Source organism: Nostoc sp. FACHB-190, from assembly GCF_014696905.1.
Lineage (GTDB): Bacteria > Cyanobacteriota > Cyanobacteriia > Cyanobacteriales > Nostocaceae > Nostoc_B.
Genome location: NZ_JACJQW010000030.1, coordinates 57672 through 105368, shown reverse-complemented (window position 1 = coordinate 105368; position 47697 = coordinate 57672). Strand labels below are relative to the sequence as shown.

At 38.4% G+C, this 47697-nt stretch carries 45 protein-coding genes and 1 tRNA gene (1 of these 46 cut by a window edge); 21 read left to right on the top strand and 25 right to left on the bottom strand.

What is annotated here, in order from left to right; genetic code table 11:
• Positions 1 to 357: 357 nt before the first annotated feature.
• From H6G28_RS26455 to H6G28_RS26440, 4 genes are all read right to left on the bottom strand, one after another.
• Positions 358 to 573, bottom strand: coding sequence for a hypothetical protein (locus H6G28_RS26455; RefSeq protein WP_190675435.1), 216 nt, complete (start codon positions 571 to 573; stop codon positions 358 to 360).
• Between the two features lie 23 nt (positions 574 to 596).
• A complete protein-coding gene (locus H6G28_RS37475; RefSeq protein ID WP_277883257.1) occupies positions 597 to 728 on the bottom strand; it encodes a hypothetical protein in 132 nt (43 codons plus the stop codon).
• 79 nt (positions 729 to 807) lie between these two features.
• On the bottom strand, positions 808 to 1929 hold the full coding sequence (locus tag H6G28_RS26445) for a Fic family protein (protein WP_190675431.1): 1122 nt from the start codon (positions 1927 to 1929) through the stop codon (positions 808 to 810).
• 346 nt (positions 1930 to 2275) lie between these two features.
• Positions 2276 to 3181 (bottom strand): alpha/beta fold hydrolase, encoded by a 906-nt coding sequence (locus H6G28_RS26440; RefSeq protein WP_190675429.1) that lies wholly within the window; start codon positions 3179 to 3181, stop codon positions 2276 to 2278.
• A 404-nt stretch (positions 3182 to 3585) separates the two neighbouring features.
• On the opposite strand from H6G28_RS26440, the gene H6G28_RS26435 reads away from it, so the two are divergent.
• The 3 genes from H6G28_RS26435 (at position 3586) to frr (ending at position 5474) form a co-directional block, all read left to right on the top strand.
• Positions 3586 to 4140, top strand: coding sequence for a thioredoxin family protein (locus H6G28_RS26435; RefSeq protein WP_190591086.1), 555 nt, complete (start codon positions 3586 to 3588; stop codon positions 4138 to 4140).
• Positions 4141 to 4210: 70 nt separating this feature from the next.
• Positions 4211 to 4939: a UMP kinase gene (gene pyrH / locus H6G28_RS26430; RefSeq protein ID WP_062297013.1), complete on the top strand. Its 729-nt coding sequence runs from the start codon at positions 4211 to 4213 to the stop codon at positions 4937 to 4939.
• Complete coding sequence (gene frr, locus H6G28_RS26425) at positions 4926 to 5474, top strand: ribosome recycling factor (protein ID WP_190591088.1); 549 nt, start codon at positions 4926 to 4928, stop codon at positions 5472 to 5474. Before pyrH ends, frr begins: the two co-directional genes overlap by 14 nt.
• Positions 5475 to 5580: 106 nt before the next feature.
• Here the strand turns inward: frr and H6G28_RS26420 are convergent, their stop codons facing one another.
• The 6 genes from H6G28_RS26420 to H6G28_RS26395 form a co-directional block, all read right to left on the bottom strand.
• Positions 5581 to 5940, bottom strand: coding sequence for a hypothetical protein (locus H6G28_RS26420; RefSeq protein WP_190591090.1), 360 nt, complete (start codon positions 5938 to 5940; stop codon positions 5581 to 5583).
• A 159-nt stretch (positions 5941 to 6099) separates the two neighbouring features.
• Complete coding sequence (locus H6G28_RS26415) at positions 6100 to 6495, bottom strand: protein tyrosine phosphatase family protein (RefSeq protein ID WP_190591092.1); 396 nt, start codon at positions 6493 to 6495, stop codon at positions 6100 to 6102.
• A 50-nt stretch (positions 6496 to 6545) separates the two neighbouring features.
• Positions 6546 to 6713, bottom strand: coding sequence for a hypothetical protein (locus tag H6G28_RS26410; RefSeq protein ID WP_190591094.1), 168 nt, complete (start codon positions 6711 to 6713; stop codon positions 6546 to 6548).
• Between the two features lie 90 nt (positions 6714 to 6803).
• Positions 6804 to 7052 (bottom strand): hypothetical protein, encoded by a 249-nt coding sequence (locus H6G28_RS26405; RefSeq protein WP_190675427.1) that lies wholly within the window; start codon positions 7050 to 7052, stop codon positions 6804 to 6806.
• 48 nt (positions 7053 to 7100) lie between these two features.
• The gene (locus H6G28_RS26400) at positions 7101 to 7718 is read right to left on the bottom strand and encodes a GerMN domain-containing protein (protein WP_190675425.1); all 618 of its coding nucleotides are present in this window, start codon (positions 7716 to 7718) and stop codon (positions 7101 to 7103) included.
• A 363-nt stretch (positions 7719 to 8081) separates the two neighbouring features.
• Positions 8082 to 8687 (bottom strand): metal-binding protein, encoded by a 606-nt coding sequence (locus H6G28_RS26395; RefSeq protein WP_190675423.1) that lies wholly within the window; start codon positions 8685 to 8687, stop codon positions 8082 to 8084.
• 93 nt (positions 8688 to 8780) lie between these two features.
• On the opposite strand from H6G28_RS26395, the gene H6G28_RS26390 reads away from it, so the two are divergent.
• The 3 genes from H6G28_RS26390 to H6G28_RS26385 all read left to right on the top strand — a co-directional run bounded on the left by H6G28_RS26390 (position 8781) and on the right by H6G28_RS26385 (position 11219).
• Positions 8781 to 8853 (top strand) — tRNA-Val (locus H6G28_RS26390).
• A gap of 135 nt (positions 8854 to 8988) precedes the next feature.
• Complete coding sequence (locus H6G28_RS37470; RefSeq protein ID WP_277883255.1) at positions 8989 to 9114, top strand: hypothetical protein; 126 nt, start codon at positions 8989 to 8991, stop codon at positions 9112 to 9114.
• A 59-nt stretch (positions 9115 to 9173) separates the two neighbouring features.
• Complete coding sequence (locus H6G28_RS26385; RefSeq protein ID WP_190675421.1) at positions 9174 to 11219, top strand: FAD-dependent oxidoreductase; 2046 nt, start codon at positions 9174 to 9176, stop codon at positions 11217 to 11219.
• A 189-nt stretch (positions 11220 to 11408) separates the two neighbouring features.
• Here H6G28_RS26385 and H6G28_RS26380 read toward each other — a convergent pair whose 3' ends face one another.
• The 5 genes from H6G28_RS26380 to pstS all read right to left on the bottom strand — a co-directional run bounded on the left by H6G28_RS26380 (position 11409) and on the right by pstS (position 15833).
• Entirely contained in the window at positions 11409 to 11624 is a 216-nt protein-coding gene (locus H6G28_RS26380; RefSeq protein ID WP_190675419.1) for a ribbon-helix-helix domain-containing protein, read from the bottom strand.
• 343 nt (positions 11625 to 11967) lie between these two features.
• Complete coding sequence (gene pstB, locus H6G28_RS26375) at positions 11968 to 12747, bottom strand: phosphate ABC transporter ATP-binding protein PstB (RefSeq protein ID WP_190675416.1); 780 nt, start codon at positions 12745 to 12747, stop codon at positions 11968 to 11970.
• Between the two features lie 29 nt (positions 12748 to 12776).
• A complete protein-coding gene (gene pstA / locus H6G28_RS26370) occupies positions 12777 to 13658 on the bottom strand; it encodes a phosphate ABC transporter permease PstA (RefSeq protein WP_190675415.1) in 882 nt (293 codons plus the stop codon).
• Positions 13659 to 13667: 9 nt separating this feature from the next.
• Positions 13668 to 14654 carry a phosphate ABC transporter permease subunit PstC gene (pstC, locus tag H6G28_RS26365; RefSeq protein ID WP_190675412.1) on the bottom strand — a complete coding sequence of 329 codons (987 nt, stop codon included), beginning with the start codon at positions 14652 to 14654 and terminating at the stop codon, positions 13668 to 13670.
• A gap of 138 nt (positions 14655 to 14792) precedes the next feature.
• Positions 14793 to 15833 (bottom strand): phosphate ABC transporter substrate-binding protein PstS, encoded by a 1041-nt coding sequence (gene pstS, locus H6G28_RS26360; protein WP_190591108.1) that lies wholly within the window; start codon positions 15831 to 15833, stop codon positions 14793 to 14795.
• Positions 15834 to 16967: 1134 nt separating this feature from the next.
• Here pstS and H6G28_RS26355 point away from each other — a divergent pair.
• Positions 16968 to 17774 carry a phosphate ABC transporter ATP-binding protein gene (locus H6G28_RS26355; RefSeq protein WP_190591110.1) on the top strand — a complete coding sequence of 269 codons (807 nt, stop codon included), beginning with the start codon at positions 16968 to 16970 and terminating at the stop codon, positions 17772 to 17774.
• Between the two features lie 257 nt (positions 17775 to 18031).
• On the opposite strand, the gene H6G28_RS37015 is transcribed toward H6G28_RS26355, so the two are convergent.
• A complete protein-coding gene (locus H6G28_RS37015; RefSeq protein WP_313949997.1) occupies positions 18032 to 20740 on the bottom strand; it encodes an AAA-like domain-containing protein in 2709 nt (902 codons plus the stop codon).
• Between the two features lie 205 nt (positions 20741 to 20945).
• Here H6G28_RS37015 and H6G28_RS26340 point away from each other — a divergent pair, with 205 nt between their 5' ends.
• The 9 genes from H6G28_RS26340 to H6G28_RS26300 all read left to right on the top strand — a co-directional run bounded on the left by H6G28_RS26340 (position 20946) and on the right by H6G28_RS26300 (position 29336).
• Entirely contained in the window at positions 20946 to 21815 is an 870-nt protein-coding gene (locus H6G28_RS26340; RefSeq protein WP_190675410.1) for an RNA polymerase sigma factor, read from the top strand.
• On the top strand, positions 21755 to 23422 hold the full coding sequence (locus H6G28_RS26335) for a tetratricopeptide repeat protein (protein ID WP_190675408.1): 1668 nt from the start codon (positions 21755 to 21757) through the stop codon (positions 23420 to 23422). The genes H6G28_RS26340 and H6G28_RS26335 overlap by 61 nt, the downstream gene beginning before the upstream one ends.
• Positions 23423 to 24071: 649 nt before the next feature.
• Complete coding sequence (locus H6G28_RS26330; RefSeq protein WP_190675406.1) at positions 24072 to 24311, top strand: hypothetical protein; 240 nt, start codon at positions 24072 to 24074, stop codon at positions 24309 to 24311.
• On the top strand, positions 24311 to 24724 hold the full coding sequence (locus H6G28_RS26325; protein ID WP_190675404.1) for a putative toxin-antitoxin system toxin component, PIN family: 414 nt from the start codon (positions 24311 to 24313) through the stop codon (positions 24722 to 24724). Before H6G28_RS26330 ends, H6G28_RS26325 begins: the two co-directional genes overlap by 1 nt.
• A 98-nt stretch (positions 24725 to 24822) precedes the next feature.
• Positions 24823 to 25143 carry a hypothetical protein gene (locus H6G28_RS26320; protein ID WP_199331638.1) on the top strand — a complete coding sequence of 107 codons (321 nt, stop codon included), beginning with the start codon at positions 24823 to 24825 and terminating at the stop codon, positions 25141 to 25143.
• A gap of 141 nt (positions 25144 to 25284) precedes the next feature.
• On the top strand, positions 25285 to 25914 hold the full coding sequence (locus H6G28_RS26315; protein WP_190675402.1) for a hypothetical protein: 630 nt from the start codon (positions 25285 to 25287) through the stop codon (positions 25912 to 25914).
• 942 nt (positions 25915 to 26856) lie between these two features.
• Complete coding sequence (locus H6G28_RS26310) at positions 26857 to 27519, top strand: hypothetical protein (protein ID WP_242054650.1); 663 nt, start codon at positions 26857 to 26859, stop codon at positions 27517 to 27519.
• Between the two features lie 331 nt (positions 27520 to 27850).
• On the top strand, positions 27851 to 28453 hold the full coding sequence (locus H6G28_RS26305) for a hypothetical protein (RefSeq protein ID WP_190675400.1): 603 nt from the start codon (positions 27851 to 27853) through the stop codon (positions 28451 to 28453).
• Positions 28454 to 28823: 370 nt separating this feature from the next.
• Positions 28824 to 29336 (top strand): hypothetical protein, encoded by a 513-nt coding sequence (locus H6G28_RS26300; protein WP_190675398.1) that lies wholly within the window; start codon positions 28824 to 28826, stop codon positions 29334 to 29336.
• A 77-nt stretch (positions 29337 to 29413) separates the two neighbouring features.
• On the opposite strand, the gene H6G28_RS26295 is transcribed toward H6G28_RS26300, so the two are convergent.
• The 5 genes from H6G28_RS26295 to H6G28_RS26275 all read right to left on the bottom strand — a co-directional run bounded on the left by H6G28_RS26295 (position 29414) and on the right by H6G28_RS26275 (position 42068).
• Positions 29414 to 30820 carry an AAA-like domain-containing protein gene (locus H6G28_RS26295; protein WP_190590215.1) on the bottom strand — a complete coding sequence of 469 codons (1407 nt, stop codon included), beginning with the start codon at positions 30818 to 30820 and terminating at the stop codon, positions 29414 to 29416.
• Between the two features lie 645 nt (positions 30821 to 31465).
• Positions 31466 to 37258: an AAA family ATPase gene (locus H6G28_RS26290; RefSeq protein WP_190675396.1), complete on the bottom strand. Its 5793-nt coding sequence runs from the start codon at positions 37256 to 37258 to the stop codon at positions 31466 to 31468.
• A gap of 155 nt (positions 37259 to 37413) precedes the next feature.
• On the bottom strand, positions 37414 to 38631 hold the full coding sequence (locus H6G28_RS26285; protein ID WP_190675394.1) for a hypothetical protein: 1218 nt from the start codon (positions 38629 to 38631) through the stop codon (positions 37414 to 37416).
• A gap of 42 nt (positions 38632 to 38673) precedes the next feature.
• Positions 38674 to 39759 carry an amidohydrolase family protein gene (locus H6G28_RS26280; RefSeq protein ID WP_190675392.1) on the bottom strand — a complete coding sequence of 362 codons (1086 nt, stop codon included), beginning with the start codon at positions 39757 to 39759 and terminating at the stop codon, positions 38674 to 38676.
• An 11-nt stretch (positions 39760 to 39770) separates the two neighbouring features.
• On the bottom strand, positions 39771 to 42068 hold the full coding sequence (locus H6G28_RS26275; RefSeq protein ID WP_190675390.1) for a TOMM precursor leader peptide-binding protein: 2298 nt from the start codon (positions 42066 to 42068) through the stop codon (positions 39771 to 39773).
• Between the two features lie 359 nt (positions 42069 to 42427).
• On the opposite strand from H6G28_RS26275, the gene hppD reads away from it, so the two are divergent.
• Positions 42428 to 43456 (top strand): 4-hydroxyphenylpyruvate dioxygenase, encoded by a 1029-nt coding sequence (gene hppD, locus H6G28_RS26270; RefSeq protein ID WP_190675388.1) that lies wholly within the window; start codon positions 42428 to 42430, stop codon positions 43454 to 43456.
• A 306-nt stretch (positions 43457 to 43762) separates the two neighbouring features.
• Here hppD and H6G28_RS26265 read toward each other — a convergent pair whose 3' ends face one another.
• A complete protein-coding gene (locus H6G28_RS26265; protein WP_190675386.1) occupies positions 43763 to 44083 on the bottom strand; it encodes a DMT family transporter in 321 nt (106 codons plus the stop codon).
• A gap of 387 nt (positions 44084 to 44470) precedes the next feature.
• On the opposite strand from H6G28_RS26265, the gene H6G28_RS26260 reads away from it, so the two are divergent.
• Positions 44471 to 44920 (top strand): Hsp20/alpha crystallin family protein, encoded by a 450-nt coding sequence (locus H6G28_RS26260; protein ID WP_190590208.1) that lies wholly within the window; start codon positions 44471 to 44473, stop codon positions 44918 to 44920.
• A gap of 110 nt (positions 44921 to 45030) precedes the next feature.
• On the opposite strand, the gene H6G28_RS26255 is transcribed toward H6G28_RS26260, so the two are convergent.
• The 3 genes from H6G28_RS26255 to H6G28_RS26245 all read right to left on the bottom strand — a co-directional run bounded on the left by H6G28_RS26255 (position 45031) and on the right by H6G28_RS26245 (position 46623).
• Entirely contained in the window at positions 45031 to 45609 is a 579-nt protein-coding gene (locus tag H6G28_RS26255) for a PM0630 family protein (RefSeq protein WP_190590207.1), read from the bottom strand.
• A gap of 301 nt (positions 45610 to 45910) precedes the next feature.
• Positions 45911 to 46117 carry a hypothetical protein gene (locus H6G28_RS26250; protein ID WP_190590206.1) on the bottom strand — a complete coding sequence of 69 codons (207 nt, stop codon included), beginning with the start codon at positions 46115 to 46117 and terminating at the stop codon, positions 45911 to 45913.
• Between the two features lie 101 nt (positions 46118 to 46218).
• Positions 46219 to 46623, bottom strand: coding sequence for a hypothetical protein (locus tag H6G28_RS26245; protein ID WP_242049299.1), 405 nt, complete (start codon positions 46621 to 46623; stop codon positions 46219 to 46221).
• Between the two features lie 240 nt (positions 46624 to 46863).
• Between H6G28_RS26245 and H6G28_RS26240 the strand changes: the two genes are divergently transcribed.
• The 3 genes from H6G28_RS26240 to H6G28_RS37010 form a co-directional block, all read left to right on the top strand.
• A complete protein-coding gene (locus tag H6G28_RS26240; RefSeq protein ID WP_190590205.1) occupies positions 46864 to 47085 on the top strand; it encodes an addiction module protein in 222 nt (73 codons plus the stop codon).
• Positions 47085 to 47381, top strand: coding sequence for a type II toxin-antitoxin system RelE/ParE family toxin (locus H6G28_RS26235; RefSeq protein ID WP_190590204.1), 297 nt, complete (start codon positions 47085 to 47087; stop codon positions 47379 to 47381). Before H6G28_RS26240 ends, H6G28_RS26235 begins: the two co-directional genes overlap by 1 nt.
• Positions 47382 to 47487: 106 nt before the next feature.
• Positions 47488 to 47697, top strand: the 5' portion of a protein-coding gene (locus H6G28_RS37010; protein ID WP_242049298.1) for a hypothetical protein. Its footprint extends 186 nt past the window's final position; the window shows 210 of its 396 coding nt (coding positions 1-210); it begins with the start codon at positions 47488 to 47490; the stop codon falls past the right edge of the window.

Here is a 47697-nt window from a genome sequence, read left to right as displayed (position 1 = left end):
CTTATGAGCAACGGTATCGAGAGCGTGTAGTTAACAACCTCAAGAAAAAAGCTTTGGCTTTTGGTTTGGAACTTACCCCCATTTCTGACTCAACGCAATGTGTTTCTTGAGAGACGAATGGTAAAACTTTGAAATCGCTGACCAGTCGCGCCATGATATGGTATCCCTTCACTACATCATTCAGATTACGAGCACGATTAATATAAGCATGACTTCCAAGCATCTGTTCCTGAAATGTCACAATTGATACAGCAAAATCTGATAGTGGGTAGTGAGCTATGCGCGTTGAAAGGTTAATGTAATCTTGCCCTGCTTGTCGCTGAAGAATACTCAGATGATCTGTATCCAACAAATATCTTATAGCTCATCTTGTGCTTCGAGCAAAGACTCCTCTCCTTGTCGAATTGCTCGTCCGTAAGCAAGTACCTCTTCAAAAGCAGGTTCATCCTTGAAAGAACCTGTAATTTGTTGCAGCCAATTCATCGGTTGAGGAACCGCAATTTGCTTCTGCAATTCAGCTATCGCCGCTTCTATTACTGCAAGCCGTTCTTCTAAAGAAGTATTAGCAGCCATTTGGGTTTCCTAATGGTTACTGATTATAAGGATAATGAGTTAGAAAGGCTTTGACAATCTTTCGGATATCGATCGCCTTTTAGTTGGATTTTAAAATGTGCGATCGCTCTTGCATCCAATCCTGTAAAATTCCATTGACTAACGGTTACGCTCACCAAACGCAAATAACCTCGGTAACTCAACCGATTAACTTGTTACGTTCTGGTGCAGCTTGATTGTTAGGCACATTTTATACTAAACTCTAACAAGTTCCATTAGTGGTTCAAAAGAATATAGGGCTGGTCTTCTTCCAGATGCTTCTTCCAGTGTCGTAAGAAGATTTTTTTCCAGAAGTATTCTAGTGAATCTTGCAGCAGTGGCAGGTGGAATACCACTGTTAGTTGTGAATTTATTGTTCCTGAACACTGGATTTGTAAATACGAAATCAAGCGCATTTAGACTCCATTTTGAGGATAGATTTTCTGAAAATATATTTTTCATTTTTTCGTATAACTGACTTATATTTTCCGCAATTTCAAGATTTTTAATTGCCTGTTGTTCAATTGCTTCTAGAAAAAAGTTACTCCATCCTTCCCAGTCATTATTTTCAGAAACATTTCGCATAGCATTTATATATAAACCTTTGTTTTCCTCTAAATAACCACTAATGTAGAAATGCGGCTCTGATATTGTTCCAAAGAACCATAGCATTAACGTAATTAACATTCTACCTATGCGTCCATTGCCATCCTTAAAGGGATGCAATGCCTCAAACTCAACATGCGTTATAGCAGTTTTTACTAATATTGGATGCTTGCTGTGTTCAATATATTTAAATAGTTCATCCAACCCATCTTGTAGCTTTTCAGGACTAATTGGAACGAACAATATATTCCTTTTTAATGTGTCTGCTATATAATTTTGCTCTTTCTTAAATTCACCAGGTGACTTTGATGATCCTCGACCAAACCATAACAACCTCTCATGAATCGTTTTTATCAAGAATAGAGAAAGAGGATAGCCGTCTTTCATCATTTTCTGAACTGACTTTAGTGCTCTTTGATAAAGTAGAGTCTCAATAACTTCCGATCTAACATTTGGGGAAATTTCTAATTTGTCATCATGATCTGCTTCGTACTTTAGAATCTCATCCATTGTACTAACAGTGCCTTCCATTCTTGAGGATATAACGGCTTCTTGGTTCCTTAGAGGTGCTAAGAGTATTTCACTATTGTGCATATTCTTTAGCATCTGGTCATATCGAGCTACTGCATCAGTTGCTTTCACTAATGACGCTATAAATTTTTCATAATCTAGACTACCCGGTGGAAATTTACCGTAGTGGTAGTTTACTGCATTATCTAAATTGAGTTCCACTGCTCTACAACCCCAGTCGCTTTGATTTGACGTTAATATATAAGCATATATTAACGTCAAATAATATAGATATCAATATTTATTAAAAAATGAGAGACAAGAGGACTAGACATGAATGGATTTATCTCAAATAGCTTTGTCTATCATTTTCCTCCGCTTCTGAGAGACAAGAGGGCTAGACATGAATGGATTTATCTCAAATAGCTTTGTCTATCATTTTCCTCTGCTTTTGAGAGACAAGAGGGCTAGACATGAACAGGCATAATCTTTAAAACCGCAACTCTCTTTGTCTGAGAAGTGTTGCTTGTGTGTTTAACTTTCCTGGTCAGCAGTTACTGATCGCCTGTTAGTTAGATTTTAAAGCTTGCGATCGCTCTTCTATCCAATTTTGTAAAATCGGGTTAACTAACTCTGGTGCTTCATCTTGGGGGCAATGTCCTACTCCTTCTAAGGGAATGAATTTTTCTACTGACGGGTAGTTAGCTAAATCTCGACCTAAATTTACTGGTTCCCAAGGGTCGGCGGTTCCCCATAAAATAATTGTTGGACAAGTTAATAATGGCAGTAAGTCTTCTGGTAACGGCCCTGTGGAGTATGAGGTAAATGCCAAAAACACCGCCACAGCACCAGGATCTTTGGCTGGCGCGGTGAGAATATCGACTAATTCATCTGTGACTGTCTCTGCATTGATATAAGCTTGCAGCAAGATTTTTCGCACGGTTTTGGGTTTGGCGACTTGATTAAAAAAGAATTGCCCAATTGGTTTAATAGATAATACCCTTTGTAAAATTGGCGCACCTACACGCCGAGTCCAAGGTAAGGTGGCGCGTTTGCGATCGTGTAATAATCGCAAGGAACAGTTAATTAATGCTACTCCCAAGGCAATATCCGGCGAAGTGACTGCGGCTTGCATCGCTACAATGCAGCCAATGGAATTTCCCACTAAAAAAGCTGGTTCACCTACCACTTCCCGACAAAAGTCTGCTACTTGCTGTCCCCACATTTCTAAGGTGTAGGCAATTGTTTCACCCGGCTGAGGTTTAGCTGAAGCACCGAAGCCAAGCAAATCTATGGCATAAACCCGACAAGTTTGGGCTAATACTGGTATGTTTTTACGCCAATGCCATCCAGAAGCGCCAAAGCCATGCACTAAAATAACGGCAGGCCCGGTTGTGCCTTGAGTTTGGTAGCAAATTGGGAAGCCCTGCCATGTCCAAGTTTTTGCGGTAAAAGTCGTTGTCGAAGTCTTCATAGAAAATCTGTATTTTTATTTACTAATTTTAATATTTCGTAATATTTTTCGTGAGTTATCTTAAATTGTAGAAGTAATTTGTAAAGATTTTACAATTAGAAAAATAAAAACCAAGATAAAATAGTAACTATCTTTACTTTAAAATAAGTATAAAGGCTGAATTAAATTTATTTGGAATTGAGTCAAAGTTTTGATAAATATGAGTTGTGACAATTACTCACTAATATCTAGATTGTAATATTTTTACCAACGGTTTTATATTCAGTAGTTTTACAATTTACGGTTTCTCGGTTGATCTCTACAATCATTTGGTATCGAGCATCGGCATCAGGTGGTTGGCTGCCAGAAAAATGACGCTAAATTTCACCTAGACTTTTGTTCCTAGTTCCTTCTGGTTCACGAAGATGACAATACTAGAAACAATTTATACTCCTGTTGGGGGTTATGCCCCGGATTTTGAACTGCCTGGAACTGACGAAAAAGTGCATCACCTCAGCCGTTATTTAGACAAATTTCAGGCGGTTGGCGTTGTTTTTATGTGCAACTACTGTCCTTATGTCAGTCTATATTTAGACAAGCTCAAAAAAATTCAAAGGGAATTTGCCGCCAGTGGCTTTACCCTGATTGGGATGAACGGCTGTGATACTCATAATTACCCGACAGAAAGCTTTGAACAAATGAAAGCTTTTGCCGAACGTCACCGTCTAAATTTTCCTTACCTGTGGGATTCGACTCAAGATGTTACCCGGAGTTTTGGCGCGATTACAACGCCGATGGCTTTTTTAATCGATAGTCATGGGATGGTGCGTTATAAAGGGAAAATTGACAGTGATCCGCAAGCACCATCATCTTTTAGAGAAGATTATTTGCGAAATGCGATCGCTGCTTTATTTAAAAATCAAGCAATTAACCCCCAAGAAACAGAACCGGCAGGAACTACATTGATTTGGCGCAACTAGACAGAGATAGTCATTGTGCTGCTATCTTAAATTGGAGGCAATTGCAACTTTTTCGATAAAGCGTAACTTCATGGGAACGAATTACCGACGGGTTTTACTCAAACTAAGCGGTGAAGCCTTAATGGGCAACATGGGCTATGGTATTGATCCAGAAGTGGTCAAAGAGATAGCACAAGAAGTAGCAGAGGTGATAGCCACTGGCGTTCAAATCGCCATAGTCGTTGGCGGCGGCAATATTTTTCGTGGCGTAAAAGCGGCATCGGCGGGGATGGATAGGGCAACGGCTGACTACATCGGTATGATTGCCACGGTAATGAATGCCATGACGCTACAAGATTCGCTAGAACGAATAGGTGTACAGACGCGCGTACAAACTGCGATCGCCATGCAAGAGTTAGCAGAACCTTATATTCGTCGTCGCGCCATCCGTCATCTTGAAAAAGGGCGGGTGGTAATTTTTGGTGCTGGTTCGGGAAATCCCTTCTTTACCACTGACACGGCTGCGGCATTGAGAGCCGCAGAAATTGATGCAGAAGCGATTTTTAAAGCCACCAAAGTGGATGGAATATATGATGCTGACCCCCAAATACATCCTAATGCCAAACGTTTTACTAGCCTGACTTATGCACACGTTTTGACACATGATTTGCGGGTAATGGACAGTACTGCGATTGCCTTGTGTAAAGAAAACAACATCCCAATTCTGGTATTTGACTTAACGGTGCGAGGTAACATCCGCCGCGCAGTCATGGGAGAATCAATCGGCACCCTTGTGGGAGGTTCTTGTGAAATTAGCTGAAGCTGAGAGTACGATGCAAAAAACTGTTGAGGCAACTCAACGGGCATTTAATACAATTCGCACTGGTCGCGCCAATGCCAGTTTATTAGATAAAGTGACGGTGGATTATTACGGTTCACCAACACCCTTAAAATCCCTGGCGAATATTAGCACGCCAGATGCAACAACAATTCTGATTCAGCCTTACGATAAAAGCAGTTTGAACACTGTTGAGAAAGCAATTTCCCTTTCGGATGTGGGCTTAACACCCAGTAACGATGGTTCTGTGATTCGGCTAAATATTCCGCCGTTAACTAGCGATCGCCGTAAAGAACTGGTTAAAATTGCTGCTAAGTATGCTGAAGAAGGTCGTGTAGCGATTCGGAACATCCGCCGTGATGCGATCGATGCAATTCGGAAGCAGGAAAAAGCTTCAGAAATTTCTGAGGATGAAGCTAAAGACCAACAAGATAAACTGCAAAAACTCACAGACAAATACACTGCTAAAATCAGCGAATTGTTAGCAGAAAAAGAAAAAGACATCTCAACTGTCTAAAGTCTGAAGTCTGAAAAGTCACGCCACGGAGGGAGCCAGGAAACTCGTCCAACGCAGTGGCTCCCCCTTGTCTGTTTTTCCCTATCTCAAATGAAACTGCTATGTATCAACCAAACCAATGAGATGCAGCCAAATTTGGATCAACTGCTTCTGGGATATAGCGATGAAGATTCTGTGCTTGTTCACCTAGAATTTTTTCAACACCTTGGCGAATAATTGATTCTATGTGTAGTGTGCTTTCTAAAGAACGACACATAGATTCTGAACAAATAAATTTTGGTTTTTCCACCTCATCAACTGTAATGTATTGATTAGGAATTCTACTTAAAATATAAGCAATGAGATTTTGCCGCATATCAGGATTGGCAAAGGCTTCTTGATAAGGATGATGAGGGTAAGTTTCTAAAATTCCTTCAAGTTCTTGAAGAACTAATCTTATGGTTAGATTTAATAGGGTTTTAGTCATTTTAAATCGCCTCTCTTGAATGTAGCTTTATGATCATGAGTCACCAATTTATCAAGGTGATTTTGTAAATTAATAGAAAGAATTGATCCTAAATTGCGGTCAAATATCTGGGGCTCGGATTTAATTTCTAAAAAAGCCAGCAGATTCCTAGATCAAATTTCAACAGTGAGACGAAATTAAGCCTAAATTGATAGTTTGTTGGAGAGCTTTTTCAAAAGTGATTCCTTGTTTAGTAGCAATATATAAAAGTACTATTGCTGCTGAACGGATGGAATCATCACAATGAATTAAAGTTGGTTTTGGCGATTTGTTGATTACTTGAAAGATATCAAGTGCTGCTTGATGATTAATTTCTCCAAGATTAGTAGGAAAATTAATATACTGTAATCCTAACAACTCAACTTTTTCTTTTTCGTTGTCTAGTGAGCTGGTTTCATCGGGCGATCGCAAATTAATTACAGACTGGTAGCCCTCCTCAGCTAATTGCTTTAACTGATCTAAGGTAATTTGTCCTGCGATCGCTAATTCATCGTTAATTTTCCTAACAGTAATCATGTTCGCCGCCTTAGTTGAGTGGGGCGACTAAGTAAATCGCCCATTTATCCTTAATGCCTACGTTTATTGTTAGCAATATCACCTTCAAATGGTTGAACTCCCGTTTCTGGGTAGTTATCATCTCTGGGGCTAAAAATTCTACTAGCTGCACCTGAGATATAGGTGACAACTTTTGCTATACCATCTGTAATTGTTTTGATAATTTTGCTAATAGACATATATTTTTCTCCTATTTGATTTTGATGTGAAAAACTTTAGTAAATGCTTTATTTAAATTTTCTTCTCGCCAATTCTGACTTTTAGTAGACTTAATCTTGGTTGGCCTCATTTTCTATGGCTAAACATCTCTCTAATAGGTTAATTGTGTCGAAATTACAGCATTTATCTAAAAATTGAATGGTGTCATAATTCCAGAGGCGTTCTAAATCCTCGTGTATGTGGTAAAGTTGCCAAAACTTAAATGGGTTGAATAATGTCTTGCATCGGAAAAGTGGTTGGTTAAGGAAATGCCATAAAATAATAAAATTCTTCAGTAAAAAATTATGATTTTTTGCCATAGTAGTGCAGGTTGAGATATAGATGAAACAAAACAGTAACTCAAGCAATCAAGAAATCGTAAAATCTTCGGCAAATTGTCGCCTTGTAATTGGTTGTCGCAAAATTAACCCTTCACCACCAAGTGGATGAGCTATATCGATTGGTTTGCCTGCAACCGAGACAAAAACTTTAGCTGTTGGGTCAATACTAGTAGCAGTATAGACAACCTGTGCTAAACGATAAGCCATTGAAGTACTACCACCACCTTGACTAAACTCTGACGAGAGATTGACATAAATTCCAGCTTGAGTCACTCGTAAATCTAATAATTTTGTACCTGGGGGAATTGTGGTACTTAAGTCAGCAGTTTTAGGAGTTGTTAATAGATGAGTGAAAGCTAATTTTAAAGCTGCTTCTGAGGTTAGTCCGGCTTTTACTTCTACAGGTTGAGGTACTAGATGAATTTGGTTGTTGTCAAATTTTAACCAGTAAGTTTGCGGTTGTATTGCTGCTACTGCTGGTGCAGATTTTGAGGCAATAATTACTGCTGAATTATTGGCTTGGGTTGTAGGATTGGTGATTTGCCGACTCCACCAAGTAGTTCCTCCAAATAGTGCCAAGATAACTAGCGTCGAAGCAGCGATCGCTTCTCCTCTATATGCTAAATAGTTGCGTTGGGTTTTCATAACGAACTCCTGTAAACCGTCTGAGTGCGAACAAACACCAAAAAGCATTTATGCTGATGTTTGGTCTTAGTGGGTATGAGATGGAGTCAACCAACTAAAGGCGATCGCTAGTTATAACATTTTGGATTTTAGATTTTGGATTTTGGATTGGGAAATTGCTTACTGGTGAGCTTTTCAGTAACCCATTTGTCGCAATCATTTTTCAAATTGGTATTACCTACACTTTTAATTTAGAAGAACAATTTGAGGAACTTGTGAGGGAGTTTCTTTATTAGCAGGACTGACGCATCAAAATTTTCTGTGGGGATTGGGTGTGAGGGTGAAAGGGTATAGGGGTGTATATTTATTTTTCCTTTTGACTTTTTACTTTTGCCTTTTTGTACTACTTCCAGGTTTCGACGGACGAACACGGCGTGATACTTTGCGCTTTTTGACTTTGCTGGTAGGGAGTAAACCGCTAATCCCCTGCTTTTGCATTCGCTTATATGCAGAACCACACCAATCACTCAAAGAATGACTCATCGCGCCGAGTTCTAAGCCAAGAAACAGGGCAAGATATTCTGTACCATAGCCAAGTAGCGATTTTTGAATATTTTCACCCAAAGCTGACCAGTTAAATTTTGTGTTTCCCAGTTTTTCAAAAATTACCAAAATTATCAATGCTGCGATCGCTAACAAGCAGGAAAGATAAATGACTCGCAGTGTCGTCCCAATAATCGGCCCATGCGATAAAAAAGAACGATGACGCAGGCTTTTTTGATAAGGTAGCCAAATCCAGCGCAAATAACCCCAGCGTTGATATTGCCGAGAGTAAATATCTAAGTCAGGGCCAAACATCAAGCCGCCAAACATAAACCCACCAGCCACCAGCAAGGTCACGCTGCTACTGCGGGTCTGCCAAAAAGCCACACCCGCCACCAACGGCAAAGCCCACAGAGTAATGCGATCGTGCGTTCGACCAGAGGGCATTTAAAGGTTCTCAAAAATATTCAAAAAATTTTTCTCAAAAATACTAGCGCGATTCAAAATATTTTGCTATATTATTTAATTGTGAGCGCAAACGGGCGGTTAGCTCAGTTGGTAGAGCGCCTGCCTTACAAGCAGGATGTCATCAGTTCGAGTCTGGTACTGCCCATATCTTAAAAAGCTGTCCTTGTGGCAGCTTTTTTAATTAGAAGCATAATCTTGCCGCGTGACTTGCGGTAATATTGTGCTGAATTATTCTAAATCACCCTAAATCACAGAGTAATTTTAGCTGAGATTTAGCACAGTGAAACTAACTATTGAGGTGGTAAACAGTCGATTAAAAGCAGCCAAGATTGGGGTGAGGGTTGAGGCAAGAGGCGGCTTATCTTTACGTGCCAAACTGCCATACCTCTTCAGTGACTTGTGGTGAACATTTCGGAAATGGTACCGTCTACAAGTTGGCAAAGGAGTAGAAAAAGTTTTCTCATCATGAAGCGCAGACACAAAGTAGCTGGTTTTCAAGCATTACTCTTCAGTGTTAGCTTAGTTTCCACATATTTGTTACCTGAGTCTACTATTGTTGCTGCACCACCAAGAACCCCAGATAAAACGGTCAACTGCGAGATGTTGGTAGTAGGTGGTGGACTGTCTGGGGTAGCCACGGCTTACGAGGGGTTACTAGCAGGACGAACAGTATGTTTGACAGAAATTACCGACTGGTTGGGGGGACAAATTTCATCTCAGGGGACATCTGCGTTAGATGAACGACCAACCCAACGCGATCGCCAATTCTATTCTCGCGGCTATACTGAATTACGCAACCGGATTCAACGCTATTACGGCAAACTTAACCCTGGTGAGTGTTGGGTAAGTGATTCTTGTTTTCTGCCCCGTGATGCACACATCATTATGACGCAAATGCTCAAGGATGCCGAAAAAAAGGGTAAAGGTAAGTTGGAATGGTTTCCCAACACAGTAATTAAGGAATTAAATATTAGTCAGAATCGGAAAATCATTGAAGGTGCGATCGCAATTCAACATCAACCAGTCAAAGGCGCACCACCTCTCAACACTTTTACCTTATCTCAAACTATTGAAGATGCCCATCGCTACCAAAATTCATCGCGGTTGAGTAAAAAAATTATCCGCTTTGTTCCCAAGGTTCCCAAAAAAGCAACCACCAGCAATTCCCCCCAGTGGTATGTGATTGATGCCAGCGAAACTGGCGAAATCATCGCCTTAGCTGATGTTCCCTATCGTTTGGGTATTGATGCGCGTTCTTTCCTCGAACCATCTTCTTCCAGCACCAGCAATGATCCTTACTGTACCCAAGGTTTTACTTATACCTTTGCAATGGAGGCTACCAAGGAACCGCAACCCCAAACCATGCCCCCATTCTATTTACAGTATTCACCATATTTCAGCTATGAATTAAAAAGATTAGCAGACTTTGGCTTAGTTTTCACCTACCGCCGAATCTGGCATCCGAATCCCGGACAACCCACACAATTTAACGGCGTGAGATTCACTGCACCCACACCAGGGGATATCTCGATGCAAAACTGGACTTGGGGTAACGACTACCGTCCAGGAACAGCCAAAGATAACTTGATTTATACTCGCCAACAACTGCAAGCTACAGGACAGTTAAAACCAGGCGGTTGGATGGGAGGACTGCGGACAGAAACCCTCCGCAGAGGTGAGGAAAACGCCCTGGCGTATTATTACTGGCTGGTAAAGGGAACTACAGATTCTCAGTTAGGTAAGGGTGTGAAGCAACAGCAAACTAATAATCGATTTCTGTCCGGGTTAAATTCCCCAATGGGGACAGTGCATGGCTTATCAAAATATCCCTATATGCGAGAAGGTAGGCGAATTATTGGTCGTCCTAGTTGGGGACAACCGGAAGGTTTTATGATTTGGGAAGTTGATATTTCTCGCCGCAACTACAACGATGAGTATTATCGCAAAACTTTATCTGCGGATACCTATCGTCAGTTAAAAGCAACACTCGCAGGTTTAGAAGCTGCATCTGTAATTACTGGTCAAGTCTCACCAGATAAATCCTTACGCCGTAGCCGTTCCACAATTTATCCTGATGCTGTAGGTATTGGTCACTACGCCATCGACTTTCATCCTTGCATGACTCAAAGTCCGCCAGAAGCCCCAGGAAATAAAGAACGTCCGGGAGAAAGGCGCGGCGCAGGACAGGCTTACCCGTTCCAAATTGCACTGCGAGCGATGATTCCTCAAAAGATTGATAATTTAATTGTGGGTGGTAAGAGTATTGCTACCAGCCATATTGCTGCGGCTGCATATCGGGTACATTCCTTTGAATGGTCTTCTGGTGCGGCGGCGGGAACTGTGACGGCTTTTGCTTTAAAAAATCAAATTGCACCTTATCAACTCGTGGATGATTTACCCAAAGCAGAACCGCAATTACAAGCCTTAAAAAGTTTATTAGAAAAAAACGGCAATCCTACCGCTTTCCCTGACACTTCAATTTTTAATCAAAATTGGGAAGATTGGCGATAGTTAATAGTTTGAGGGATTGGGAATGAGAAATCTGTTATGTTCATTCTCAGTCCTGATTTATAGCGGTTCTCGACTCAGTGAAGTACAGGAAAAAATAATTAACCGCAGATGGACGCGGATGGACGCAGATGAAAATAGATAAATTTGTACCTCAGTAGACTAGTAAATGCTATATCATCATTTCTGCTTTTAAATTGTTAAACCATCTGCTATTGTTACATCCCAAGCACTATCAATTTCAGCAGATGCTTGGCGGTAAGCTTCTTCTAGTTCTTGATTTCGCAGCAATTCTAATGCTTGTTCAATTACCTGAGAACGAGATTTACATCCTTTATTCAGCTTGTAATTTTCGATAAACTCCACTAAATTCAGTGGTAAAGAAATAGATAGTTTTTCGACTTTCATCTTCCTACCAATTAGTAGTAAAAATAATTCATATAGCAATCCTATCTGAGTTGTGAAAAAGTATTCTTTTTAACGAACCGCAAAGGACGCAAAGGACACAAAGAAAGAAAAGAAAGAGAATTTCACAAATGATTTAGGATTGCTATAGCAATCCTATTTGAGATGTAAACAGAAGCAATCTGGAAGGCTTGTAAATAAGCGATCCTGCGAATGTTTCGTTTGTAATTCATTTAGGATTGCTATACTATAGTATAGTATAGGAATTTGATTGGATTGCTCACAGGACTTATGCCCAGAAGAACATGAGTAAGTGCGATCGCATAATAAAATTGCAGCTAAGGAATTAACCAAAACGCCCTGAAACATAGTCATGGGTACGCGCATCGATGGGGTTATAAAATATTTGATTTGTGACACCAAATTCCACCATTTGACCAATTCGGCTTTCGTCGGTGCTAAAGAAAGCTGTAAAATCAGAGACGCGGGCTGCTTGCTGCATGTTATGGGTAACAATGGCAATTGTTAATTCTGAACGCAGACTGTGAATTAATTCTTCGACTTTCATCGTTGCTATGGGGTCAAGTGCTGAACAAGGTTCATCCATTAACAGTACTTTGGGTTTAATGGCTAAAGCACGGGCTATGCAGAGTCGTTGTTGTTGACCTCCAGAAAGTCCTAACGCAGATTTATTGAGCTTATCTTTCACCTCGTCCCACAAAGCTGCACCTTTTAAGGCTGACTCGACAATTTCATCTACTTCTGTTTGCGATCGCCTACCTGCTATTCTGACTCCATAAGCGACATTTTCATAAATGCTAATCGGAAAGGGATTAGGTTTTTGGAATACCATCCCAATTTGACGACGCAGGCGGTTGACGTTAATTTTTGGGTCGTAAATATTTTGACCAAAGAACTCTACTTTTCCTTCTACTTTGACTGGCCCTTCTAATTCACTAATCCGATTGAGAGTTTTGATAAAAGTTGATTTCCCACAACCACTAGGGCCAATTATTGCCGTTACTTGATTTTGATAAATATCTATTGATATGCCTTCAATTGCTTTAGAAGTGTTGTAGTAAAAGCTGAGATTTTTAACTTTGATGGCAGGATTGAGATTATTCATATTTAGTAAAAGCAGTAAATAAGTTTCAATTAAATTTTTTTCTTACTTGTGACTAAGCGTGAAATCAAACTCACACAAATCACTAAGCCAAGTAAGACGATAGCAGTAGTCCAAACCAATTGATTTTTTTCGGGGTCTGGGTCGTTATACAGGTTAAAAATTAATACAGGTAACGAAGCTGTTGGACTCAGCAATCCTGGAGACCAATCTAAACTAAATAATGCAGTGAAAATTAGGGGTGCTGTTTCACCTGCGGCGCGAGCGATCGCGAGTAAAATACCTGTAGTAATTGCAGGTAAAGCCGCAGTTACTACAATGCGAAATGTTGTCTGAAACCGCGTCCCACCCAAAGCAGCAGACGCAAGGCGTTGGTCTTTAGGAACTAATTTTAATGCTTCTTCTGTTGTCAGAATCACGATAGGTAACATCAACACAGCTAAAGCAAAGCCACCTGCAACTGCGCTAAATCCTTTAGTAACTAACACAATTACACCGTAAGCAAAAATACCAACAATAATTGAAGGTACACCAGTCAAAATTGTGGTGATGAAGCGAACAAATTGCGATGCTGGGTTAACTTGATTAAATTCTGCTAAAAATATCCCTGTTAATATCCCAATTGGCAGACTGAATATTGAGCCAATCATTACAACTGTAATCGTGCCTATAATAGCATTACCCAAGCCATAATCAATCACTGATTTGACAAACATCTCTGGTCTCAAACTGGAGAAACCGCGTTTGATAATTTCCCATAAAATTGATATTAAAGGAATTAACGCTAAAGCTGTGAATGCAAAGGCGATCGCATTCATACTATAAGTAAATAATTGTCTACTTGTTGGCAATGGCGCATATAATTCTTTTGCCAATAAAGATTCATCTATTTGCGAATTTTGAAAATCGGTCATATATTTAATTTATGATTTATTTTTATTACTAAACCACCGCACAAATAACCTTGCAGCAATATTTACAGCTAAGGTCAATCCAAATAAAATTAACCCTAAATAGCTCAATGAGCCAATATGTAATCCTGGTTCAGCTTCTGCAAATTCATTGGCTAATATTGAGGGAATTGTGTAGGCTGGGTCAAGTAAAGAAGCACTGATTTGAGAAGAATTACCAATCACAAGAGTGACAGCCATTGTTTCACCCAAGGCTCTACCCAAAGCCAGCATTGCTGCACTGACAATACCAGAAAATCCTGCTGGCAATAACACCCGAAAAATGGTTTCCCAACGTGTGCTACCCAAAGCCATTGAGGCACTGCGTAATTCTTTGGGTATAGCAAGTAAAACATCGCGGCTAATAGCAGCCATTGTCGGCAAAATCATAATCGCTAACACAATGCCTGCGGTTAACATATTTGTGCCGATAGGATCTACCGAGTTAAATATCGGTATCCAATTAAAATGAATTGCTAACCATTTTTGTAACGGTTCTAAAGCTGGAATAAATACAAAGATTCCCCACAAGCCAATAATTACACTAGGAATTGCAGCTATTAACTCAACAACAAATGCTAATGTGCTTCTAACAGATATGGGTAAGAAATTTTCGCTAGTGACTATTGCAATTGCAATGCCGACGGGGATAGCAAATAAAATTGCGATCGCACTACTCACTAAAGTTCCATAAATATAAGGTAACGCCCCAAAAACCTGATTACCCGTATCCCAATCTTGACCCCAGAAAAACCCAATACCAAACTTCTCAATTGCTGGTTGAGCCTCTTTATAAATTACCCAACTCATCACAAACAAGATGGCGACGGTAATTGTAGCGAAAAGATATGTTAACCACGTAAATCCTTTATCTACCCAAGAATTTATTCCATTAGTTGCGGTTAAATCTAAATTTTCTTCGCCTGAATGATTATTGCTTATTTCAGATGAATTTGTCATGAATAAAATAATGATTTCACTTAATAATCTGGAAATTTTTATTTAGTAGAAGCTTCTTACAGTTACTTAAAAATTTATAAATAGGGAGAGCTATAGCCACCCTATTTATCTATACGAAATTGTGTTACAAATTCGCTTCTATTTGACGGAACTGTTTACCGTTTGTAATACCCGATTGGTAACATCAGATGGAATTCTTGTGTAGTTAAGGTCATCATTATATTGTTGACCATCTTTGAGTACCCAATTAATCCATTTCCTAATAGCATCAGCTTTTGCTGCTGTAGGATATTGCTTGTAAACCATCATCCAAGTAAGACCAACAATGGGATAACCTTGCGCTGGATCTCCAACAAATACGCGATAGTTATCAGGGAATCTCACGGATGATAAAGCTGCATTAGCAGTTTGTAAGGAAGGAGAAACAAATTCGCCTTGTTTGTTTTGTATTTGTGCTGATCTTAAATTGTTTTTGGTAGCAAAGGCATATTCTACATAACCAATAGAACCAGGAGTACGCGCTACCAAACCAGCTACACCTGGGTTGCCTTTACCTCTGAGAACATTTGGTAAAGTCCATTTAGGCGCAGTGCTTGTACCAACTCTACCTCTGAAATAACCACTAATATTACTCAAGTGGTTGGTGAAAATAAAAGTTGTACCACTACCATCAGCGCGGACTACAAATTTAATCGGTTGATTGGGTAAGTTGACACCAGGATTATCAGCTTTGATTTTAGCGTCGCTCCAGTTGGTGATTTGACCAGAAAAAATAGCAGGCAATGTAGCGCGAGATAATCTCAGGTTGCTGACACCAGGGAGATTGTAAACAACAGAAACTGCGCCGCCTGCGGTGGGTACTAATATGACACCTCTTTTAACTTGGGCGATTTGTGCATCTGTCATAGCTGCATCACTACCACCAAAGTCAACAGTACCCGCAGTAATTTGACGAATCCCGCCACTACTACCAATTCCTTGATAGTTAATTTTTAATTCTGGATGCTTCTTTCTCACTTCACGGGCATATCTTTCATAAAGTGGAGCGGGAAAAGTTGCGCCTGCACCATTCAGAGTTTCAGCCTGAGCAACTGCTGACAAAATAGGACTCAAGGCAACAGCAGATGCTACGACTGAAGTAGTAAACGCTCGGTACAAAGTGGTGGTCGAAAAGGTCATATTTCTCCGTATTTTGGCAAGATTTTTACTTTACTTGCAGGTGTATATAAATATGTATTATTTAAATAATTAAATTAGTTTAATCAATGGTAAATAACAGATTAAATATGGTTAAAAATTAATTAATCACTAGTTTTTAAACTCCCAATCAATCATTTTCGACAATATAGAAAAATTGGCGAATTAAACATAATTTTTTATTTATATATAGTTAAAAATTACGCTATCAAACTGTTAGCGTGTAAAATAATTACCTGTAACAATATAAACGAAATTATTTCCACATTTTTAAATCAAAAACTTACGATTGTTAAACTATTTTGCTGTCTTTTAACGAGCAGCCTAATTTCCAAGAAGTAAATTATAAATCTACTCATTGGAATACTAAAACAAATATTTATCTCTTCATAAATAGTGAATGAATGTTACAGCGTTATTCATTCCAATGAGGTAGATTCTTCTAGCCTCTATCCCCTAAAACGCTGAGTCAATACATTTCAAGCAGTTGAAATCATGCTGATATAGAGTAAGTGATAAATTTAGTATTTGTAGTAAAAATAACCTCTTAAGAAACCTGAGAGGTTAATGATTGATTTTCATCAAATTAAATTTTGATTATGAATAGGTACACAAGAAATTAACTATGCAGTTAGTAACAACACTAACTACAAGTATGTATTATTTATGTTTCAGGTTTAATATTGCAGCGATCGCCTAATCTCTACTTTTAAGCTAATTACTTAATTTACCCGATTCATCAAAAAATCATCAATTACCATCATAAATTTATTCAAATTTTAAAAAAGAATTTGCTTTTTTAAAGAAGAGCTTACTTAAGTAGTCTCAAATATTGTTAATTGCAGGTTATATATTAAAATTAATCCCGAAAATGCTGCAATTCAGTAACAAAAAACCGAATTTTTTAGGTTTTTATGGTAACATATTTTACAGCAAACATTGATAACAGCAGTAACTTTTTACCCTAAATTTATACAGATATCTAATATCAGTATATTTGCTGTATAGCTTGAATGAAGAAAGTCAACTTTTAGTTTGATCACCAGTGTAGTATATAAAGCCACGGATTTTCATGATTGCGTTTAGTCAACATCAATACACTTACAATTTTCTGGTATGAATAAGCTAATTGCAGCAATCAAAGTTAAAAATCTTAGCCTTTACTACAACACCCAAAAAATCCTGGAAGGAATATCAATGGATATTTACCAGGATAAAGTCACAGCAATTATTGGCCCTAGTGGTTGTGGTAAGTCTACTTTTATTAAATGCCTCAATCGGATGAATGAATTAGAAGCAGAAGTTCACGTTGAGGGAAAAGTAGAATTTTACAATCAAAACATTTATGAACGTCGTGTCAATTTAAATCGCCTACGCCGTCAAGTTAGTATGGTGCTGCCTAAGCCAAATTTATTTCCGATGAGCGTTTATGATAACGTTGCTTATGGGGTGAAAATACTGGGATGGCGGCCGAAGGTGGAATTAGATCAAATTGTCGAATCTGCCATCAAAGATGCTGATTTGTGGGATGAAGTCAAAAATAAGCTGCATAAATCTGCTTTAGAGCTTTCTGGTGGACAACAACAGCGACTTTGTATCGCCCGTGCTTTAGCAGTCAAACCCAAAGTTATTCTCATGGATGAACCTTGTTTTGGGCTTGATCCTGTCGCAACCACAAAAGTAGAAGGATTAATTCAGAGTTTGCGTTTGCGATCGGAATTAACAATGGTGATTATTAGCCATAACTTACAACAAGTCACGCGCATATCTGATTTCACAGCTTTTTTCTCCACCAATGAACATCGCATTGGGCAGATGGTAGAATTTGGACTTACAAAAAAGATTTTCTCTAACGCCCTTGACGTTCGCACGCGGGAATATGTGTTAACCCGTCTTGGTGGTAAATATGAAAATAGAGGCTAGGAGCTAGAGAAGAAAGTTACTCATATTTATTTTAATTTATATCTCTCTAGCGGTTCTTATCCCAATGAGACGCAAGAATAATTAATAGCAGATAAACGCAGATATAGCAGTAGTCAAGTTGGTTAGGACATCGATAAATGATAAAACTTAGACACCACAAAGCTTTTAACCCTGTCACCTGTCCCCTGCTATAGATGGGCGGTATCCGGTGGGAGAGTAGTAGTTTGCCTAAAATCCTAGTAAATGGTCAAGTGAGGCTATTGCAGAAAGGTAAAGTATTGTCGATATAACTCACAGCTTGGCATTACTTTATCTTTTAACTGTTTGATCAGTCCCATACTGCTGAGTTTATAAGTCATACTCGCATCTAATGATATCGGTTGTCGAGCATTTATGACGGTATCTAATGCTTTGGCTAATTCAGGTTGTTCTTGTAATATTGCTTGATGACGTTGTAAATGAGATGAATAAATTCCGCTTGATGTTGCGGCGGTATCAATGAATTGAGCAAAACTGATTTCTCCGCAACTGAGATGATAAATAGCCAGATGTACTAATGCTGGATGTCCTTCTACCATAGCCATTAGTTGTGTAGCTTCTTGTCCATCAGTCCAATTGAGTCCATAGCGTTGAGCTAAGTTTTGTACCTGTTCTAAATTAAAGTTGTTTAACTCTATTGGCAATCCTACATTAAATGGGGATTGTTTTAATTGCAGAGGTACATAAATTTCTGTGGAGTGAACTATAATCAATCGTAACTTTTGCCAAATTGGTTCTCTTTTAGCTTCCTCATACCAGGAACGAAATAAAGGTAAAACATCTTTAGCTACTAACGGATACTCAAACAGATATTGCACTTCATCTAATGATAAAACGATGGGAGTATCTATTTGCTTTAATATATGGTTACGTAAATAAAGGGAACAACTAATTTTACTACCGATATCTTCATCCCAATAATCTTCAAGTTTCATTTCCAGTTCTAACTGCTGGGTAATGTTGGCGCATAGCCAGCGTAAAAACCGATGTAAATTCTGCAAAATTACGTCGTCAATTTGCTCTAGATTTAAGCTAACAATGCGATAGCCTTGATTTGCCGCATCATGCAAAGTTCTCAAGAGTAAAGAAGTTTTACCCATTTCTCTTGGTGCTTTAATACGGACTAATGCACCGGGTTTTCTAATCTCTTGATAAACCTGCATTTCCACCGCACTTCTTTCTATGTAAAAAGGAGAATCTAGGGGAACTGCACCACTGGGGTAAGAAGGGAGATTTACAGAGTCGGGAGTATTTTTAATCGACACAGGACGATAAGGACTAATGTGGTATAAAAATACAGGTTCTGAGATATTTTTAAGATGATGCTGCCCTAAACTAACTACATTAACTGGTAAATGATTTTTCACTTTATCATAGACAGTTTGAGATAAACAAATTCCGCCAGGTTGAGCTTTTGCGTGCAGTTGCATCAATAAATCTAACCTTTGGGGGATGACATAATTATCTGTGAAAAATGCCTGCTTTGTATTGAGGTTGTCGATGTGTCCACAATGAATACCAATTCGATGTAGCAGCTTATCTGGATTGAGCAAATTAGTGGGTGCTGCCAGTGCTTTTTGTATTTCTATTGCACTATTTACTGCTGTTTCTGCACTCTCAAAATAAAATAGTAATCCTTCGTCGCTTGAGTGAATAAGTTGCCCAGCAAATTGTTGACAATACTGCTGTAAAGTCTTTGAATCTTCTTGATAATTTGCTGCTATTTCTGATGTATCAGCAATACTGCCCACAAACATCAAGGTAGAGTCAGTAACGACTATTGGGGAATTAGCAAGTTCTAGTGCTAACTTTTGATTTACCCAATCCAAATCGAAAATCTTAGCATAGATGGGGTTTTTGATAGTTAAACTGCCTTGATGTTGGGTAACAAGCCCAGACAAACGTAATTCTAGGTACTCAGGGAAGTTTTGAGCCGGGATTGCTCCTTGTTGTAAAATCTGTTGATATAGTTGCAGTAATTGGATAGTTTTGGGAGTATTGCGGAGGATGCGATCGCGTATTGTTCTTAAATGTTCTGGTTCGTCCTGAGCCTCCCAATTATTCACAATTTTCTGTTGCACAATTTTCTCAACCCATTGTGCTGCTGCATTTTCATTATCTGGAAGATATTCTGTTGTATTCTTACAGCAATTAACAATTAACCAACATAGCTTTTGCGTCAGGAATGGCTGTCCACTAGTCCAATATAAAATCTCTTTGATAATTGCTTGTGGATTGCTAACTTTGCCTGCTAATCCGGTTAGTAAAGGTTCGCTATCTGCAATTTTAAATCCTTGTAATTCAATCGCTCGACCAATATTAAAAGGTGTGGAATAGTGTTTATCTTGAATCAAGTCTGACGGTGAAGCCACTCCCAACAAAGCAAATGCCAGTCGCCTATATGCTGGTTTAATCGCTCGATTTTCATAACAGTGGCGAATCAAGGCAAAAAATTCATCGGTAGAAAACTTCAAACCCAGCACATTATCAATTTCATCGATAAAGATGACAATTTTCTGCTGAATCTGAGTCAATAATACTGTTTCGATAAATTCATTTAAGCACTGGATAGGCGATAGATCATCCCTTTCTCTTAACCAACTGCGCCGATTTATTTGCAGTTGAAAACCGCTCACCAATTCCTGAATAATCCCCCCATACCATTGCGTAGCCGTAATTTGCTGGCTACCAATGCCGCTCAACTCAATCTCTGCACAGGCAAAACCTTGAGCTTGCAACTTATTCATCGTCCGCACTCGCAAACTAGACTTCCCCATCTGTCTAGCGTTGAGGACATAGCAATACTCAAGTGCTAATAAGCCTTCGTAGAGTTCAGTATCAGCCTGTCGCACGACATAAGTAAGCGCATCAGGTGGGAGGCTGCCACCTGGTTGATATTGATAGCTGGTGTTGAATTTGGCAGACACTGGTATTTTTTAGATGCTTGAAGCCTGTTTCAGAGCTAATTCTCCCATATTTATTGTTTTTTATATTGCCTGAGTTTAACTGAATTTTAAAAGTCCTGAATTTTACTCAACTATTGATTGAAAAAGCTAATTAGTATTTAAAAGCACATCACTGTGCCCATAGTTTTTTGGTTTGTTGTACAGTGCATTATCCCTTATACCTGAAATGATCAACAGTCAATCATGTATACAAGCGAACCCAGAACAAGAAATTTTGCTCTCCTTATCAGAGCAAAAAATCAGGAGTATATTACCACAGCAAATCCAAGTCAAAGTTTTATCTCAAGATAATGGTGATGAGTTTTGGCAAATATGGTTATCATCTCAAGATTATTTTTACAAATGTTGCCTAAAGTGGATGGGAGGAAATTCTTATGATGCCGAAGATACACTAAATCAGGCAATGCTGAAAGCTCAGAATCAATGGAAAAAATATGCAGGTAAAATTACATCTCCAAAAGTTTGGTTAACTCAAATTATTTATAATTTTTGCATGGATGTGCATCGAAAGCGCAAACGAGAAGCCTTAGAAATTGAAAATATTGACGAGATTAAATTTGCCGATCATCCAGCATTTTTTTGTGAGGTAGGATTTCCTGAATCGAATATTTTGGCTTTAGAAATGCGAGCATACCTCCGTCACAAAATTGAATCCTTACCGGACAGATTGCGCCATCCTTTTATCTTACACTGCTGCCAAGAAAAATCTTATCAAGATATAGCCCAGCTACTCGCCCTCTCTCAAGAGAACGTTCGTAAACGCATTCAACAGGCGCGAAAGATTCTGCAAAAGCAGTTAAAAAACTATCTTGCAGGAGAAGATAAGACTTCTTTTGATTCCCTCTCACCATCTTTACAAAAAGGAATTTCGATGGTGGAAGAATCTCAACCTGATAAAACAGTGATTTGTCATTGTAAATCATCAATAGCAACAAAAAGCAAGCAGGAAGAAATTAACTATAAAGTAACTGTAATATGCCTGGAAACCTTATCACATCCTTGGTACAGTTCACCCAATTCTCTGGGCTGGAACTAAATGCTCACTTAGTTTTAGAGGAAAAGCCGGCGAGACAAAAACAGAAACTCATCACGTTAAGTAAGTATGTCCAGAAATATCCCCAAGGATGGAAAAAAAGATTAGAACTGGCTGATTTGCTTTACGAGATGGGAAACTGGGAGCAAGCAGTTGCAGGATATCGTCAAGTGATTGAGCGACAACCTCAATTAATTCATGTGCGGCTGCAATTGGGAAAAATCTTGCAGTTGATGGGGCAAAAAAAAGAGGCTAGAGAAATATATGAACCAGCCTTATTGTTGTCTGTAAACGAAGCAACTCAAAATCATATCAAAGGATTGATTGCAGTTTGCAGAGGTGAGAGTCAAAAGGCAATCATAACTTTTAATTTAGCAGCTACTTTAGAACCAGACAATGTAGTTCACTGGCTGGCTTTAGCACAGGTGCATCAAGAGAGAGAAAATCCTCTTGGTACTCTCAGCGCCTTGGAGCAGGTTTTGTCCATCAAGCCAGATGACGTTGTGGGCTTGATTCACAGCTATGATGCGCTGATGGCGGTGGGGGATATTCCAGCAGCTAGAGGGCGGTTGAACAAGCTGATAGCCTTAGCTGGTGATGATTTCCGGGTACTGCAACGACAAATTGATCAACGTTGCACCGCACTGAGCTTGTCGAAGTGTCAGATGAGATTGGTATCTGGGGAAGAGGGAAAGCTGACTAAAAGTATGATTACCTCTCTACTGCGACAAACTCCTCATGGGGCTGAGGCGCACAAATCACTGGCATATTATCACATTCTCCGTGGGGATTGGGTGCAAGGTGTGGAGGTGTTAGCCAAGTTTACTGCTGAACACCCAAATCATCCTTATGGTTGGTATTACTATGGGCGGTGCTTGTTTGAGACGGGGGAATATGAAAAGGCGGCTGTGATGATGGCGAAAGCTTATGATTTATATCCCCATGATTGCGAAATTTATCGGGGGTTGTGCGAGATTTTACCGCTTGAACCTCACCCCCTACCCCTCTCCTACGAGGAGAGGGGAGTAAGAGAAAAAGGAAGTCAGATGACTCTTGCTTCCATAGTCGAAGAGATGCTGAAACGATTCCCTGAACGCTGGAGTGTTTGGGCTACGGTGGGGCGGGTATTCGTAGAACATTTTCAAGAGTTGGAACGAGGATGTAGTTTTTCTCAGCAAGGAACACAACTACAGCCCCAGTTAGCTGATGCTTGGTTGCGTCATGGGCGGGTTTTGGCTTTGGCTCTTAGACATCGGGAAGCGGTGGAGGCGTTAGAGAAAGGAAGGGAGCTTTTACCAGCAGGGGGTTATCTGCAATCAGTACCGGCGGCGGTGTGGCTGGGAGAGAGTTACCAGGTGCTGGGGGATGTTGGGGCTAGTAAGCGATGGTGGGAAGCAGCTACTGAGGGATGTCAGGAATTGAAGGCTTTTAACCCGGCGATGGCTGATTATTGGTTAGGGAGAGCCTTAGTAGGGTTGGGGGATAGGTTAGGAGCGATCCGGGCTTATGAAAGCGCGTTGAGTCACCAATTGTTGTATCCGGCTCGTGGGGAAGTGGAGAAGAGTTTGCAAGGGCTGAAAGGTAACAGGAGCAGAGGTTATGGGCGTTGATGGTAGATTTTTAGGAAAAAAATTGCCTCTAACTCAAAAAATTCACGAATTGGGGTTGAGAAACGTCTAAATAGTTGAAAACCTAATTCAAAAGGAAAAATATGACACTGACAGGTAAGTGGTCTGCCAATAACGGTAACAAAGACATTTACGTAATCCAAAATGGGATTATAGTATTGGTTCATTGGACTGAAACAAATCCATACTGGAACTATTCTTCAGGTGTTGCCACAAACAATGGAGTAAATATGAGTTTCGGTGGAGGCGATCAGTTCAGTGGGACTATCTCGCAGAATGGGAACACAATTACCTGGAGCAATGGGAGTTCTTGGAGCCGGGTGGGTTGATATCTAAATTCCTAATTATTCAACTCTCATCTTGCACCAAGAAATGTTAACATGAATCCCTTGTTCTTGGAGTACGATCGCCTGATCTTGTAGGTGCATTACTTCATTAACGCACCACCCCTATCATTAAATTCGGTGGGTTATGCGCTTGGCTAACCTACCCCTAAGTTTTATAGCGATCGCCCATATTGTCGGGCGATCGCTTTTATTTACAGTTAAAATAGTGTATTAGAATTGTACGTTTTTGGGATAGCTCCCCAATTATCTGGAATATAAACTATTCAAGAGTTTGTGAGTAAAAAATGCCTGTATTGACATTGACAAATGAACAAGCTGTGGAATTGGTGAAACAGTTACCAGCAGAACAAAAAGCGGAGATTTTTAGATTTTTGTTGGTTCAACAGTGGGAACAATGGCAAAATCTATCTGGATATGGCTTTGATCGGGTTAAAATGGCAGCACAGGAACGGGGTTATAATTGGGAGCAGATGACGGAAGATGAGCGAGAAGCTTTTATTGATGAGGTTGTTCACGAAGGTTAGTGAAGTATATAGTTGTTTTTGATACTAATATTCTCCTTTCTGCCCTATTCTCCCAAAAAGGCAGTCCTTTTCGCTGTTTAGCTCTAGCTAAAATAGGACAAGTTGAATCAGTTTTATGTCGAGAAATTTTAGATGAATTTGCGGAAAAACTGTTAATTAAGTTCAAATTCTCTCAAGAAAAGGCACAATTAGCTATTCAAGAGATTGAAGATTTTTCTCGCTTGGTAACTATTTCTGGCAAGCTTAAAGCTGTTCCTAATGATCCAGATGATGACATGGTTATTGAGTGTGCGATCGCTGGAAAAGCCCGCCATATTGTTACAGGGGATAAACATCTTTTATCATTAGGATCTTATGAAGGCATTTCCATCATCAGGGCATCTGAATTGTTGTTATTGCTATCTCAGATATAAGCTTGCTAATTTCTGTTTCGGCGACGCTTTATTTGGTTGTACCCGGCGCGTGGGGAAGTGGATAAGATTTTGCAACGGCTCAAAGATAAGGATGGGAGTTGTTACCAGGAGAGGGTTATCCCCAATCTGTACCTGCTGCGGTGTGGCTAGGAGAGAGTTACCGAGCTTTGGGGGATGTTGGGGCTAGTAAGCGGTGGTGGGAAGCGGCTTGTGAGGGGTGTCAGGAATTGAGAGCGTTTAACCCGGCTGTGGCTGATTACTGGTTAGGGAGAGCTTTGGCGGGGTTGGGGGATAGGTTGGAGGCGATACAGGCTTATGAAAGTGCTTTGCGTCAGCAGTTATTGTATCCGGTTCGTGGGGAGGTTGAGAAGATTTTGCAGGGGCTGAAAGGTAAGAGAAAGAAGGGTTCGGGGGGTTGAGGGTGGATTTTAGGGGAGAAAAAACGCCTGTAACTCGAAGAAGTCACAAATTGGGGTGGGGAAACGTTTAATAAATAGATGGAAAAAAACCCACACTTCTGCTAAGAATCCATATCTCACGAAGCACAACAAGGAAAACCAATGGCAAATCTTAATATTATTCAAGTTCCTAGTCAGACTAACACGGTTGATGAAAGAGCAGCTTATGACAGTGGAACCGTAACAACTGGTCATGGGCAAGCAAGCGGAGTATACGTTGTAGTCCAGAAGGGGACTCGTGCCAACGTTAACATTGATTTCACAATATCAACTATTTCAGAGGAGTCATACCACTATTTTAAGGAAAGAGTGTGGGGTATTTTCTCTAACGAAGAACAACAGAAACTAGAAGAAAATTATGGTGGGTTTGGTATGGCTGGGGGGCTTTTTAGTGGGATGTTTGGCTTACTATTTGGAGGTGGTGATTATAACCATTACAAAGATAAAAGCGCATCTTTCAATGTGGAAAATGATGAAAAGAAAGAGGAATTTACTAAAAATGTCTACAATCTATCAGTATCAGAATTCCATGTAACAGGACAACTTATTGCCGAGGGTACAAGTTTCATTCCTGTAACTGTCTCCTCATATGTACAAACCACGAAGCTCAAGTTCTCTGATGGGAAAGAACTGCATGTCCTCTCGCTTAATGACAGCCAAGCTGCTGCTCAAAATGGTTCGACCAAAGGCGTCCAATCATCACCTGAACACTTGAGCATAACTCCTCTATAAGTGCGATCGCTGAGCTTGTACGGTGCGTTAATGCAATGTAACGCACCCTCTCAATTGTCAGTGCGATGTTTACGATGCCTTAAGCTGGAGTGCGATCGCTTTTTATTTGATTTATTTACAGGTGAGCGATCGCCTTGATGATGGGAAATTGAGGGGTGATCGCTTTATACTATAATTAGTGCGATCACTTGATCTTGTAGTACGATCACCTGATCTTGTAGGGTGCGTTACTTCGTTAACGCACCACCCCCATCATTAAATTCGGTGGTTTATGCGCTTCGCTAACCTACCCCTAAGTTTTATAGCGATCGCCCGACAATATGGGCGATCGCTTTTTTGTCGGGGAAGGTGCGATCGCCTTTTTTTGTGTTGTGGAAGTGCGATCGCTTTGTTGTTGATTCAACTGGGGCGATTTCACTACACGCTTTTTGTTTGCCTTTGAAGATGCGATCGCATATTGTTCTTAAATAGACATTAGTATTTTATAGATGCTTAAAACCTATTTTAGTGCTAATTTTTACATGGTTATAGGTTTTGGTCTCCCTGAATTTAACTGAATTTTCAGAGTCCTGAATTTAACTGAATTATTGAATTGAAAAGCCAAGCATACTTGAAATATGGAATTGCAAGTGTTGTTCATCTGATTCAAAGCTAAGTAATAACACAAAATTAATTACACACATTCTCTTGCTGTTCCCCGTTCCCTGTTGCCTACCTTTTTGTGCAACTACTTATGACACATCAAAATCTACCTACTGCCACAGTTTTGTAATCGCTGTTAAGGCTACCTGAAATTTTTTGTGTAGACTCTTTTACGCTTTTGAAAGTTACCTGAACGAAAAATGTAAAATTTCGTGTAAACATTCAAAATGTCTGCAATTTTTAGATTAAAAAATACCAGCGTAATTCCATGTATATAAAGACACGGAGGATATTAATTCCATGAAATCTCTAGCTAAAATTTTTGTTGCTTTTTTAGTGGCTGTAACCATTGCCTTTGGTGGTTTTTATGATCATGCTAATGCTGCGTCTTACCCTTATTACGATGACTATGAACTCTCTCAAAATATAGACATGATGCACAGTAGAACCCCCATCCCCATCAGTGTCAGCATAGATGCAAATCAAACTATAGACCAAATAATAAACCTCGTACACTATTCGCAAAAGTTTGTTATTGAGGTGGCTAACCAAACTAAATACCCTTTAATTCGTGTAGGTGGTTACAATGATTCATCAAATTGGCCTGTTGGTGATGTTAGTTCATTGAATTTAGTCGGACAACAATTTAGTGGTACTTCTATTGGTGGTAGTTTTTCGTTTGCGGCTAACTATGCAATTGGAGACACTGGAAAATATGTACAATTTGCTGCTTCATGGCCTTATATAGGTTCCAGAAAAATTCACCTCAAAGTAATTAATCAAACTGGTAATGAGCCAGCAAAAATCGCTTGGAAGGAAATGGATAATGCAAGTGATAAAAATCTCAACAACGATCCTTTTCAAGCTCGTGCTTTTATGGCACAGAAAGGCGACTCAGTTATCTGGGTCTATAACGTGCGGAACCTGTGGTCAATAACTAGATTTCCAGGTGGGCTGAAATAAACAGACCATAAGGAATTGCTAAAAGGCTTGTGGTATCACTATTCTTTCTTTTTCCTTTTGACTTTTTACTTTTGCCTTGTTGTACTAGATAGATAATCCCAAGGATAAAGCTCAATAATTATCTTTTTGCGGTTCGTGCTAACCTCAGATATAACGATAACTTAATCATGTGTTTGTCTGAAATTCAAGTAACAAAATTATAGACTTTGTTGCTAACAGACTTCCTCATATATCAGGATGAATCTATCTGTAAAGGGGAGTTATTTCCCCTTTTTTTAATTTCAATTGAGATGAAATAAAGCACTTAATTTTAACTAAGGATGTCTAGATAATGGAATCTCTAATTAAAACTTTTCTGACCTTTTTACTCGCTATCAGTATTGCCTTTAGTGGTTTTCATGTTCATGCGAATGCTGCACTTAAATCAATCGCTTTAGACCAAGCTCAAGTTAGTTTATCTAGTGATTTACATCCCGCAATTCAGCCAAATGAAACTTTAGAAATACCAGTGAATACATTAACCTACAAAACTGCGCTTGAGATCGCCAACAAAACTAAATGTGTCCTTAAACGTGTAGGAGTTTACAATAATTCCTTAGATTGGCCTATTGGTGATGTTATTCCATTGCAGTTAGTTGGTCAAAAATCTAATGAAGATACTTTTTCTTTTGCAGCCAATTATCAAATTGACTGTGGATTAAATGCAGAAAAAAGAAATGTACAATTTTCAGCTTTATCAGGGAGTGATGGTCAGAAAAAAAGCAATATTGCCGTCCTGAATCAAGATGGAAATCAGCCAGCAAAAATCGTTTGGGATGAAATGAAAAACTATAATGAAAAATCCATCGATAATTATCCTTTTAAAGTTCATACTGTCATCAAACAAAAAGACCAAACATTTATTTGGATCTATGAAGTTACAGAGAAAAAATAGCTTTACTCTCGTGATCTAATCTGGCAATGCAGAAATCGCTTTTTTGTGAAGTTTAGACTCTAGCTTAATTGCCGTTCTTTATCTAGAAATTAGATTTTGTCAGACATTAAATTTGGCTGATGATGTAACTCTTTTGCCTCAACTAAAAACTTCAACATATCAACATCTACCTACTGCCACAGTTTTGTAATTGCTGTTAAGGCGACCTGAAATTAGCTGACATTTTTTGTGTAGACTCTTTTACGCTTTTGAAACTTACCTTAATGAAGATGTAAAATTTTGTGTCAAGATTCAAAATGTCTGCAATTTTTAGATTAAAAAAATACCAGCGTAATTCAATGTATATAAAGACAGGGAGGATATTAATTCCATGAAATCTCTAGCTAAAATTTTCGTTACTTTGTTATTAGCTGTAACCATTACTTTTGGTGGTTTTTATGGTCATGCTAATGCTGCGCCTAAAAAGAATTTCATTGAGGTAGTTAACAAAACCAAGAGATGTGTTCTTAGACCTCCAGATACTTACAGTAATTCCTCAAACTGGCCCATTGATCAGGTTATACCATCGATGGTAATTAGCCGAGAAGTTATTAATAGGACTGATTTTTCTTTCGCTGCTAATTATAAAATTGAATGTCAAGAACCAATGAGAAGATATGTACAATTTGCAGCTTCATTAGGTCTTGATGAGCAGCCAAAAATCAATGTTGCAGCCATTCCTATTGAGGGCAATCGGCCAGCGCAAATGGCTTGGCTAGACATGGAAAATTCTAATGAAAAATCTATCAAGATTCGCCCTTATCAAGTTCATGCTGTGATTGAGCAGAACGAAGAAAAAATTATCTGGAGGTATGAGCTGACAGCAGAATATGACTTTTTATAATTTTGTTATAAGGGTTTCCAGGTTTGTTATCATAGTGTCTCCAATTAGGAGAAGCAATTGGGGTAAATTTAGGGAGATTAGTTGTTCAACTTGATAGAATTTCTAATCACATCACTAAAATAACTACGATACAATTGACAACGTGGCTCTACTTCATTACCTACCAGCTTTACCAAACCCATACTCTGCAATTGATAAGCTGAGATGGTTTCCAATCTAACTGGTTTCGTCGAAGTAACCACTTTTTCAAATGCTGCCATGAGTTTTGGTTCATGTTGTAAACTCAACCAATATTCTCGCAAATGATGACGATAAATACCTGCATCTGTTACCGCCTCTGCTAATAATTGTTCCAGGGTGATATGGGGATAAGTTTTGAGATGAGAAAATGCCTGCTGCAACAGATAAGGATGACCACCTACCAATTGCATTAAGGATTCTATTAATAGTTCATCTCCAACTAATCCATATTGCCCTGCAAATTCTTGTGCCTGATCTCTAGTTAGTTCTGGTAATTCAATGGGTAATCCTACATTAAAAGGTGATTGATTAATATTCAAGCGAATATAAACATCCGTAGCATGAGCGATCGCTATCCGGAGCTTTTTCCAATTTGGACGACTTCTGGCTTTTTCATACCAAGAACGCAACAACCCAAAAAAGTCTTCATAAACTTCAGGATAAGGGAAAAGCGCATCCACGTCATCTAGGTAGATAACTAGGGGACTTTCATTGGCAGGCAAGAGGTATTCTTCTAAATAAGTTGTGCAACTTACCTTAGCACCCATACCTTCTTCATCCCAATACTGATCTAACTGATTGGGTAATTTGAGTTCTCGGCTGAGATTGAGACAAAACCAACGCAAAAATTTATTCAGGTTAGTCAGATGAGTTTGCCGATCTGCCATCTCTAAACTTAAACTAGCCGTCCGATAGTTTTCTTTTGCCACTTTACCTAACACTCGTTCCATGAGGGAGGTTTTACCCATTAATTTAGGTGCTTTAATCCGAATCAGAGAACCAGGTTGTAACAGAGTTTCATAGCAGAGAAATTCAATTGCTAATCGCTCCACATATAATTCTGGAACAGCTAAATTTTGTTGACTTTGACGTAAGCAGGTCGCTGGTTTTGCTGCTTTGTGAGTGTGATTTTCTTGTATATTTTTAGGAGTTATTGATTCTGGGATTTGTAAGTAAGATGGGGAGTTAAATGTATTATCCCAATTCCGTTGCAAAGCTTCTTTAAAGTTACTTTTGCGGACTTTTTCTCCCAGAGCTTCTGTGAGCAAATTCCAGAGCTTTGGTGCAACATCTTGACTAATATAGCTTGTTGCATACTGATGTCTAGCTGCAATTTGATCGTATGCGTATCGTTCCCAAGCTCCTTTAAGGACAATGATTTCAATGTCACTTAACTTTCTACAGAACTTAGTAAAAACTGCTTGATTAGCAATTTTAACTGCCTCATCTAAGTCAAAATACATAGTTTTTACGTGTAAAATTTTACTAAATACAATTTTTTCTGACTTGAAAGTAGTGTTAAAGGTTGTTGAAAAAGTGCTTTACTATGATTTTATAAACTTTACTCTTCCCTCATAAAACCCTAAAAAAGCCCACTTCAAAAGGAGGGACTTCGCTCCTAATTCCCCTCTTTTTTTAAGGGAGTTAGGGGGGGATGAACAAGCGTTTCAAAACACAGCCAACTACTTTTAAAACATCCTCTGAAAGAAAACAGGTGTCAGCCTGTGCTGAGTAGGATCTCTTTATTTATGTATTACACAATGCTTACTTATGTAATCTCTGCGATGCTATTGATTATTTCATCAATAGCTATGTTTATAGCAATTCCCTCCCTTGTGGACATAACAGACATAGTATTAACTTCAACACTGGTCGATAAGATTCCAGAATTGTCTTGATCTGATATTACACAATGTTGGAAGTGCGATCGCATCGATAATTTCAGTGTTTTAGTTTGTTTTGGAATGGCTAATTTTAGATACTATTGACCTATAGTTTTAATAAGAATTACTCTATATGTATAAAAATATAATTTCTTTATCCAAATAAATTACCTGAAATTTCTCAGAGGAAATTTGTAAGAAAACTTTAGCTTTGATAAAAATTAACTATAGATTATCTTCAATCCAACTGTTATTAAAAATTGATTCATAAATCCGGTTGTGGATTTTTAAATAACCTTGTTGCTTAATCAATAAGCCGGATAATATCAATTCTCTTACTTCCGGCGTTTCTACTGCACTCAGTTGTTTTAACTGCAAAACTTGTTGATATAGTGCTAATATTTGACTAGTATCACACTCTCCTTTGAGAATGCGATCGCGTATTGTCCTTAAATGTTCTGGTTCGTCTTGGGCTTCCCAGTCTTCGATGATATTTGTGCGGATTAAATTTTCCACCCATGCCTTTTCAGTTTTCTGGGGGACAGAAGCCGATACACTGCGAATTATCTGGCAAATCTTTTGAGTTAAAAATGGTTGACCATTAGTCCAGGACAAAACTTCATTCAGCACGGCTTGGGGGTTACTCACTTTGTCTGCAATTCCTTGCAGCAAGGGTTGGGCTTCATGTTGTTGGAAGCCATACAGTTGAATTGCTTGACCAATATTGAAAGGTGTTCGACGATAATCAGTAATTAAATCATTAGGAGTGGCAACACCAAATAAGGCAAAACATAACCTTTTATACTGGGAATTAAGACCACGCTGGTTATAACAAGAACGAATGAGTGAGAAGAAGTCATTAACAGCAAAATCTAACCCTAAAACACTATCAATTTCATCTAAAAAGATCACGATTTGAGGTTGTGTATTCTCTGGTAATTGTACTTCTTTTAATAAAACTTCCTCAAAAAATCGACTTAATCGCTGTACAGGAGCAATATCCAAGCGGTCTTGCCACCAAACTTTTAAATTAACCTTGTCCAACAAGTCAAAAGCTTGCCACAATTCCACAGTTAATCCCTTATACCATTGTTCTGGGGTAATGTTTTCGTTGCCTATTCGCGTCATATCTATAGCAGCACAACAAAAACCCTTTTCCTGTAAATGATGCCTCATCCTTACCATCAAACTGGATTTCCCCATCTGTCGAGTATTCAGGATATAACAAAATTCTCCACTTTTTAATGCTTTATAGAGATAACGGTCTGCGGAACGCACTACGTAAGTAGGCGCATCAATAGGCAAACTACCACCTACTTGATAATCATAGGTTGAAGCTTCTTCAGCACTTTTGAGCAGAGCATTTTCAAACTCTAATTTTGCTTGAGTAGCTTTGAGAATTTCTAGGGTTTGTGATAATTCTTGAGTACGTTCTTCTACTTTTTCTTCTAGGGTGGTGTAGAGACGAGAATTTTCAATAGAAATAGCCGCTTGGCTAGACAGGATATTTAAAACTTGGACACGATCTGGTGTAAATGCGCCAGTTGTGAGATTATTTTCTAAATATAAAATACCGTTGAGTTGCCCTTGATTGAGTAAGGGAATACATAGAATTGATTTGGCTTGAATGGCGATAATGTAAGGGTCACTGCTAAATTGTCCCTCATTGACGGCATCATTGAGAACTACATTTTCCTGGGTACGTGCTACATAGTTGATGATGGTAGTAGCCAGCAAAGGAGTTTGAGTAGAAACGGCTGGCGAATATATGGGAATAGACTGTAGGATTGTAACTTCATCAGAATCAATTGTTCCTACTGCTTCAATTACCCAACTCTCATCAGAATGCAAAAGCAAAAAGCCTTTTTGTGCGCCTGCATTCTCAATCATAATTCTCATTAACTTCGCCAGCAACTTACTAAGAACAATTTCCTCAGCTAGAGCTTGGGAAGCTTTAATAACTGTGCTTAAGTCAAGTAATTCTCCATGAGTATCAGTAACCGAAATAGTTGTACTAATGCTTTTAACTTTTCCTAAATTGGTCGTCCCAGTCAAATATTGTGGATATTCATCTTCTAATTGCTTGATTTTAGCTTTAGCTCCCCAGAGAGTATAACAATAGTAAGCATTTTTCAGATATAATTGCCCAATTTCTTCCCTACCTAGTTGTAAATAAAATTCTGCTGCTCGTTCATAAGCCAAAGCTTCTTCATGGATAAATTCATATTTCTTAGCACCTTGAATAGCTCGTTCATACAGTTCTTCGGCTTGCCAACTCTCTCCTAAAATTCTTGCTTTTTCAGCCGCCACTAAATTATATTTATGTTGAAAGTTTTCTGGGCAATTTTGAGACCAGATTTTCATACTCTCCTGATTTTTATCTACTTGTTTGAGAAATTCTGCTTGCTGTGCGACATCACAGCTATGATAAGCAGCAAGAAAACTCAGAGAAGAATAGAAATTATGTTGAGGTGCTGTTAAAAATGAGCTAGAAGCTTTGACATACTGTTCCGCCTGCATACCATTAGCAGCAGCATAAGTATAATCCTTGAGAAGATAACAGTAAAATGTCTTTGTGAAATAAACAAATAATATTAACCATTGACTGTTACTCTGAATCCACTTTTCTAAATATTCCTGTTCTTCAGTGATATTATTACCAATTATCAACTGATTAGGAGTCTCGACACTAAGTAATTTACTGGTTAATTTATAAAATATTTCTGTCAGGAATATCGAGAATTGTTGCTGGAGATTTTTGATGGCTACAGAATATTTTTGGTAATCCTGTTCAACCTCTGCTAAATTTTCTCCCCCAAATAATCTGATCAAACAATAATTTATCGCTACATAAGAAGCAAACTCATTTTCTCCTGTATCTATACCTACTTTAAATCCATGTATTAATTTATTTTGTGCAACTACATTCCTGAGATGCTCTCGCCAATGCCAGATTTGTCCATAATACATCTGCATAACAAAGGCTTCAAGTTTGCTAATATTAGAGCTTTCTACTAGTTTGAGAGCTAAATTGCCAAACCTATAACCATAATCAACATCTTGTTTGATGCTACATAAAAGCATTCCATAAGTACTATATATATAAGCCGCATTCGGTGGGTTGCCATATTTTAAGCAGAGATTCATCTGCGCTAATATAATCTCTACAAATAAAGGAAAATTTGTCGTATGTGTAGCAGAAACAATTTGTTGTAGTATTTGAATAACAGCTATTTGATACTGATCTGTCATCACAGGTAATTGATGTAGATATTCAATATTATTCCCCTGTAAGAATGTTTGAATTAAATTTTGTTGTTGTTCAAGTTTCTTCTCTATATCGCTGTGTTCTTGGACAATATTTGTTCCCAACTTGCTTAAAATCTTCATGGCAATATCTATTGCCTGATTAGCTTGAAATGTCGTGTAATAATAAAGTATTTGTAATTGATAAACTTTGGCTTCATCGAGAATATTTTGGGCTTGTGCCAAAATAGTGGCAGATAACTCCTCAAATTGCTCAAATTTAGTATTTAAGTACAGCAATTCTAGAGTTTCTATATGCAGTTCCCATGTTAATGTGTACTGATCATGCCAGCTATTCGCTGTTAAGAGTTTTAATCCTGTCTCTAGATATTTAAGTGCAGGTTGATAAGCTGTTGATGCTTTAGCTCTTTTAGCTGCTTGCAGATTTAATTTGGCTAATTCATCCTGCTCAAATTGCTCTGTGATTAATTCTGCTCCGGCGTTGAGTTGGTTCACAATATTAAAAATATTTTCTTCTAACTCATCTTCTGGAGTGTTTTTCAGCAACAGGCGGCCGATTTGCAGATGAATAGCTCTTTTCTCGGCTGCTGAAATTAGACTATACGCTGCTTGCTGAACCCGATCATGGGAAAATTTGTAGATAATAGAGTCAGGATACTTGGGAATAAAAGCAGATGATATTTCAGCCGCATCATTTGATATTTCTTCCTGACTCCATAGCAGAGGGATTTGATAATCCTTACTTAAAGGAATAATCAATCCTGCGTTGATAGCTGGTTCTAGTGCTTGAGCAGCAACTGTTTGAGATTTGATACTTACAATAGCCAGTGTTTCTAAATTGAATTGGTTACCTATACAGGCAGCTAATTTTAAAATATTCTGGGTATTATTAGTGAGTTTTTCAATTTGACTGACCATGAAATCAATGACATTATCAGTTATACCTACACTTTGAATTTGCTCAATATCCCATTGCCAAAATCCTTGTTTACTTTCTGTTTGAGTCGGAGTAATTGCAGGATGAGCAAAAAATAAAAGCTTTTCCTTATAAAAGCCTTGTAATAATTGCGTCAAGAAAAAAGAATTGCCATCGGTTTTCTGAGTAACTAACTCCGCTAGAGAGTACGAATCTTCTAATGAACAATTTAGAGTATCAGCAATTAATTGATTAACATGATTGATGGCTAAAGGTTTCAGCTTGATTTCACTAACTGTAATTTCTTTCTGTTTAATTTGCTCTAAGGTTGCTATTAAAGGATGAGTAGGACTGACTTCATTGTTGCGATATGCTCCTATGATCAATAAATATTGATTATTAGCTTGAGTTATTAATTGCTCGATTAAATTCAAAGATGGTAAATCTGCCCATTGTAAATCATCAAGGAAGATAACTAAGGGATGTTCTTTTTGGCAGAAAATACCAATAAATCTGGCAAAGAATAAGTTAAACCGAATTTGGGCTTCAGTTGCTCCTAGTTTTTCAATAGGTGGCTGTTTACCGATAATCTTTTCTAGCTCAGGAATTACATCAATGATGATTTGACCATTATTTCCCAAAGCTGTTGAGATTTTATGTTGCCAATTTTTTAAAGTTATTTCCGGTTCACTGAGGAGTTGATAGATTAAGTGTTGAAAAGCCTGTGTAATTGCTGCGTAAGGAGTAGTTCTTTGCAACTGGTCAAATTTTCCCTGAATGAAATATCCGCGTTGGCGTGTAATTGGTTTGTGAATTTCATTAATTAAGGCGGTTTTGCCAATACCTGAATAGCCAGAAACCAATATCATCTCAGTAGTACCTTGGCTGACTCGCTCAAAGGTAGTTAATAGTTGAGTGATTTCCTGTTCTCGTCCATACAGTTTTTGCGGAATATGAAACTTGTCGAAAATATCCTGAGTTCCTAAAGGAAATTGAGAAATCTGTCCGCAAGTATTTAATTGTTGCAGACAAGTTTCTAAATCTGCTTTGATTCCCCAAGTACTTTGGTATCGTTCCTCTGGAATTTTTGCTAGTAATTTCATGACAATATTAGATACTGTCAAAGGAATAGAGGTGATTAGTTCATGGGGTGTTGTCGGATGTTGGGCGATATGACAATGAACTAACTCCATCGGATCATTAGTTGCAAATGGGAGTTGATTGGTTAATAATTCATAGAATGTCACACCCAAAGAATAAAAATCACTGCGGTAATCTATGCCTCGGTTCATTCTACCCGTTTGCTCTGGGGCAATATAAGCTAAAGTTCCTTCTAATTGATTAATGTGCCAAACTGTCTGATTTTCTGCGGATAAACGGGTAGAAATGCCAAAATCAATGATTTTTAATTGGTCAGTGCTGGGATTATAGACTATGTTGCTAGTATTAATGTCTTTGTGAATAATATTGGCTGTGTGTATGGCTGCTAAACTTTCTGTAATTTTGATGGCAAGGGTGAGAAATTCTGGTAGTCTATATCGATGCTGAGAGATTAACATTTTTAAAGACTGACCACCAAAGTCTTCTAAAAGCATTACTAAACTATTTTGATATCGCTTTAAGTCATAGGCTTTAATAATTTTATCTGAGTTAAAGGAACGAATAATTTCATATTCTTGTTTATATCGGGTTAATTCTGTGGGAGTGGGGTAGTTTTCTTTCAGAATTTTGAGGATAATTGGTTGGTTTTCTGGCTGGAGAATACCTCGATAAACTAAGGAGTTAGCACTTTCGTATATTTTCTCAGTTTGTTGATAATTGATTATGCTATCCATAGATAATATGTAATGGTGTAAACAATTTCATATTTGGAATCAGGGCTTTAGGACTAAAGTCAAGTGAAAGATAGATAATTTTAGGGGCGCAATATATTGCGCCCCTATCTGTGTAGCTGATGTCAAAGATAAAGCTTGATAATTCTCGGATACCTCTAACTACAACTTAGTGGTATGTAAGGAAAGGGAGGAGAAAAATACCGCACATCGACTAAATACTCTTCGGAGTTATCAGAGCCTTTTCTCTTATGAAAAAACGGAATTGATGTTGCATTTTCTGTCTTTGGATCATCTTCAGCATCAGCCCAGGCTTTAATATCATCAATATTGAGATTATCTGAAGAAGGTATTGGAGGATAGGGAATAATGGCTTGATAAGCAATAGAATTATTACCAGGACTTAGTGACATTTCAATGATATCGCCTTTAAAGGTATCCCAAGATACTTCTAATCCATACTTCATTACTATTTCACCTGTACTCAAAATCGGTTGAGAAACCTGGTGATAACTGACTATTTCTCCTAGTTTACTGGTATATTTTCCATCTTTATCCACCCCATAATATGCTTGTCCTGATAGCAATAAGCCTAAAGCGATTCCCTGCCAAGCTCTACTATTAGGTAAAACCAAAAATCTAGTTTTTTGAGTGTCATATTGAGATTTAAGTGGGTAGTATATATCAAGGTTATCTGGTTTTAGATTTTCAGAAGAGGTATTTTGATCAGCTAGGAAAATTTCTCTAGCGATCAGACCATCCAAAATATCGGTTTTATCGCCAACAAATTCATGCCATTGACCTTCAGTAAAACAATTCCATAGTTTTCCACAATTCTGGTTTTTTGCGTGTAAGTAGGCATACCAGGTTTTAGCAATTAGCTGGGATGTTTTGCGAGTGTGTAGTAAAGTTCGGATTGGCTCATAAAAATTACTTAGTTCAATGGAATGACTACCTAGCAAATCTTTGAACGAAGTTCTAGAATCTAGACATCTTCTAGTTAAGGTATCTATAAAACCTGCTGGAAAAACTACTCCACTCGAAGGTAAATATGTTGCTATACTGATATTTTTTTCGTTTATATTATCCTCATCTAAATATGGAGATTTAGGATAATCATTTAGCTTGTTGATAGTTTCCTGATCAAGCTGATAGTCAGAAAAATATATGCCATCTGTGGTATTTTCTGGTCTAATTCTTTGTCCAGCTACTATTGTTGTACGTATGAATTTACCCCTAGTTTGATCAGGGATGGGTTCAACTAATAGTATCTGATAATAGGCATTGTCGTACCAGGAGCCAGCTTCCATTGCATCTGCTCCGCTACCTATATGTATTGCTTTTTCTATTTGATTTTCGTTATTTGCGTCGGACATTAATGATATTCTCCTCTGAGTATTAACAAACTTGAGAAAATTTCAAGCCAAACCGTAAAAGCATCTGGGATTATCCCAAACAATCTTCTGCACTGTTTCTGGAGATAACTGCGCTTCAAGCTCTACAACTTTTTTCACAATGTCCGGTTGATGATCCATGTGGGGGTAATCAGAACCGAAAATTAAGTTATCTGAACCGATGTACTCAATAACTTGAGATAAGTAAGGTTCAGCAGGTTCAATGGCAACAAAACACTGACGATGGAAATACTCTGATGGCTTGATGCTTACATGATTTTTTACCTCCCAAGATAAATTTTGGTACTCTTCATCCAGTCGCCAGAGCCAGTAAGGAAGCCAACCACAGCCAGACTCTAAAAAAGCTACCCGCAAATGAGGGTGACGTTCTAGCACGCCTCCTTCAATCAACGCTAATAATGCCATCATCTGTTCTATGGGATGAGAACAAGCGTGCATGGCAAAACGAGTATGAAATCGGTCTGCACCTGTGGTTGGTAAGCGGCTGTGTGTTCCTTCATGAATTCCCACAGCTATATCTAATTCCTCACAGGCTATCCAAAATGGCTCATAGGCAGAATCGCTCAAAAGTCGTCCTTTGACGGGGTTAGGGCGTAAAAAGACAGATTTCCAGCCAAAATCAGCTATGCGATGTAGTTCTGACACCATTTGCTCTGGAGCGTGAAGATTAATCGCGCCTACTCCTTTCAATTTGTCTGGAGCATAGCTACAAAATTCTTCGTATAACCAAGTGTTGTAGGCGCGGGTAAATGCTCCTACAACTTCTGCTGGCATACTATCAATGGCGAAGAGCCACAATCCATAAGTGGGATAAAGAAAGGCTATATCAATCCCCATCTGTACCATTGCTTGCAGGTGAGATTCTGCATCGTAGCGATGAAAATAAGCATGGGGATGAGCCTGCATCATCTGGCGATTTCCCTCTTCTCGCATCTGTTGGGATATCTTTTCTACAATGTCTTCGCCTTGAATTTTCATATCTGGCGAGGGTGCAAAGTGCTTAAATTCAGGGGCGAGATATTTAGCCCACATCTGCGGAGGCTCAATCACATGGGCATCAGCATCAATAATTTTGTATCCGTACAACATATATACTTACATTACATCCACATTGGATAGGGGTTGAGTTGTTCTTCTGTCAGAGGCTGTTGCAACCAACCCATTTTTACGGGAACATCATAAAGCCTTCCTGAACCTAAACGTTTCCACATATGGCGCATTCCCGGTACAATTACTTTGGCTACTCTCAGTCCAATGTCAGGGCGAGTCTGATCGAGAACGAGCATTTCTAGACCATTTTTTTCCACTATTTTTTGGCAAAGCTTGACATCTTCTAGGAGGTCGTTACTGGCCAGTTGGGGATAATCTGTATAGAGTTTAGGAGTTTGTTGATTAGGAAGTAGATAAGGGTGGTTGGAAACATTCGCAGATTTCCACCATTCAATAGCGAGGCGATCGCCAAATGAGGGATATTGAGTGCTACCATCCGCATTAGCTAACAACAAGTTCGGTAGAATTTGGTTAACTTCCGTTAAAGCTCGACTAATTGCCAGTTTTGGATCAAAATGAGCGCCATATCCCAGGATAATATCTTCTACATATTGATCAGTTCTGCGACTAATCGCCGCAAAAGTAGGAATATTTAGGTCATTAGTAATATCTAACACCCACAATTGCCTGTCAATAGCTTGATAATATTTATTTAAATTTTCAAAATAAGGCTCACGAAAACTCTCTAAATCTACCAAAGGTTTTGGCAAGCGATTGTACCACCATAAGGCTACACAATCCCGTTCAACTAATTCCATAAATCCTTGAAGAATAGCTTCTTCGAGGGTATTACCTGCCGCACAGCCATTGGAGTCTGCCCAACAATCTGGTTGATCTTGGGGATAGCCATAATAGCAGTAAGCTGTTGGTAGATATTTGAATTCTTGATTGGTTAAAGACCAAACTGGTGTCCAGTCTATTTCTCTGTCTATATCAAAGGGTGGGGGAACTTTTTGAAACCAACCTTCACACTCAGTATTCCATTGCTCCCGATGCTGATATTGCTGTTGACTAAAATTCATACAAGCATTAGGATGAATAGCTTTGTCTCCCAGTTTTTGGTAACTGCTTTTGTGTCTGATTTCATCTCCCTGAAATACCCCAGAATATCTCTCTATCGCTTCACAAAAACCACTCGCCTGGGCTTGAATATCTGTTTTTCCTTTGCCTGCACTCCTGCCACCAATATTTTGACGTAAGCTATGCAAATCATCAAAAATACTTTGAAAATGATGCTTGGCAATATATGTATGCGTCAACCCATTTCCTGGTATTTTCGTTAATTCTCGGACAATACCTGTAATCGGACTAATATGATGTTGATATTTTCTGAGAGTTTCTTGTGGTGAACAAGTACGATGTCCGCCGTCATAAATAAAAGTTTTTTGGCGATTTTCTAAAACAATAGGTAGGGGTTGTTTGTCTAATATCTTAGCTTGATCTCCACAACTAGGACATTGGGGACGCTTGACAAGGATGTGTTCTTGGATTTGCAGTGTCAAAGTATCGTATGTGATGAGAGTCCCTGCTAATCTTTGATTTTCACCTTGCACAATCCACTTAAATATTTCTGTCGCCACCATCCCCAATACTGTGTGGATTGTAGAATTTAAAAATCCCAATGGAGGAGATAAAGAAATTTGTTTGTGTCTGTGAATGAAGCTGGCGATCGGTCTATTATGCCGTAAGCGAATTGCTAGACATTCCCAACATCCTGTTTTGTCTGGCTCAAATATCGGCCCTATCCACGGAATTGTTCCTAAAGGATTGACTAATAGCCAGGGAGTGCGGGAATGTAAAGCTTGTTTATTAAATTCTTCTAGTTCAGGATGCAGGTAATCATCAGTTAATACTATAGTGACATCTCCAGTATCTACTATTTGAATACCCAAAGATTTAAGGATGACAATTAACTCATTGTGATGAACAGAACCACAAGTTTTAACAGTAACAGATACTGATTGCAATCTTTGAGCAGCTAGTGTAGGCTCAATATTCAGATGATGGCAAAAGATAGCTAAATTTGCAGGTAGTGAGTCATGCTGTTCTACCAGATGACCTTTTTGTTGCATTTGAAATAAAGCATATTGAGCCTTGACACTAACCTCAAGCAGATTTTCAAAAAAATGACTATCTTCAGGAGATAATTGTTGAGAGCTAATGAGTGATAATTGAATGATGTCAATAATTTCATCAAGACTATAATGGTTTTCTTTGATTAAAGCAGCTATTTGACAAGAAAGCAGATCATTTAATACAACTTCTTCTCGTTCAGACAAAAGAAGTAGTTTATCCATTTCTAGTATTTCAATAAGGTAAGCAGGATTGAAATATAATTTGCTAATCATTGTTTTTGAAAAGAATCAATAAGAACCTTTAAGATAGTGTTTAAAAAGTTGTTGGTTATAATTATTAGTATTTTTTGATACTCTTATTAACTATTCGCCCAAATATTACCAAAATTTTGGGCTATTTTTTCAGCTTTTTCTTAAGATTTAAGACTTATGATAGGATTCTGATTTGATTTCTAAATTATCGGTTGAGGTGGGGAGTAATCAAATTAAAGTCCTATTATGCCAGTTCTTGATTATTTAGGTGTAATTATGTAAGATGCTTAAATAATTACTGCTTAAGAAGGACTTGATAATCTAGCGAAAAAGGCAAAATTTACACATAGATAAGCTCTCATGCTAGATTTTCAGGATTTATGGAAATTTCTCACGTTCATTTTTATGTAGAAGATGCTGCGGCTTGGCGGGATTGGTTCGTATACTATCTGGGATTTGCCGCCGTTAATAGTGGAATAAGTTCAGCACACACTTGCACTGAAATGGTGCAGAGTGGTGCTATTTGCTTTTTGCTATCTTCACCATTATTGCCGACAAGTCCGGTTGCCGAGTTTTTGCGCCTCCATCCTCCTGGGGTGGCGGATATTGCTTTTACTGTGCCAGATGTGGAAGTTGCGATCGCGCAAGCAGCAGCCCAAGGTGCGACCATCTTAGAACCCATCCAAGAATATGCCGGCTGTAGGTGCGGTAAAATTGCGGCTTGGGGTGGGATGACTCATACTTTGATGGAAAAATCAGCCAGTGTGAATTGGGAAGCACGCGATCGCCCCATGTTTACCGCCATTGATCATTTAGTTTTAAATGTACCAGTTGGTGAGTTAGAGCCTGCTGTGGCTTGGTACAAAAACGTTTTAGATTTGCAACCACAACAAGCATTTAAAATTAAAACCGATCGCTCTGGATTGTACAGCCAAGTGCTAGTTTCCCGGAATGGCAGTGTACAATTACCAATTAATGAACCAACTTCTCCTAATTCGCAAATTCAAGAATTTTTGGATGTGAATCACGGTGCAGGTATTCAACACATTGCGTTGCGAACATCAAACTTAATTAGTGCGATCGCCCAATTACGTAGCCGTGGTTTATCTTTATTGTCGGTTCCCCAGACTTACTACTCCCAGTTAAAAAAGCGGACAGAATTTCCCTTATCACCCTTAGAATTAGAAGCGATCGCTCAACAAGAAATTTTAGTAGATTGGCAAGCTAATACCCAAAACGCATTATTACTGCAAATTTTTACTCAACCTATTTTTGGACAACCGACATTTTTCTTTGAGTTTATTGAACGACGTTTTCAAGCACAAGGTTTTGGCGAAGGTAATTTTCGCGCTTTATTTGAAGCCATTGAAAGCGAACAAATAAAACGTGGAACTTTACACTTTGAATAAACAACTAGTTTTGCTGATTGCTGCCAAGTTTGCTACATATACCTGAGCATCACTGCTAAATTATGAATGGGAAATAACTTGCGGGCTTGATGAGCCAAGTTTTACTACACTACATGCTAAAGCATTAACAACGGACGGTTTAGGTTGGTTGCTTATTTTGCTTACTTTTTTTGAGAGATTGCTACTGTTTTTCTGGTAGCGATCAGCCTCAAAATTCTTTATCTCGAAAAGGACAGATATAACAGGAAGTCCTTGTTGATTACTCCTATCCTCACCTCATTCATCTTGTAATGAATGAGGGCTTTTTTATTTAGTAGAATTTACACCAATCACACCAATAATAATTAAAGCTATTGATAAAAATTTCACCAGAGACATCGATTCTCGAAACCAAATTACACCAATCGTAGCGATGACAGTTGTTCCTAAACCAGACCAAACAGAATAAGCAACGCTGACTTCAATTTTTTTGAGAGCTAAAGTTAAAAAGCTAAAACATATTCCATAACAAACAAAAATTAATACTGAGGGAATAGTTCTTGTAAATCCCTCAGACAATTTCATAGAAGTTGTCCCAGCGACTTCAAATAATATTGCTGTAATGAGATAAATCCAACTATTTATCATATTTATTGATTTATTACAAGATGATAATGGGAATATGATTTTGACAATCAAACAGAATGAATAAAAACTATATAATTTATAAATTATAGATTTCTGCTATTTTGATAACATTTATCCTCATCTGATTAAATTTGCCAAAATTATGTGAATCACATACCCTAATTCTTCAAAAAGTCAGAGATATATCAATAATTCAAATTTATATTCAGTTTACCACACCTCTATTATGGGGGTTTACCGTACTACTAACAACATTCGGTAATCATGATGAAATTGGTGCTAAAAACCGAATTTACACCCCTGGATCTTATGAATACGATAAGAACAAAGCAAATGATTTAAACCTAAATCAACTACACAAACTGAGAAATTAAATGAGGTGGGAATATGACACTCGTACGTTGGAATCCTTGGCAAGAAATCAACACTCTCCAAAGACAAATCAACCGTTTATTTGAAGAAGAAATGCTACCATCTACTTTACTTGATAGAACCTTGGCAAAAGTTCCGGCTGCGGAATTACAAGAAACTGAAGAAGCAATTCATCTCAAACTAGAATTGCCAGGAATTGAAGCCAAAGACTTAGATGTGCAAGTGACTGAAAAAGCTGTCTATGTTAGCGGTGAACGTAAATCTGAAACCAAAACAGAAGGCAAAGGCATTACCAAGAGTGAATTTCACTATGGTAAATTCCAACGCTTGATTCCTTTACCAACTCGCATTCAAAATACCAATGTGACTGCTGATTATAAAGATGGTATTTTGAATTTGACATTGCCTAAAGCTGAAGACGAGAAGAAAAAAGTCGTCAAGCTAAATCTAGAATCTATTGGCTAAAAATTAGAGACGTTGCAACACAACGTCTCTATTCACATCTCGTACTGAATCATATCCCCGACTTGTTCAAGAAGTCGGGGATCTTGTTGTTCACGAATAGTTGAAAATTGTTACAAACTGCGATTTCTACCGGATGATTCTTTTCTGTCCATAGGAAAAACTTCAAAATCGAAAGTTGCAATCAGACGGTCATCAATGTATACCTGTATTTTATGTTTACCAGGAGGATCACCTGCTGCGATCGTCCAATAGTTTTGAATCACACCATCATTCGCTATGGTTTTGCGCCTCATTACCGACTCTGTACCGTCAGCAGAGACTGAAAAGTTTTCACCATCATCTGTAGCCCAAGTTTCTGGGGGTTTTGGCAAGCGTAAGACTTCTCGCCATGTAACTTCGCCTTGGTAGTCTTTGAGTTGAATCCGCCACCCATATTTACTACCTTCTTGTAGTGGTACTCTGAATGTGGGGATGAAGTTAACTTTACCTCTAGCATCAACTCTCGCTATCCCAAACTCAGCTTTATCAATCGCAATCGGCTTTTTAGTATTGCTTGCTTGAGAAATAGACCGAGATGATGCTGTTTTATCGGCGGCGATCGCTACTTTAGCATTGATTGGCTGAGAAGCTACCAACCCGGAAACTAGCCAAGAAGAAGTTAGTACAACTATTGCAGTCCAAATTCTCATTAGCAAAATTGTTGGTCATTTACTAGTACTTATTCCCATCCTCCTACCTGGCTTCCGGGTTTACTCCCAATAAACAGGCAAATTGGCAGAATAAATATTGAAGCATTAATAATCAGTTTATAGTTAAATTGACAACATCAATTCAAGTAATTAAAAATACTTTTCTCTCCAGCAACTTAGCAGAACTGCAAAAACTATCATTACAATTTTTCAGTGTAGGTGCTAAATGTGCATTGATTATTTTTAATACGGAATTTTTGATATGTAAGCAATTGCTGACAGTTGGCAATTTGCTAAATAATCATTGCTGCATTACACGTTGCGATCGCAAGTGTAGCAGAGATAAAAATTCTGCCAACTCAACTAACCCTTCGGCTTCCCTTTGTTCTGCGTGGGTAAGCATTTCACCTGTATCTTGGCGATCAAGTAGAACTTGAAGACGTTCTTGGACAGCTTCGGGAAGTTTGAAATGAGTTAGTTCAACTGGTATCTCGATAATTTCAGGCATACAAAGTATGTCTTGTAAAATTGCCACCACTTCTAGAGCTAGTGTAACTCAATATTCTTCAGAGAATCGCCAGTGGTGATTTGGTGCGATCGCATCTGTATTTAAAGCTCTTCTACAATCACACCGCCTGATTTTAATAATTGAATGGCTTCCTCTTTTTGCATCCTAGCAGTGGCGATGAGGTCTGACCCTCTACCTAAACGATGAAAGACTCGCAGAATTTTCCCGTTCTCATCTTCTATTGTGACCAGAAAATTTCTTGTCGTAGTCATCACTCTACCCGCTTCTATAATTTCAACTCCTTTGCTTCTTGTCTGAACTACAAAGACTTGTCCTTCTTCCAGAACATCTCTATCAACAATTTCATCAGCAGCTTTTGAGCTATTAAGTACAGAATTTGCTGTATCAAAATCAGAAGAATGCGCGGTAGAAATTTTTACAAGTAAACTACTAGTCAGAACTATCATACTTGCAAGCGGAAGTACGTAAATCTTTGAAATAGTCATTGATTTTTGTTGTTTACTGAGTAACTGATTCTTGTATAACGTAAGTAAGATAGTCTACGCAATGTATCGTGCGATCGCTCTCATCCAAATATAGAGTTATGATACAAGGTTGATGTGCTGCTATGTTAGATTATGGTTACGGTGTAAGCACAATTCAGCTTTCTACAACCAGCTATGCGGTAAATTGAACAGTTATAATTTGACTTATTACTGTGAAAATTTCCATTTGGTTTGGTGAGTATGGATTTTACAGCCACTTTAAATGAGATTAAGACCCTCACTATTGAAGAACGCATTCGTCTTGTGCAAGCTATTTGGGACAGCATTGCAGCAGAACAGAGTTCCCCTGATATTACAGAAGCGCAAAAACAAGAACTTGAGCGCCGGATTAACGATTACGAAGCTAATCCAGATAATGTTATGACATGGGATGAAATTAAAGCTTCAATTAAAAGACAATAATGGATTACGTTTTAGTATTTCGTCCAGAAGTTCGTGATGAACTCGATGAGGCGTATAGTTGGTATGAAAATCAGCAAGCTGGACTTGGCGATGAGTTTTTGGAATGTGTAGACGATCTTCTAAATAGAATTTGCCAAATGCCAGAATCTTATGCTGTTGTCTATAACGATATAAGAAGAGCTATTTTACAGCGTTTTCCTTATGCTATTTACTATCGAATTGTCTCTAGTCGAATTATTGTAATAGCAATTTTTCATGGGCGAAGAAATCCCACAATTTGGCAAAAGAGAAATTAGCAAGTTACTTTTATTGAATGGAAAAATTACTATTTATCGCCTGCTGTGATTTTGTGCGATCGCGCTAAAATATTGCTTAGAAGCTGAATGCTAAAGGATGAGCTTAATGTCAATTGTTGTTACCCTTAGCCCAGAATTAGAAGCATTACTACGTGATAAAGCTGCTCGCCAAGGTCAAGATATTAGTATTGTTGTATCTGAGTTACTAGCCAGTGTCCTAGAGTGGGAAGTGCAGGAGTCACAAGAGGCTGTACAAGGTATTCAAAAAGGATTAGATGATTTTGATGCAGGAAGTTTTCGGTCTTTTAATGAGTTG

Coding starts and splice junctions, on each gene's coding strand:
- H6G28_RS26265 (WP_190675386.1), bottom strand. CDS start 44,083: ATGATAAATAGTTGGATTTATCTCATTACAGCAATATTATTTGAAGTC.
- H6G28_RS26395 (WP_190675423.1), bottom strand. CDS start 8,687: ATGCCCTCTGGTCGAACGCACGATCGCATTACTCTGTGGGCTTTGCCG.
- H6G28_RS26335 (WP_190675408.1), top strand. CDS start 21,755: ATGCCTGGAAACCTTATCACATCCTTGGTACAGTTCACCCAATTCTCT.
- H6G28_RS26400 (WP_190675425.1), bottom strand. CDS start 7,718: ATGAAAACCCAACGCAACTATTTAGCATATAGAGGAGAAGCGATCGCT.
- hppD (WP_190675388.1), top strand. CDS start 42,428: ATGGAAATTTCTCACGTTCATTTTTATGTAGAAGATGCTGCGGCTTGG.
- pstS (WP_190591108.1), bottom strand. CDS start 15,833: ATGACCTTTTCGACCACCACTTTGTACCGAGCGTTTACTACTTCAGTC.
- H6G28_RS26355 (WP_190591110.1), top strand. CDS start 16,968: ATGAATAAGCTAATTGCAGCAATCAAAGTTAAAAATCTTAGCCTTTAC.
- H6G28_RS26275 (WP_190675390.1), bottom strand. CDS start 42,068: ATGATTAGCAAATTATATTTCAATCCTGCTTACCTTATTGAAATACTA.
- H6G28_RS26415 (WP_190591092.1), bottom strand. CDS start 6,495: ATGATTACTGTTAGGAAAATTAACGATGAATTAGCGATCGCAGGACAA.
- H6G28_RS26245 (WP_242049299.1), bottom strand. CDS start 46,623: ATGACTATTTCAAAGATTTACGTACTTCCGCTTGCAAGTATGATAGTT.
- H6G28_RS26260 (WP_190590208.1), top strand. CDS start 44,471: ATGACACTCGTACGTTGGAATCCTTGGCAAGAAATCAACACTCTCCAA.
- H6G28_RS26410 (WP_190591094.1), bottom strand. CDS start 6,713: ATGTCTATTAGCAAAATTATCAAAACAATTACAGATGGTATAGCAAAA.
- H6G28_RS26310 (WP_242054650.1), top strand. CDS start 26,857: ATGAAATCTCTAGCTAAAATTTTTGTTGCTTTTTTAGTGGCTGTAACC.
- H6G28_RS26455 (WP_190675435.1), bottom strand. CDS start 573: ATGGCTGCTAATACTTCTTTAGAAGAACGGCTTGCAGTAATAGAAGCG.
- H6G28_RS26330 (WP_190675406.1), top strand. CDS start 24,072: ATGCCTGTATTGACATTGACAAATGAACAAGCTGTGGAATTGGTGAAA.
- pyrH (WP_062297013.1), top strand. CDS start 4,211: ATGGGAACGAATTACCGACGGGTTTTACTCAAACTAAGCGGTGAAGCC.
- pstA (WP_190675415.1), bottom strand. CDS start 13,658: ATGACCGATTTTCAAAATTCGCAAATAGATGAATCTTTATTGGCAAAA.
- H6G28_RS26435 (WP_190591086.1), top strand. CDS start 3,586: ATGACAATACTAGAAACAATTTATACTCCTGTTGGGGGTTATGCCCCG.
- H6G28_RS26250 (WP_190590206.1), bottom strand. CDS start 46,117: ATGCCTGAAATTATCGAGATACCAGTTGAACTAACTCATTTCAAACTT.
- H6G28_RS26380 (WP_190675419.1), bottom strand. CDS start 11,624: ATGAAAGTCGAAAAACTATCTATTTCTTTACCACTGAATTTAGTGGAG.
- H6G28_RS26290 (WP_190675396.1), bottom strand. CDS start 37,258: ATGGATAGCATAATCAATTATCAACAAACTGAGAAAATATACGAAAGT.
- H6G28_RS26385 (WP_190675421.1), top strand. CDS start 9,174: ATGAAGCGCAGACACAAAGTAGCTGGTTTTCAAGCATTACTCTTCAGT.
- H6G28_RS26285 (WP_190675394.1), bottom strand. CDS start 38,631: ATGTCCGACGCAAATAACGAAAATCAAATAGAAAAAGCAATACATATA.
- H6G28_RS26255 (WP_190590207.1), bottom strand. CDS start 45,609: ATGAGAATTTGGACTGCAATAGTTGTACTAACTTCTTCTTGGCTAGTT.
- pstC (WP_190675412.1), bottom strand. CDS start 14,654: ATGACAAATTCATCTGAAATAAGCAATAATCATTCAGGCGAAGAAAAT.
- pstB (WP_190675416.1), bottom strand. CDS start 12,747: ATGAATAATCTCAATCCTGCCATCAAAGTTAAAAATCTCAGCTTTTAC.
- H6G28_RS26440 (WP_190675429.1), bottom strand. CDS start 3,181: ATGAAGACTTCGACAACGACTTTTACCGCAAAAACTTGGACATGGCAG.
- H6G28_RS26235 (WP_190590204.1), top strand. CDS start 47,085: ATGGATTACGTTTTAGTATTTCGTCCAGAAGTTCGTGATGAACTCGAT.
- H6G28_RS26280 (WP_190675392.1), bottom strand. CDS start 39,759: ATGTTGTACGGATACAAAATTATTGATGCTGATGCCCATGTGATTGAG.
- H6G28_RS26340 (WP_190675410.1), top strand. CDS start 20,946: ATGATCAACAGTCAATCATGTATACAAGCGAACCCAGAACAAGAAATT.
- H6G28_RS26295 (WP_190590215.1), bottom strand. CDS start 30,820: ATGTATTTTGACTTAGATGAGGCAGTTAAAATTGCTAATCAAGCAGTT.
- H6G28_RS26420 (WP_190591090.1), bottom strand. CDS start 5,940: ATGACTAAAACCCTATTAAATCTAACCATAAGATTAGTTCTTCAAGAA.
- H6G28_RS26240 (WP_190590205.1), top strand. CDS start 46,864: ATGGATTTTACAGCCACTTTAAATGAGATTAAGACCCTCACTATTGAA.
- H6G28_RS26305 (WP_190675400.1), top strand. CDS start 27,851: ATGGAATCTCTAATTAAAACTTTTCTGACCTTTTTACTCGCTATCAGT.
- H6G28_RS26405 (WP_190675427.1), bottom strand. CDS start 7,052: ATGGCAAAAAATCATAATTTTTTACTGAAGAATTTTATTATTTTATGG.
- H6G28_RS26315 (WP_190675402.1), top strand. CDS start 25,285: ATGGCAAATCTTAATATTATTCAAGTTCCTAGTCAGACTAACACGGTT.
- H6G28_RS26300 (WP_190675398.1), top strand. CDS start 28,824: ATGAAATCTCTAGCTAAAATTTTCGTTACTTTGTTATTAGCTGTAACC.